The sequence below is a fragment of the Nitrincola salilacus genome, assembly GCF_046271865.1.
Lineage (GTDB): Bacteria > Pseudomonadota > Gammaproteobacteria > Pseudomonadales > Balneatricaceae > Nitrincola > Nitrincola salilacus.
This window is the reverse complement of record NZ_CP176580.1, coordinates 3397468-3455138: the sequence shown is the minus strand read 5'-3', so window position 1 is coordinate 3455138 and position 57671 is coordinate 3397468. Positions and strand designations below refer to the sequence as shown.

The 57671-nt window shown below is 51.6% G+C and carries 50 protein-coding genes and 1 tRNA gene (1 of these 51 running past the window's edge); 27 read left to right on the top strand and 24 right to left on the bottom strand.

Annotated elements, in window-relative coordinates:
- On the bottom strand, positions 1-2277 hold the 5' portion of the coding sequence (locus tag ACK3CJ_RS15985) for an EAL domain-containing protein (protein WP_409523210.1). Its footprint begins 345 nt before the window's first position; the window shows 2277 of its 2622 coding nt (coding positions 1-2277); it begins with the start codon at positions 2275-2277; its stop codon lies off the left edge, out of view.
- Positions 2278-2457: 180 nt separating this feature from the next.
- Between ACK3CJ_RS15985 and ACK3CJ_RS15980 the strand changes: the two genes are divergently transcribed.
- Complete coding sequence (locus ACK3CJ_RS15980; protein ID WP_409523209.1) at positions 2458-3057, top strand: DNA-J related domain-containing protein; 600 nt, start codon at positions 2458-2460, stop codon at positions 3055-3057.
- Here the strand turns inward: ACK3CJ_RS15980 and ACK3CJ_RS15975 are convergent.
- On the bottom strand, positions 3040-4857 hold the full coding sequence (locus ACK3CJ_RS15975) for a flagellar regulator YcgR PilZN domain-containing protein (protein WP_409523208.1): 1818 nt from the start codon (positions 4855-4857) through the stop codon (positions 3040-3042). The two genes, ACK3CJ_RS15980 and ACK3CJ_RS15975, sit on opposite strands and share 18 nt — an antisense overlap.
- 237 nt (positions 4858-5094) lie before the next feature.
- Between ACK3CJ_RS15975 and ACK3CJ_RS15970 the strand changes: the two genes are divergently transcribed.
- The 6 genes from ACK3CJ_RS15970 (at position 5095) to ACK3CJ_RS15945 (ending at position 10396) form a co-directional block, all read left to right on the top strand.
- Entirely contained in the window at positions 5095-5712 is a 618-nt protein-coding gene (locus ACK3CJ_RS15970) for a LysE family translocator (RefSeq protein ID WP_409523207.1), read from the top strand.
- A 55-nt stretch (positions 5713-5767) separates the two neighbouring features.
- The gene (locus ACK3CJ_RS15965) at positions 5768-6172 is read left to right on the top strand and encodes a hypothetical protein (RefSeq protein ID WP_409523206.1); all 405 of its coding nucleotides are present in this window, start codon (positions 5768-5770) and stop codon (positions 6170-6172) included.
- Positions 6173-6263: 91 nt separating this feature from the next.
- Positions 6264-7832 (top strand): methyl-accepting chemotaxis protein, encoded by a 1569-nt coding sequence (locus ACK3CJ_RS15960; protein WP_409523205.1) that lies wholly within the window; start codon positions 6264-6266, stop codon positions 7830-7832.
- 9 nt (positions 7833-7841) lie between these two features.
- Positions 7842-8321: a GNAT family N-acetyltransferase gene (locus ACK3CJ_RS15955; RefSeq protein ID WP_409523204.1), complete on the top strand. Its 480-nt coding sequence runs from the start codon at positions 7842-7844 to the stop codon at positions 8319-8321.
- A 219-nt stretch (positions 8322-8540) separates the two neighbouring features.
- A complete protein-coding gene (gene zigA, locus ACK3CJ_RS15950) occupies positions 8541-9746 on the top strand; it encodes a zinc metallochaperone GTPase ZigA (RefSeq protein WP_409523203.1) in 1206 nt (401 codons plus the stop codon).
- On the top strand, positions 9746-10396 hold the full coding sequence (locus ACK3CJ_RS15945; protein ID WP_409523202.1) for a DUF1826 domain-containing protein: 651 nt from the start codon (positions 9746-9748) through the stop codon (positions 10394-10396). The genes zigA and ACK3CJ_RS15945 overlap by 1 nt, the downstream gene beginning before the upstream one ends.
- A 3-nt stretch (positions 10397-10399) precedes the next feature.
- Here the strand turns inward: ACK3CJ_RS15945 and ACK3CJ_RS15940 are convergent, their stop codons facing one another.
- From ACK3CJ_RS15940 to ACK3CJ_RS15925, 4 genes are all read right to left on the bottom strand, one after another.
- On the bottom strand, positions 10400-10798 hold the full coding sequence (locus ACK3CJ_RS15940) for a nucleotidyl transferase AbiEii/AbiGii toxin family protein (protein WP_409523201.1): 399 nt from the start codon (positions 10796-10798) through the stop codon (positions 10400-10402).
- A gap of 7 nt (positions 10799-10805) precedes the next feature.
- Complete coding sequence (locus ACK3CJ_RS15935; RefSeq protein WP_409523200.1) at positions 10806-11036, bottom strand: hypothetical protein; 231 nt, start codon at positions 11034-11036, stop codon at positions 10806-10808.
- On the bottom strand, positions 11029-11634 hold the full coding sequence (locus ACK3CJ_RS15930; protein WP_409523199.1) for a DUF6088 family protein: 606 nt from the start codon (positions 11632-11634) through the stop codon (positions 11029-11031). The genes ACK3CJ_RS15935 and ACK3CJ_RS15930 overlap by 8 nt, the downstream gene beginning before the upstream one ends.
- A 190-nt stretch (positions 11635-11824) precedes the next feature.
- Complete coding sequence (locus tag ACK3CJ_RS15925; RefSeq protein ID WP_409523198.1) at positions 11825-13984, bottom strand: putative bifunctional diguanylate cyclase/phosphodiesterase; 2160 nt, start codon at positions 13982-13984, stop codon at positions 11825-11827.
- A 439-nt stretch (positions 13985-14423) separates the two neighbouring features.
- Between ACK3CJ_RS15925 and arsS the strand changes: the two genes are divergently transcribed.
- The 11 genes from arsS to ACK3CJ_RS15870 all read left to right on the top strand — a co-directional run bounded on the left by arsS (position 14424) and on the right by ACK3CJ_RS15870 (position 27717).
- Positions 14424-15401 carry an arsenosugar biosynthesis radical SAM (seleno)protein ArsS gene (gene arsS, locus ACK3CJ_RS15920; RefSeq protein WP_409523197.1) on the top strand — a complete coding sequence of 326 codons (978 nt, stop codon included), beginning with the start codon at positions 14424-14426 and terminating at the stop codon, positions 15399-15401.
- Positions 15398-17545 carry an FAD-dependent oxidoreductase gene (locus tag ACK3CJ_RS15915; protein ID WP_409523196.1) on the top strand — a complete coding sequence of 716 codons (2148 nt, stop codon included), beginning with the start codon at positions 15398-15400 and terminating at the stop codon, positions 17543-17545. Before arsS ends, ACK3CJ_RS15915 begins: the two co-directional genes overlap by 4 nt.
- Positions 17546-18388: a sterol desaturase family protein gene (locus tag ACK3CJ_RS15910; RefSeq protein WP_409523195.1), complete on the top strand. Its 843-nt coding sequence runs from the start codon at positions 17546-17548 to the stop codon at positions 18386-18388.
- A complete protein-coding gene (locus ACK3CJ_RS15905; protein ID WP_409523194.1) occupies positions 18381-19115 on the top strand; it encodes a TIGR04283 family arsenosugar biosynthesis glycosyltransferase in 735 nt (244 codons plus the stop codon). Before ACK3CJ_RS15910 ends, ACK3CJ_RS15905 begins: the two co-directional genes overlap by 8 nt.
- Positions 19112-19744, top strand: coding sequence for a TIGR04282 family arsenosugar biosynthesis glycosyltransferase (locus ACK3CJ_RS15900; RefSeq protein ID WP_409523193.1), 633 nt, complete (start codon positions 19112-19114; stop codon positions 19742-19744). The genes ACK3CJ_RS15905 and ACK3CJ_RS15900 overlap by 4 nt, the downstream gene beginning before the upstream one ends.
- An 83-nt stretch (positions 19745-19827) precedes the next feature.
- On the top strand, positions 19828-20412 hold the full coding sequence (locus ACK3CJ_RS15895; RefSeq protein ID WP_409523192.1) for a sigma-70 family RNA polymerase sigma factor: 585 nt from the start codon (positions 19828-19830) through the stop codon (positions 20410-20412).
- Entirely contained in the window at positions 20412-20588 is a 177-nt protein-coding gene (locus ACK3CJ_RS15890) for a zf-HC2 domain-containing protein (RefSeq protein WP_409523191.1), read from the top strand. The genes ACK3CJ_RS15895 and ACK3CJ_RS15890 overlap by 1 nt, the downstream gene beginning before the upstream one ends.
- 172 nt (positions 20589-20760) lie before the next feature.
- On the top strand, positions 20761-21711 hold the full coding sequence (locus tag ACK3CJ_RS15885; protein ID WP_409523190.1) for a tripartite tricarboxylate transporter substrate binding protein: 951 nt from the start codon (positions 20761-20763) through the stop codon (positions 21709-21711).
- Between the two features lie 187 nt (positions 21712-21898).
- Positions 21899-24550, top strand: coding sequence for an EAL domain-containing protein (locus ACK3CJ_RS15880; protein WP_409523189.1), 2652 nt, complete (start codon positions 21899-21901; stop codon positions 24548-24550).
- Positions 24551-24711: 161 nt separating this feature from the next.
- Complete coding sequence (locus ACK3CJ_RS15875; RefSeq protein WP_409523188.1) at positions 24712-26838, top strand: putative bifunctional diguanylate cyclase/phosphodiesterase; 2127 nt, start codon at positions 24712-24714, stop codon at positions 26836-26838.
- A 180-nt stretch (positions 26839-27018) separates the two neighbouring features.
- A complete protein-coding gene (locus tag ACK3CJ_RS15870; protein ID WP_409523187.1) occupies positions 27019-27717 on the top strand; it encodes an SDR family oxidoreductase in 699 nt (232 codons plus the stop codon).
- 70 nt (positions 27718-27787) lie between these two features.
- On the opposite strand, the gene ACK3CJ_RS15865 is transcribed toward ACK3CJ_RS15870, so the two are convergent.
- The 4 genes from ACK3CJ_RS15865 to ACK3CJ_RS15850 form a co-directional block, all read right to left on the bottom strand.
- Positions 27788-28771 (bottom strand): calcium/sodium antiporter, encoded by a 984-nt coding sequence (locus ACK3CJ_RS15865; RefSeq protein WP_409523186.1) that lies wholly within the window; start codon positions 28769-28771, stop codon positions 27788-27790.
- Between the two features lie 162 nt (positions 28772-28933).
- Complete coding sequence (gene arsJ / locus ACK3CJ_RS15860; protein ID WP_409523185.1) at positions 28934-30154, bottom strand: organoarsenical effux MFS transporter ArsJ; 1221 nt, start codon at positions 30152-30154, stop codon at positions 28934-28936.
- 3 nt (positions 30155-30157) lie between these two features.
- Positions 30158-31171, bottom strand: coding sequence for an ArsJ-associated glyceraldehyde-3-phosphate dehydrogenase (locus ACK3CJ_RS15855; RefSeq protein WP_409523184.1), 1014 nt, complete (start codon positions 31169-31171; stop codon positions 30158-30160).
- Positions 31172-31260: 89 nt separating this feature from the next.
- Positions 31261-31602, bottom strand: coding sequence for a metalloregulator ArsR/SmtB family transcription factor (locus ACK3CJ_RS15850; RefSeq protein ID WP_409523183.1), 342 nt, complete (start codon positions 31600-31602; stop codon positions 31261-31263).
- 153 nt (positions 31603-31755) lie between these two features.
- Between ACK3CJ_RS15850 and ACK3CJ_RS15845 the strand changes: the two genes are divergently transcribed.
- The 7 genes from ACK3CJ_RS15845 to ACK3CJ_RS15815 all read left to right on the top strand — a co-directional run bounded on the left by ACK3CJ_RS15845 (position 31756) and on the right by ACK3CJ_RS15815 (position 40651).
- A tRNA-Ser gene (locus tag ACK3CJ_RS15845) sits at positions 31756-31843 on the top strand.
- Positions 31844-31941: 98 nt separating this feature from the next.
- On the top strand, positions 31942-32307 hold the full coding sequence (locus tag ACK3CJ_RS15840) for a hypothetical protein (protein WP_409523182.1): 366 nt from the start codon (positions 31942-31944) through the stop codon (positions 32305-32307).
- Between the two features lie 455 nt (positions 32308-32762).
- Positions 32763-34859 carry a GmrSD restriction endonuclease domain-containing protein gene (locus tag ACK3CJ_RS15835; RefSeq protein ID WP_409523181.1) on the top strand — a complete coding sequence of 699 codons (2097 nt, stop codon included), beginning with the start codon at positions 32763-32765 and terminating at the stop codon, positions 34857-34859.
- Between the two features lie 91 nt (positions 34860-34950).
- A complete protein-coding gene (locus ACK3CJ_RS15830; RefSeq protein ID WP_409523180.1) occupies positions 34951-35754 on the top strand; it encodes a hypothetical protein in 804 nt (267 codons plus the stop codon).
- Between the two features lie 16 nt (positions 35755-35770).
- Entirely contained in the window at positions 35771-38725 is a 2955-nt protein-coding gene (locus tag ACK3CJ_RS15825) for a hypothetical protein (RefSeq protein ID WP_409523179.1), read from the top strand.
- Positions 38722-40110, top strand: a complete 1389-nt coding sequence (locus ACK3CJ_RS15820; RefSeq protein ID WP_409523178.1) for a hypothetical protein — start codon at positions 38722-38724, stop codon at positions 40108-40110. The genes ACK3CJ_RS15825 and ACK3CJ_RS15820 overlap by 4 nt, the downstream gene beginning before the upstream one ends.
- The gene (locus ACK3CJ_RS15815) at positions 40100-40651 is read left to right on the top strand and encodes a condensin complex protein MksE (RefSeq protein ID WP_409523177.1); all 552 of its coding nucleotides are present in this window, start codon (positions 40100-40102) and stop codon (positions 40649-40651) included. The genes ACK3CJ_RS15820 and ACK3CJ_RS15815 overlap by 11 nt, the downstream gene beginning before the upstream one ends.
- 478 nt (positions 40652-41129) lie before the next feature.
- Here ACK3CJ_RS15815 and ACK3CJ_RS15810 read toward each other — a convergent pair whose 3' ends face one another.
- From ACK3CJ_RS15810 to ACK3CJ_RS15770, 9 genes are all read right to left on the bottom strand, one after another.
- The gene (locus ACK3CJ_RS15810; RefSeq protein ID WP_409523176.1) at positions 41130-42395 is read right to left on the bottom strand and encodes a type II toxin-antitoxin system HipA family toxin; all 1266 of its coding nucleotides are present in this window, start codon (positions 42393-42395) and stop codon (positions 41130-41132) included.
- Positions 42392-42715: a helix-turn-helix transcriptional regulator gene (locus ACK3CJ_RS15805; protein WP_409523175.1), complete on the bottom strand. Its 324-nt coding sequence runs from the start codon at positions 42713-42715 to the stop codon at positions 42392-42394. The genes ACK3CJ_RS15810 and ACK3CJ_RS15805 overlap by 4 nt, the downstream gene beginning before the upstream one ends.
- A 232-nt stretch (positions 42716-42947) precedes the next feature.
- Positions 42948-43172 carry a hypothetical protein gene (locus ACK3CJ_RS15800; RefSeq protein ID WP_409523174.1) on the bottom strand — a complete coding sequence of 75 codons (225 nt, stop codon included), beginning with the start codon at positions 43170-43172 and terminating at the stop codon, positions 42948-42950.
- Positions 43173-43199: 27 nt separating this feature from the next.
- Positions 43200-43940: a M15 family metallopeptidase gene (locus ACK3CJ_RS15795; RefSeq protein ID WP_409523173.1), complete on the bottom strand. Its 741-nt coding sequence runs from the start codon at positions 43938-43940 to the stop codon at positions 43200-43202.
- A gap of 4 nt (positions 43941-43944) precedes the next feature.
- Entirely contained in the window at positions 43945-45222 is a 1278-nt protein-coding gene (locus tag ACK3CJ_RS15790) for a TRAP transporter large permease (protein WP_409523172.1), read from the bottom strand.
- Positions 45219-45710 carry a TRAP transporter small permease gene (locus ACK3CJ_RS15785; protein WP_409523171.1) on the bottom strand — a complete coding sequence of 164 codons (492 nt, stop codon included), beginning with the start codon at positions 45708-45710 and terminating at the stop codon, positions 45219-45221. The genes ACK3CJ_RS15790 and ACK3CJ_RS15785 overlap by 4 nt, the downstream gene beginning before the upstream one ends.
- Before the next feature lie 69 nt (positions 45711-45779).
- Positions 45780-46811, bottom strand: a complete 1032-nt coding sequence (gene dctP, locus ACK3CJ_RS15780; protein ID WP_409523169.1) for a TRAP transporter substrate-binding protein DctP — start codon at positions 46809-46811, stop codon at positions 45780-45782.
- 97 nt (positions 46812-46908) lie between these two features.
- On the bottom strand, positions 46909-47850 hold the full coding sequence (locus tag ACK3CJ_RS15775; RefSeq protein WP_409523168.1) for a LysR family transcriptional regulator: 942 nt from the start codon (positions 47848-47850) through the stop codon (positions 46909-46911).
- Positions 47851-48010: 160 nt separating this feature from the next.
- Positions 48011-48430 (bottom strand): YccF domain-containing protein, encoded by a 420-nt coding sequence (locus ACK3CJ_RS15770; protein WP_409523167.1) that lies wholly within the window; start codon positions 48428-48430, stop codon positions 48011-48013.
- A gap of 322 nt (positions 48431-48752) precedes the next feature.
- Here ACK3CJ_RS15770 and ACK3CJ_RS15765 point away from each other — a divergent pair, with 322 nt between their 5' ends.
- Positions 48753-50834 (top strand): PAS domain-containing protein, encoded by a 2082-nt coding sequence (locus ACK3CJ_RS15765; RefSeq protein ID WP_409523166.1) that lies wholly within the window; start codon positions 48753-48755, stop codon positions 50832-50834.
- On the opposite strand, the gene ACK3CJ_RS15760 is transcribed toward ACK3CJ_RS15765, so the two are convergent.
- From ACK3CJ_RS15760 to ACK3CJ_RS15740, 5 genes are all read right to left on the bottom strand, one after another.
- Positions 50831-51133 carry a hypothetical protein gene (locus ACK3CJ_RS15760; RefSeq protein ID WP_409523165.1) on the bottom strand — a complete coding sequence of 101 codons (303 nt, stop codon included), beginning with the start codon at positions 51131-51133 and terminating at the stop codon, positions 50831-50833. The genes ACK3CJ_RS15765 and ACK3CJ_RS15760 overlap by 4 nt on opposite strands.
- A gap of 126 nt (positions 51134-51259) precedes the next feature.
- Positions 51260-51973 (bottom strand): Fic family protein, encoded by a 714-nt coding sequence (locus ACK3CJ_RS15755; protein WP_409523164.1) that lies wholly within the window; start codon positions 51971-51973, stop codon positions 51260-51262.
- Positions 51974-52108: 135 nt separating this feature from the next.
- Positions 52109-54340, bottom strand: a complete 2232-nt coding sequence (locus ACK3CJ_RS15750) for an NADP-dependent isocitrate dehydrogenase (protein WP_409523163.1) — start codon at positions 54338-54340, stop codon at positions 52109-52111.
- 189 nt (positions 54341-54529) lie between these two features.
- Positions 54530-55570 (bottom strand): dihydroorotase, encoded by a 1041-nt coding sequence (gene pyrC, locus ACK3CJ_RS15745; RefSeq protein WP_409523162.1) that lies wholly within the window; start codon positions 55568-55570, stop codon positions 54530-54532.
- Positions 55571-55895: 325 nt separating this feature from the next.
- Positions 55896-56225 carry a hypothetical protein gene (locus ACK3CJ_RS15740; protein WP_409523161.1) on the bottom strand — a complete coding sequence of 110 codons (330 nt, stop codon included), beginning with the start codon at positions 56223-56225 and terminating at the stop codon, positions 55896-55898.
- Between the two features lie 261 nt (positions 56226-56486).
- Here ACK3CJ_RS15740 and ACK3CJ_RS15735 point away from each other — a divergent pair, with 261 nt between their 5' ends.
- Positions 56487-57560 (top strand): NAD(P)-dependent alcohol dehydrogenase, encoded by a 1074-nt coding sequence (locus ACK3CJ_RS15735; RefSeq protein ID WP_409523160.1) that lies wholly within the window; start codon positions 56487-56489, stop codon positions 57558-57560.
- The last annotated feature ends 111 nt before the right edge of the window (positions 57561-57671 follow it).

The window sequence follows — 57671 nt, the reverse complement described above, 5'->3', positions numbered from 1 at the left end:
AATCGCCAGATGTACGCCAATATCCTTGAAGGCTTGCAGCCAGACAATGGTGTCGTCACTGTAATCCAACAGCAGCCCTTCGGTTATTTCCAGCACCAGTTGATCGGGTTTGAATCCGGTTTTGTCCAGAATCGAGGCAAGCTGTGTTGCATCCAGCCCAAGATCGCGCTGGCGCCCGGAAATATTAACCGACAGATAGAGATGGTGACCTTCGCTGTTCCAGTGAGTCAGCTGAGAGCAGGCGGTTTCCAGTACCCATAACCCTATCGGGCCGATCAGCCCCGTATCCTCAGCCAGCGGGATGAAGGTTTCAGGCGATACCATGCCCAGTCTGGGGTGGTGCCAGCGCAGCAGCGCTTCTACACCGGTAATTCTTCCGCTACTTCCCATCACCAGTGGCTGATAATAGATCTCCAGCTGCGATTGCTCCATGGCGATACGCAGGTCCTGCTCCATCTCCATCAGCGTGTTGGCCGTTTCCTGCAGCGCAGAGGTGAAGAACTGGAATCGGTTCCGTCCTGTCTGCTTGGCGCGATACATGGCCAGATCGGCGTTGCGCAACAGGGCATCGGCGGTTTCTGAGTCGCCGGGGTGCAAGGCAATACCGATACTCGCACCGATGAATATTTCTCGTCCACTGAGTACGAAGGGGTCCGAAATAGCCTTGATAAGCTTCTCGGCGATCAGCGCAGCATCACGGTCAGAGCTGATGTTATGCAGCAGGATCACGAACTCATCGCCTCCAAAGCGAGCAACGGTGTCACTTTCACGCACACAACTGATCAGCCGTTCTGCGACCTGTAGCAGCAGGTCATCACCGAACTCATGCCCCAGGGTATCGTTGACGTTCTTGAAGCGATCGAGGTCGACAAACAGCAGGGCAATCTTCTGGTTGTCTCTGTCGGCGGTGACGATGGCAACCTCAAGACGGTCTGCCAGCAGTGCACGGTTGGGAAGTTGAGTCAGTGCATCGTAGTAGGCCTGATGCCGGATATGGGCCTCATCCTTCTTGCGCTGCGTGATATCGGAAAACACAGCGACAAACTCTTTTACCATGCCGGAAGCGTCGTTAATGGCAGAAATGGATAGCCACTCCGGGTAGATATTGCCATCCTTGCGTCGATTCCAGATCTCTCCAGACCAGTAACCATTGACCAGAATTGCGTTCCACATCTCTTCATAGAAGGACTCGCTGTGCCTGCCGGAGCTGAGCAGGCTGGGGCTCTCTCCTATCACCTCTTCGGGGGTGTATCCGGTGATGCGACAGAAGGCATTATTCACCATCTTGATACGGCCTTCGGCATCGGCAATCATGATCGCTTCGGTACTGGTTTCGAATACAGTAGCGATCATGCGCAGTTGATCCTCGGCCTCTTTCTTGATCGTGATATCTTCCTTGACGGCAATAAAGTGGGTTGTGTTGCCATCATGATCACGCAGTGCAGAGATGGACGAGGACTCCCAGAAAAGCGTGCCATCTTTCTTTCTGTTCAGTAGTTGTCCATGCCATTCCTCACCCTGTTGCAGTGAGTCCCAGAGATGCTGATAAACTGATTCGGGCATCTCGCCGGATTTGAGAATATTGGCATGTTGGCCGATCACCTCGTCAGTGCTGTAGCCGGTGACCTCTGAGAAGCGCGGGTTGATATACTCAATGATACCCAGAGTATCGGTGATCATCACCGAAACCGGGCTCTGCTCCATGGCGCGGCCAAGCTTTTTCAGTGCCAGTTCGGCCTCTTGTGTGCGGGTGATATCGGTTCGGACACAGGCAATACCGCCCTCCTGCGTAGGGTTATCACTGGCTTGCAGCCACCGCCCGTCAGCCAGTTGTTCAAGGTAGTTGCGTTGCTGCTTACCATCAGAGGAGGCACAGCATCCGGTATGCAGCAGATGAGAGGCGTTCAGCTTACAGATCTCATCCCAGTAAACGCAGTCATTATCTTTGAGCCAGGGGTAGTCATCGAGCCAGCGCTGGTTACACAGCAGGAGTCTGCCATTGCGATCAAACAGGGCGAAGGCTTCTGACAGGCTCTCCACCGCATCATGCAGATGCAACCTTGCCTGCTCGGATCGGGCTTTGGATTTCTGCAGACGACGCAGCAGGTTGCCCAGCAGCATCAACAGCAGCAAGGTGATGATAAGCAGGGTGACGCTGATCACTTCAGTATCCGTGACTGATGCGGTACGCTCTGCTGCGAAGGTTGCTGAGGAGAGCAGCAGTGCAATAGGCCCTGTTGATACTAACCATGCAACATGCTGAAACAGTCTTTTCAAATGCAGTATCCAGCTACCTGATAGGGACGAGAAACCGCCCTCTGAATTTATAGTTATTTTGCCAAGCTTTTCAAAGAGGGCCCATCATCCAACTTGTCCCCATGCTTTTCAAGCCTTGGGGCATTAATGTTACAGTCTAGTTGCCCTGGATCAAAATAGATCCCCAGATATGAGAGCGAGATGCAAGAAGACGAAGATAAGCGGTTTGATGAGCTGCTGGTGGACCTGTTGGTAGAGTATCCTGCCGGTCTGTCAGAGTATCAGATGCTGAAAGAGTTGGGCCGCAGAGAACTCATTCATCTTGATGAAGATAGCTTCAGTAACACGCTGAAGCTGTTCCATATGCACTTTCTGTTGTTTCATCGTCTGTATCATCTGCGCGACAGGCTGCACCGGGAAGCGCGCCATTGTCTGCAGATCAATGCGCTCAGTATTCGGCTATTACCCTACAGCAGCACTGATGCCGGTCTCGAAATGGCCGACAAACTGCGTGAGTACTACCTGGATATGAGTCAGTTAGAGTCTACCGGTGAGCTGGAGCTGGAGCAGATGCTGGATGGTTTCTGGCGCTATATCCGCACCGGGCAACCTCTGATCAATGATTCGAAACGCCAGCAGGCGTTGAAGGTGCTGGGATTGGAGGCAGAGGCCAGTTTACCCGAGATCAAATCCACCTGGCGGCGGCTGGCGATGATTCATCATCCTGATCGTGGGGGGGATGAGGAGCAGTTGAAACGGATAAATGAAGCGATGAGCATTCTTTCAGCTACGAAGCGGTAATCTCAATAGTGAACTGCTGATACCTGGTTTAACAGGATCAGATGATGCTTCGATGCTCAGATTACTGTCGCGCAAATCAATATCCCGGGATGGGAAAGCGCTGGTGTTTGCCAGGCTGTAGACCAGACGCAGATGTGTCGGTTGTTGATTTTCATCCTGGCGCATGACCAGTCCAAGCGTCTGATCATTCAGTCTGACAGTTGATCCCAGTGGAAAACGTCCTTGCTGTGCTATCAGGTGCCTGATGCTGGCTGTGTGCAACTGGTCTGGCATACCCAGCATCTGCTTGATTGCCAGCAGGGGGTGAAAATGTACATCCTCTTTCAACCAGCGATGGCTCAGCGTGTCGTAGGTATCAATCACGGCAGCCAGTTTGCCCAAGGGATGCATCTCTGCAGCCATCAATCCTTTTGGCAGACCGCTGCCATCAAGGCGTTCCAGGCTCTGCCGGGTGATCACCAGAGTCTCTTTAGGAACGCCCGGGATGCGTGCCAGCTGGCTGATCAGATCATCCATATGCTCTCGCAGCTCAATGACACGATCATCAGTTGGAATCAGATTTTTGTCTTCTATCCCCTCCGTGATCAATGATTTTGCCAGATCATGGCAGAGACCACTGAAAATCAGTCGCTCCAGACTCTCGGGCCTGATCTGATCTGCCTGTTTGAAGGCCACAAAATCTGCGAGCAGTACACCCACAGCGATGGAGTGTTCGAACAGAAAGTTATCTGCCGTGCGCATCCGGGTCAGCAGTATCAGGTGCTGTCGATCCTGCATCCAGGCGCGCAGCAGATTATGGGCGGCTTCCTGCGCCTGTTCGATCGGTAACAGTTTCTGCACTCTGAGCGCTGCGACCAGGTCTTTCATGGCAATGACGGCCGACTGATGTGCACGTCTGATATCCACCGGGGCATCCAGTGTCTGTAACTGAAGGGCGCTGAGTTGGCGGGGATTATCCGTCGCTTTGCTCTGAGCCTGAGCCTGAGAAGGGGAAGAGGGCGTTGGACCAGGGCTGCTCTTTACCTCAGTCTCCATGAATACTGATTTTTCGCCGGGAATAAACAATACAGGGGTACCGGTAGGGTCGCCGCCATGTCTTTCATGGTTGATCTGATCACGCTGCAGATCAGTCACCAGGTTGGCTACACGTGCTCGCTGACTACCATTCAGTGCCTCGAAGCGACAGCCGCAGTAGGTTTTCTGGCGTGTGTCGTTATAATCTACTCTGAGCAATACCAGATGGAGCTCAAGTTGGGAGGTGTTAGGGAAAATCAGTGTCAGCGGCAAGGGTATCTGACCGGGGACCAGCTCTGTGCTCAGATCACCATTAAACTCCAGGCGGCAACCATCAACAGACAGGTCTTTGAGCCGACCGTGGATCATGTCGTAGCTGGCATCCGGCAGGCGTGCCATGATATCCAGCATGGTCCGGACAGGTGCACGAAATGATTGGCGCCTTTGCAGATAGTGGAGCTTTTTCGGCAGCGGGATGGAGTAGTGGAGTTCGCCCTGAGCGGAGGTAACAACTTTTGCAACCACTTCTGTGCTGGTCAGACGGCAGCCATCATAGAGTGTTTCGAGTATCAGTGGTCGGCCATCCTGAAGGAGATGATTGCGGTTCCTCGGGAGTGCTTCATCCAGCACCAGTTGCCTGTTTTCGGCGTCAATCTCAAGCAGATAGGAGGTCAGACTCAGACCGGACTCTCGGGGTCTGATGGTGATGGGCGACAGGCGCGCCTGTATCCGGCGGAACATCAACATGATCTCCTTGGGAGAGGTGATCAGTTGTCCTTCTGACATGGATTGCTGCACTGCACGGCCTCAGCAGATGTGATTGAAGCGTTTGAGTATAACATTGCTTTTTTCATTTCTGCGAGACGAAAAATGCCAGTGATGCAGGCGACAACGGTTGAACTGAACTTCACCCGTTGCCGTCTGAGGTTTATACTTCGCGCTACCAGTAGTATTAAACTTACCCTGTTACCAACAGGCTGCTTACAGCATTACATAAAGCGGCATATAACCTCCGGAATCATCATGTCCATCGAAAGCGCGATAACCTATTTTGTTGCTATTTTCATCTTTGCCATAACCCCGGGGCCGGGTATCTTCGCACTGCTGGCGCGAGGCATGACATCGGGTATTCCCTCCTGTTTCCCCCTTGCGTTGGGTATGACTGTCAGCGATGTCATCTATCTGATTCTGGCATGTTATGGTCTGGCGACGCTGGCCGAGCACTGGGGAGAAGTGTTTACCCTGATCCGCTTTGCCGGTGCTGCCTATCTGATCTATCTGGGATGGAAAATGTGGACGGCACCGATCCGTATTCAGGGTGTCGAAGGCAGAGCAGGTCAGGCTGGAGTGGTGATGAGTTTTGTGCAGGGGTTTCTGATTTCGGCGTCCAACCCGAAGGTGATTCTCTTCTATATTGCATTCCTGCCGACTTTTATTGATCTGACATCACTGACACAGCGTGATATCGGTTTGGTAGTGACGCTGACTATTACCGGACTGATGTGTGGCCTCATGCTGATAGCGGCCGGTATTTCAACAGCGAGGCGTTTTTTCCAGTCGGAGAAAGCGATGAAAAAACTCAACTATACGGCTGGTTCACTGATGGTGGCCGCAGGTCTTTATCTGGCCGGAAAAGGTTGACGTAAGTCAGCCGCTGACAGCCATCATTTTTTTACAACCAGTACAGGACTACCTTGTGACTAAACCGATTAAATTTGTCATCGTTTTTCTTATCTTTGCAGCCAGTGGGCTGTTTCTCTGGAGTCAGTTGGCCATCAAGCCTCTTTCCACCGATCTGACGCTGATAGGTCAGGGTAAGCCAGCACTGGTACTTGCCTATGAGAACTTTGCACCTTCAGGTATCGAGGCGATGGAGCGGATCAATCGTGTACGTGCTGATTATGAAGAGGATATCAAATTTCTGGTTGCCGATATGGGGACGCCGCAGGGACAGGTTTTCACAGAGCAGCATGAACTGCTGGATGGTATGGTGATTTTTCTATCGGCTGAAGGTCAGCCGATCAGCATCGGCACGGTACCCGGCAGTGAGAATGAGCTACGCCGCCGATTGGATCGTGATCTCGGCCGTACCGGTATCTGATTCATATCCTTTAATTCAGTAATCCGTTATATGACGCTATACTGCCACTATCCTATGCTGTTAATAATTATAAGGTTCTGGAGAGCCCAACATGAAAAAAAATCTGCCGGTTACGGACAGAGAGGTCGTTATTCCCGAACGTGAGCCTCTGATCTCCTCCACGGATCTCAAAGGAATCATCACCTATTGCAATGATACGTTCGTTGCTGTCAGTGGTTTCAGCCGCGAAGAGCTGATGGGCAAGAATCACAATATCGTGCGCCATCCCGATATGCCACCCGCTGCGTATGCGGTGATGTGGGAGCATCTCAAGGCGGGAAAGCCCTGGATGGGCGTGGTGAAAAATCGCTGCAAGAATGGTGATTACTACTGGGTCAATGCCTATGTCACGCCTGTTTCCAAAAACGGTAAGGTGGTGGGTTACGAGTCGGTCAGGCAGCGTGCCAGGCCAGAAGATATCCAGAGAGCCACTGAACTTTATGCCCGGGTCAACAAGGGGGGCAAACCGCAGAACAGTACCCATGCCCTCATAAAAGAGGCCGCCATCTATCTACCGACGCTGGCAGCGGTTGTGCTGGCTTATCTGCTGGCCTTGTCGTTCGGGAATGCGCTGTTGCTCCCGGCTCTGCTGCTGCCGACCATTGTGGCGATCGCAACCGGCTCGCTCAGGCACAAGCGCCAGTATAATCGTCTGCTGGATCTGATGCCGCACTCTTTCCGGCATGATCTTGCTGTACTGACCTATACCGATCGAATCGGACCTGTCGCCCGACTCGAGATGAGTATTTTGAGCGACCATGCCCATCTGAATACCGTGCTGGTACGCCTGCGCGAAGCGGCTCATGATGTTTCGCGCCAAGCCGCAGAAGCACATGTCTTGAGTACTCAGGCCGCCTCCAGTGTGCGCGAACAGCAGATTGAAACCGAACAGGTAGCGACTGCAATGAATCAGATGACCGCGACCATCGGTGAAGTATCCGGCCATGTTCAGAGTACCGCAGCCCAGGCTGAAGACTCGGATAAACTGACTCGTCAAGGTATGACAGTTGCGCATCACACCCGCCAGTCGATCGAAGATCTGCAGAAAACCGTCAATAACATCTGTCAGTCCGTTGAAGAGCTTGCCAGCAATACCGACAGCATCACCGGTGCGGCTGAGTTGATCGAGCAGATTGCCGAACAGACCAATCTGCTGGCGCTCAATGCGGCGATTGAAGCCGCCAGAGCAGGTGATCAAGGGCGAGGCTTTGCCGTGGTGGCAGGTGAGGTCAGAGAATTGGCACGCAGAACTCAGGAATCCACGCAGAAGATTCGCGGCATCATCACCAACCTTCGTGAGCGAGCGAAAGCTGCAGTTGATGCAGCGGAGCATGGCCAGCATGCAGCTGAAGAGGGGGTGCGAAACGTGCTTGAAGCTGAGCAGATGCTGACTGGTATATCCGAATCAGTCACCAGTATTGCGGGCATGTCTGTGCAGATGGCCGCTGCGGTAGAAGAGCAGTCGCATGTGGCTGATGAGATTAATAGCCAGGTGGTGCGCATTGCTGAGCTGGCAAATAGCAGCCTGTCCAGTGGTGCTGATGCATCTGAGAAAAACCGCCATCTGGAGCAGAGTTCAGAGGCGCTTTACGAACTGGTAGACAGATTCAAGAGACAATAAGGAAACATCATGCTTGAGATATGTGAAGCGGATCTGAGCCAGCAGTTGCATGCTGATGCGATGCTGCAGTTGATGAATGAATATGCCTGCGATCCCATGGGTGGTGGGGAACCTCTATCTGAGTTTGCCCGAGAGCATCTGATCGCCGAGATGCGCAAACGTCCCACTATTCGGGTGATTCTGGCACTGGATGGCGATATCCCTGTGGGTCTGATGAACTGTATCGAAGGCTTTTCCACCTTTGCCTGCAAACCACTGATGAACGTGCATGATGTGGTGGTTTCTCAGGCGTACCGTGGCCGTGGCATCAGTAAGCAGATGTTCGCCAAGGCGGAGGCGATGGCGCGCCGACTTGGCTGTGTCAAAATGACGCTTGAAGTGCTGGAAGGCAATATGCCTGCACGTGAGGCCTATTCAGCGCTGGGTTATCGGTATTATCAGTTGGACCCTTCTATGGGTAGTGCGATGTTCTGGGAAAAGAAACTCTGATAGCAAGCTTTGTTGGGATCTGGCATTCGGTGCCGACACAGTCCAGAAGTGCAGAGGTATTCAGCAGCGCACCTCTGTAGCAGGCAGCCAGATTCTGCACAGATTACCCCCACACTTGGATTTTGGGTTATGCCAGCTATTGCATAGGATGGATCAGTAAGTGTTATGATATAACATATTAATCACTGCATGACTGAATGCCAAACTCGGAGATCTGCAATGAATCCCCTGCCAGTTACCGTCCTGTCCGGCTTTCTTGGTGCCGGTAAAACCACACTGCTGAACCATATCCTGAATAATCGGGAGAGTAAGAGAATCGCTGTCATCGTTAATGATATGAGTGAAATCAATATCGATGCGGCCCTGATTCAACAACAGGACGGTTTCAGCCGTACCGAAGAAAAATTGGTCGAGATGAGCAACGGCTGCATCTGCTGCACCCTGCGCGAAGACCTGTTGATCGAAGTCGCGCGTCTGGCTGAGGCTGGGCGCTTCGATTATCTGGTGATCGAATCCACCGGGATTTCGGAGCCACTGCCGGTAGCGGAAACCTTCACCTTTGAGGATGAGCAGGGACGCATTCTGAATAGGATTGCGCAACTGGATACGATGGTCACGGTGGTGGATGGTGTTAACTTTCTGCAGCACTTTCATGAGGCGAAGAGCCTGCAGGAGACAGGAGAGCATCTGGGAGAGGAGGATGAGCGCAGCGTTTCCGATCTGCTGATAGAACAGGTGGAGTTCTGCAACCTGCTGCTGATCAGCAAAACCGACCTGATCAGCCAGACACAACTGGATGAGTTGACAGCTATTCTGCGCAGCCTTAACCCGGATGCTCGGATTCTGCCGATCACACAGGGGCAGGTGGATCTTGACGAAGTACTGGGAACAGGACTCTTCGATTTCGAGAAGGCGCAGCTGGCACCTGGCTGGCTGAAGGAGATGCGTGGTGAGCATATACCAGAAACTGAAGAGTACGGAATAGGCAGTTTTACCTTTGAAGCTCGCCGACCTTTTCATCCTCAGCGTTTTCATGATTTTATCCATGATGACTGGGCCACAGGCAAGTTGCTGCGCTCGAAAGGTTTTTTCTGGCTGGCCAGCAAACCCCAACACGCCTGGCAGTGGAGTCAGGCAGGTGGTATTGCCCATCATGGAGTAGCCGGGCATTTCTGGAAAGCGATCCCAGAAGCACGCTGGCCGGAAGATGAAGAAACGCGTCACTACATCATGGAAAAGTGGGTAGAGCCTTTTGGTGATATGCGACAGGAACTGGTGTTCATCGGCCAGAATCTGGATCAGCAACAGGTTATCAAAGCGCTGAACAGTTGCTTACTGACCGACGAAGAGATGTTGCTCGGAAATGCGGGTTGGAAACAGTTCCAAGACCCCTTCGCTGACCAGTTTGACCAGACGGTGGCATAATGAATACAGCTGAAAAGATTCAATACAGCAACGACCACTGGCATATCGGTCAGGAGTTTGTCGAACTCAGCAGAATCTGCGAGCCGGATATCAATCTGGTTGCAGTACCCCTACCAGACATAGAGCAGGTCATAGCCTCTGCTCAGGCACTGTTGCACAGCAACTTGTGCTGTGATCGTCGCGCCGTTGGGCGCCCGGACAGCCTGGCTGAGGAGATGTTTGGCGAACTGGGCAAGGATGAAGCGGGCCGGCCGCTATATGACGCGATTGCGCTGTTGATTGATGCGTTCAGTTGCTTGTTTGATCTGGACGAGGTGGGTGCGCGCTTGGCAAGACTCGATCGGGCCATGTGTCCGCGCTTTCATGTTGATCGGGTGGGCGTCCGCATGATCACGACTTTCTGCGGCAGTGGTACTGAGTGGGTCATGAATGAGGATGCTGATCGGAGCTTGTTGGCAAGCGCAGCCAGTGATGACCCGGCATCGGGATTTCTGCGACCGGGTTCTGCCATTCAGCAGCTGCCGACCGGTTATGTGGCCCTGTTCAAGGGTGAGCTATATACAGGCAACGAGGGCAGAGGGATCATTCACCGTTCGCCCGTGCCAGCACCGGACGAAAAGCGCCTGGTGTTGACGCTGGATATGTTGTGATTGCTATGAGCCGTTGATGTCCTGTTCGAGATGACGAATTGAGTTTACGATCTCTTCAAAGGTGGGTGGAGTCTGGTACATCATGCCAGCGCTAATCATTTTCTCGTAATCGATACGGAGTCCGTTCAAGGTTTCTTTTTCCGGGAGCAGTCGTAGCTGGTTCTTGAGGCAGGCGTCGTAGTTTGCATAACTTGACTTGAAAAACACCTTCTTGTGGCGAACGACGTCCTCGAACAGTGCACGGTTTTGGATGGCAGTCTGGCCGGAGGTATGCTGACTCAGCATCACGAGGTCATACCAGTGTCGAGAGAGTCGCTTGGCGTTTTCCTTTAATAGTCCACGGTTGCATTCGACATGGATCAATGTTGCTTTTTCCCAGAAGGTGCGCTCCGGCGAGAGCACCACGACTTCACTGGTGGGGTAGTCGAGTTCGGTCGTAAGCGCCGTAGATCTTGGATAGGGAGGTGCCACCCTTGAAGGCCATGGGGTGGGCATCGGGCATGGAAAAGAGGGTCTGCAATGTCCAGCAGACCCATATGTCTTTCTCTAATACCGTTGCTTGGCGACCCAGCTCCGCAGCTGCCGCCTGAAGGATGTCTTTCTGATCGGATCCCGATAGTTCCAAGTAGGCTTCAGCCATGGGCGGCTCCTTGGATATGGTTTTCGATTGCGCTGGCCATCCAGGCTGGCATCTTGGAAGTGCGTAACGTTTCGAACTCTTCTGTACTCAAGCCTTCCCGGATGCGTCGGACTACCTCGGTATCGATGTTGTCCTTGCCCAGGTACCAGAGAGCCGATAGGGCCAGCCCCGGTTTCTTGCCCGCGTGCTGCAGCTTTCGATGGCTGGTCGTGTGCATCAGCTTGACCTTGATATTACCGATGCGGATCTCCCGGCTAGGGCCATTGGTGTAATATACCGGGGTGGTGGGCATCTGGGTGCTGAGTTTGAAGCGGCGAGCGGCTTCCGCACCATGCACTTGTACGGTTTCGCCATGATCTTTAGCGATAACCTCGATGATACGGGACACGTCCGGCATCACGTTGCCGATGAAGCGGCTTTTCTTTGGACGAGCAAATACCCCGCGGGCGATTCGCTGGATAGTGCCACTCTCAACTAAGCGGGAGAGCGCCTTGTCGACAGCGGCGCGAGATCCCAGTTTAAGAAAACTGCTGGTAGTGAACGGCTCACCCCGCTTAATTTTCAGTGCACGTTGTTTGATGCTTTCTGTCACAGACATGGTTTAAGCCTCCACTTATGTCAGAAAAACTAGCATTTTTTATGACGTTATGCAAGTTGAAGTAAACGGTTGTGGAGTGGTTTTTTTATCGTAATTATCTGTATATTAAGTAAATAATAAGACTTTAGAGCTTTGTGAATTTCTCAGGGGGCGACTCCTGATTGTGACAGTCGTGAAGTGATGGAAGGGTTCAAGCTGTTTGCTGCAGAAAGCTTTTACTGAATTTATCTGCAGACTGAGGTTTTCCAAAGTAGTAGCCCTGGAAAAACTGACACCCAAGCGATCTGAGCAGGTCAGCCTGCTCCCGGGTTTCCACCCCTTCTGCCAGAACATCCAGACCCAACGCCGCACCAATATTGATGACGGCCGTACAGACGGCCAGATCCTGCTGGTCTTCAGGAAGGTCCTTGACGAAGGCGCGGTCAATCTTGATTTTGTGCACTGGCAACTGTTTCAGATAGGAGAGTGATGAGTATCCGGTTCCAAAATCATCCACTGCCAGAGAGATACCCATGTCAGCCAGTGCATGCATCGTTTTGACCGCTTCTTCACTGTCTTCCATGGCAGTACTTTCAGTTATTTCCAGCTCCAGCGCTTCGGGTGGCAGGTCGAATTCATCCAGAATCGCGGCGACCTTTTGTTCAAGCCCTTCAACACTCAGTTGCCTGGGTGAGAGGTTCACTGCCATGATGAAACCTGGATAACCCTGATTGCGCCATATGGATGTCTGCCGGCAGGCTTCTCTGAGTACCTGTTCGCCAATCGGTATGATCAGCCCGCTGCTTTCGGCAAATGGGATGAACTCAAGAGGCGAGATGATACCCTCCTCTGGATGATGCCAGCGTACCAGCGCCTCGGCGCCTTTGATCTGACCTGTATCGGCATGGATCTGGAGCTGATACCAGTTTTCAAACTGATGTTCGGTGAGTGCCTGCTTGAGCTGGCTGAGACGGCGGTTGCGCTGCTCGACCTGTTTGTTCATGCCTTCGACAAAGAAGTGTACGGTCTGTGTTTTTTCCAGCTTGGCATTACTCAGTGCGAGATCGGCGTGGCGGATCAGGATTGAGAAATCGTCCCCATCATCAGGAAAGACCGCAATCCCGACATTCGCCCCACAGGTGAAGGTGTGGGCATCGATGCGATACGGCTGGCTCACAGCTGCAACCAGCTCTTCGCCCAGAGCGGCGGTCACGGTTGCATCTGTGAACTCAGGCAAGATGATCCCGAAGATATCACCACCGACTCTGGCCAGGGTGTGCGCCGTTCCCAGTATGCTGCATAAGCGCTCACTGGCCGTCTTCAGTACTTCATCACCGGCCTCGTGCCCGCCGATGGCGTTAATGGACGCAAAGTCGCTCAGCCCCAACATCAGGACGGCGAGTTTAGAGGCGCCCGGATTAGTCTGTTGCAGACTCTGTTGCAGTCGATCCTGAAAGCTCGCGAGATTGGGTAGCTCGGTCAGTGGATCATGACTGCGTTGATAGCGCAGGGTCTCCTCATAGGCCATGCGCTCCTTGATCTCCTGTTGCAACTGGATATTCACGCGGGTCAATTCCTGAGTGCGCTTCTGCACGCGAGCATCCAGACTGGCATTGATATTTTCCAGCTCCTGCTCACGCATCGCCAGTGATTCAAGGTTGGCTGAGGCACGGGTAAGCAGTCCATCATAGGCACGTGAAAGATCGCCCAGTTCATCGTGGCGCTTGAGTGAGCTGAGATAGCGCAATGGGTGGCCCGGGTCTTCACTGGCCAGTTGCATGCGACTACGCAGAAACAGTGTGGGGCCGAGCATCAGCAGATGGACGACCAGCATGGTTGTGACCGTCACGAAAAAAGCGATCAGCAGGACAAGGCCGAGTATGCGCCAGACAAACGCGACCAGCTCTGCGGATACCTGGCTGGTATCCAGGCGGATCTCGGCGGTGTAATGACTACCCAGATCGCTTGGTGTCAGTCGGACCTCAAGACGTGTGCCGTCCTCAATGCGCCGGTGTCTCTGTTCTGCTGAGGGTTGGGTTGTCAGTGCTTCGCCACTTTTGAACTGCAGCGATCCATCTGCGGCATAAATACGCACACCAGTAATCAGAAGGGTATCGGGCATACTGTCGAGTTGGCTGAACTTCTGTTCAACCGGGAGGTTCGGAACACCCAGAGTAGCTTTGATCACCTGACGACCGGATTCGGCAATGGCCAATAGTCGATCCCGCTCATAGTTCACATAAGAGGGAATCAGAATGGCGGCCTCAATAAACAGAATACTCATAAACACCGCTGCAGTGACTCTCCAGCATAGGCGGCATCCCAGCAGTTGCCGGAGCTTTTCAGCCGCTTTGGCGCCCTGTTGAGTCATGCTTACTGCTCCTTGTTCTAGAGAGATTAGCTGTCCAGAGCCCTCTGAATATCAGATAGACTTTGCCTTGCAGGGATTTGCCTGCACATGGGGTAGTCGTACACTCATAACCTATCCTTACAGATAATTACCCTATTCGTTTGAACGATGCCACCTTCATTGCTGTTTTGATCAAAAAGGAGATGAGGATGGTATATCCTGTAGAAGGAGTTGTTTAGCACTCTGGACGCCCTGAGAATGAAGGCTCCGAATCTGAGTATCACTAAATTGTGTGCGATCGTTGTTCGAGGAGTTGTTGCTCAGGGCACAAAAAAACAACCCAGACTGTAAGGAAGTGCGTATCTCTTACGACTCAGTCATAGTTGAAGCCAATTCCTTCATACTGGAAGGGTTGTATTCTCAATGAACACTATTCAATCAGCCACCCAGGGAGCTGTCCATGCATGCCATGTTACCCAAACTGATCGCCACCGATTTTCCGCCCTTGCGGCGCAAGAAGCTGGATACACTTCAGGCCAATATCACCTATCGCTGTAATCAGTCCTGTGTGCACTGCCATGTTGCGGCCAGCCCGAAGCGCAAGGAGGAGATGGACTGGGATACGATGGCGCTGATGTTGGAGCTGGTGGATCGGCATGGTATCGGTCTGGCAGACCTGACTGGCGGTGCTCCCGAGATGAACCCTCATTTCAGGCGCTTGGTGAGCGAGTTACGTCAGCGTGATGTGAAGGTGATCGATCGCTGTAATCTGACCATTCTGTCTGAGCCCGGGCAGGAGGATACGGCTGAGTTTCTGGCGCAGAATCGAGTGGATATTGTCGCTTCCTTGCCCTGCTACCTGGAAGATAACGTCAATGCTCAGCGTGGTAACGGTGTGTTTAAGGCGAGTATTGCCGGTCTTAAGCAGCTAAATGCACTGGGTTATGGTGAAGAGGGATCGGGTCTGGTCCTGAATCTGGTATATAACCCTCAGGGCCCCAGCTTGCCACCGTCACAAGTGGAGCTGGAGGCCGCCTATAAACGCGAGCTGCAAACACGCTACGGTATTCATTTCAATCAGTTGTTTACGCTGGCCAATATGCCGATTCAGCGCTTTGGCAGCACACTGGTATCCAAAGGTCAGTTTGACCCTTACATGCAACTGCTACGCAACTCATTTAATCCCACCACGCTGGATACCCTGATGTGTCGCAGTCTGATATCGGTTGACTGGCATGGCTATGTTCATGATTGTGATTTCAATCAGCAGTTGCAGATGCCGCTGGGCGATTCGCATCGGCAGGTACATATCGCAGAGCTGCTGGAACGTGATTTCGAGGGAGACCCCATTGCGATTGCCGATCACTGCTATGGCTGTACTGCCGGTCAGGGCTCCAGTTGTGGTGGTGCTCTGGCAGACCAGGATTTACGAGGATGAAAAGCAGATTCTGGGTCGTCTTACTGCTTGTTCTGTTCCTGGTCATCGCCTGGCAACAGAGCTGGCTCAGTCTACTGAGTCTGGATAATCTGAAGGCGCAACAACTGGCGCTGGAAAGCTGGCGTGATCAGCACCCGCTGATGTCCAGCCTGGTGTTTTTCGGTATCTATGTGCTGGTCACGGCGCTGTCTCTGCCGGGTGCAGCGGTAATGACGCTGGCTGGGGGAGCGATCTTTGGTCTGCTCTGGGGGCTGTTGCTGGTGTCGTTTGCCTCGACCCTGGGCGCCACTCTGGCGATGCTGGTCTCGCGCTATCTTCTCGGTGACTGGGTGCGCCGACGCTTTGCCGGGCGCATGCAGGCGATTGATGCCGGTGTCGCGCGTGAGGGTGGCTTCTACCTGTTTACCTTGAGGCTGGTACCGTTGTTTCCCTTCTTCGTCATCAATCTGGTGATGGGGCTGACCAGAATGCGGGTCTGGACCTACTGGTGGGTCAGTCAGGTTGGCATGCTGGCCGGCACGATTGTCTATGTGAATGCTGGTACTCAGTTGGCACGCATTGATTCTTTGTCGGGGATTCTATCCATTGAGCTGCTGGGAGCGTTTGTGCTGCTGGGTGTGTTTCCTCTGCTGGCGCGGCGTATCGTCGATCGGATCAAGGCGCATCAGGTGTATAAGGGCTGGAGCAAGCCCAGTCGTTTCGATCGCAATCTGATCGTGATCGGGGCAGGCAGTGGTGGTTTGGTCAGCGCTTATATCGCCGCGGCGGTCAAAGCGAAGGTGACACTTGTCGAGCAGCACAAGATGGGCGGCGACTGCCTGAACACCGGTTGTGTGCCATCCAAGGCGCTTATCCGCTCCGCCAGACTGGCGCAGGAGATGCGTAATGCAGATCACTATGGACTTGGCAAGGCGCAGCCTGAGATCGATTTTTCCAGGGTGATGCAACGGGTGCATCAGGTGATCGATACCATCGAGCCGCACGATTCGGTGGAGCGCTACACAAAACTGGGTGTTGAAGTGTTGCAGGGCAGGGCGGAGGTGATCTCACCCTGGGAGGTCAAGATCACCGCGACAGATGGTACAGAGCAGGTGCTGTCGGCACGATCGATCATCGTTGCGACTGGTGCCCGTCCTGCGGTGCCGGATCTGCCGGGGCTGGATCAGGTGGATTATCTGACCTCCGATAACCTCTGGCAATTGGATAGTTTGCCGAAGCGCCTGCTGGTGTTGGGGGGCGGACCGATCGGTTGTGAGCTGGCGCAGGCCTTTGCACGCTTGGGCAGCCAGGTGACGCAAGTGCAGCGTAATGCACACCTGATGCCGCGTGAAGACGAAGAAGCCAGCGCTCTGGTAATGCAGCGATTTCGGGATGAAGGGATCGATCTGCGCCTGAATACCCAGGCATTGCGTTTTGAGTGGCAAGGAGATCAGCCGGTGTTGATCGCCTCTTCATCCGAGGGTGAAGAGGCGCTGCCGTTTGATCGTGTCCTGCTGGCGCTGGGGCGCACGGCCAACATCAGCGGCTTCGGGTTGGAGGCGCTGGGTATTGAGGCTAGAAACAATGGCACACTCGACAGCAATGGGCTGCTGCAGACACGCTATCCTAATATCTATGTTGTGGGTGATGTCACCGGCCCTTATCAGTTTACCCATGTGGCCGCTCATCAGGCCTGGTATGCGTCGGTAAATGCGCTGTTCAGTGGCTTCAAATCCTTCAAGGTGGATTACCGTGTCATCCCCTGGGCGACCTTCACTGATCCAGAGGTGGCGCGTGTCGGTCTGAATGAGCAGGAAGCGAAGGCGAAAGGGATCGCTTACGAAGTGACTCGTTTCGGAATAGACGATCTGGACCGGGCGATCGCCGATGGTGAGGCCTATGGCTTCGTCAAGGTGCTGACCGAACCGGGCAAGGATCGTATTCTGGGCGTGACACTGGTCGGGAACCACAGTGGTGATCTGATTGCTGAATATGTGTTGGCGATGAAGCACGGCATCGGATTGAACAAATTGCTGGGAACGATCCATATCTACCCAACAATGGCCGAGGTAAATAAATATGCGGCCGGGGAGTGGAAAAGAGCACATGTGCCGCATCGGGTGCTGGCTTGGGTGGAACGTTTTCATCACTGGCGATTGGGTTAAATGCAAATGATAGCTGAGTGGGTTATCAGGTTGGGTGCGTTTCTGGGTATCTTTGCCATTTGTGCCGTTGTGGAGTGGTGGCGCCCGAAACGGACCTGGCGCTATGCCAGAGTACGTCGCTGGGGAATCAATCTGGGTATTACACTGCTGAATGGCCTGCTGGCTCGCCTGACCATTGGTGCCGTGGCAGTCACTGCGGCGATCTGGGCACAGCAGCATCAATGGGGTGTGTTGCATCAGCTCCCGGTGCCTGAGCCACTGCTCTGGCTGATTGGCTTGCTGTTGCTGGATTTGGCGATCTGGCTGCAGCACTTGGCAACACACCATATCCCCTTACTGTGGCGTCTGCATCGCATGCACCACACCGATCTTGAGCTGGATGTCACGACTGGCCTGCGTTTTCATCCGATTGAGATAGGCCTGTCGCTGTTATACAAAGCATTGATCGTGCTGCTGTTCGGTATCGATCCTTGGGTGGTGATAGCGTTTGAGGTGATCCTGAATGCCTTTGCGATCTTTACCCATGCCAATATCCGACTGCCATCAGCACTGGACAGACGGCTGCGCATACTGCTGGTAACGCCGGATATGCACCGAGCGCATCATTCGATCCATCCTGATGAAACCAACAGCAACTTCGGGTTCTTTCTATCGATCTGGGACAAACTGTTTCGTACCTATACGGTGCAGCCGCGTGATGGACATCTGCAGATGACGATAGGTTTGAAGGAGTTTCGGGATGAGGCGCGTCTGAACTTTATGGATCTGATCAAGATACCTCTGGCACCCTTATCACCCCTGCAACCCGACATTAGCGATGAAAGCGAGGCCAGAGATGGCTGAGCCGCGTTTATCGATCATTATTCCGGTTCTGAATGAGGCTGCGATGATCCAGACGCAGTTGAATCGGCTGCAACCACTGCGGGAACATGCCGAGCTGATTCTGGTGGATGGTGGCAGTCAGGACGGTACTCTGGAGCATGCCGGCCCCCTCGTGGATATTGTGCTGCAATGCGCGCCGGGGCGAGCAACACAGATGAATCTGGGTGCAGCGCATGCCCGTACTGATCGGTTGCTGTTCCTGCATCTGGATACGCAGCTCGAGCTGGTAGCGCTGCAGGCGTTGTTGATCCGCTGGCCAGACTCATCTCGTGTCTGGGGGCGTTATGATGTGAACATTTCCGGATCACATCCGATGCTCAGGGTGGTGGCTTGGATGATTAATCTGCGTTCGCGTCTGAGCGGTATTGCGACTGGCGATCAGGCGCTCTTTGTCAGCCGCGGGCTGTTTGAATCGGTTGGGGGCTTTCCCGAGCAACCGCTGATGGAGGATATCGAGATCAGTTGCCGTCTGGGCTCGCTGCAACGCCCTCTGTGCCTGCGCGCGCGCGTCACCACTTCCGGGCGGCGCTGGCAGGAGAAGGGGCTCTGGCGCACCATCTTGCTGATGTGGTCTTTGCGCTTTGCCTATTGGCGTGGTGTGTCGGCCGAAGCCTTGGCTGTGCGCTATGGCTATCGTATGCCAGAAGGGAATCAGTCTGGAAGTCAGTACGAGGAGACGTGCAAATGACCGCTTTGGCGATCTTTGCCAAGGCACCTGTACCAGGGCAGTGCAAAACACGGCTGATGCCGCTGATGAGTGCCGAGGCAGCGGCGGGCGTACATCAGCAACTGGTGCTGCGAACATTGAATACAGCACTCGAGAGCCAACTGTCGCCGGTTCAACTCTGGTGCGCCGGCGACAGGGATCACCCGTTTCTGATTGAGATCAGCCGTCGCTTTGGTGTCGAGCGGTTTCAGCAGCAGGGGAGTGATCTTGGCGAAAGGATCATTCATCTGTTCAACACGCATCAGACGCCTCTGCTGCTGATCGGCAGCGACTGCCCGGTGCTGACACCTGAACTGTTGCAGCGCTGTGCTGCTGAACTGAAGACGCATGACGCAGTGTTTCTGCCTGCAGAAGATGGAGGTTATGCACTGGTTGGCCTGAATCAACCTCAACCTGAGCTGTTTCGCGGCGTCGAATGGGGTAGTGGTCGGGTGATGACCCAGACGCGTGAGCATCTGCAGAGGCTTCAGTTGAGCTGGTCCGAACTCGAACAGGTTTGGGACGTGGACAGGCCGGAAGATTATCAGCGAGCGCGACAGATGCTGGAGTCCTTTCCCGTTCTGGCACTGGTACCACGAATCAAAGCATAAAAACCGTATCTCAACTACGCAAAAATGAATATATGACGTAAAGTTGGTTGAGATCCCTTTATAACATGCAATGTGGTGGGGCAGTGACAGACAGTCAGGACAATGAGTCGTATGAAAAGCGCCTTGAGGCAGTAAGACCAAGGCTGTTGGCGTTTGCGAGATTGCAGTTGAGTGATCAGTATGCGGCCGAGGATCTGGTTCAGGATGCTCTGCTGGCAGCTTATCAGTCTCTGGACAGATTCAGAGGGCAGGCAAAATTCGAAACCTGGGTGTTCGGTATTCTGCGGCACAAATTGCTGGATGAGATACGCAGCCGTGCGAAAGCAAGAACCATCAGTCTGGAGCAGGAGGATTACCCCGATATCGAACATTTTTTTGCTGCCAATGATATGTGGGAGCCTACCGAGATCCCCCAGCCCTGGCATGATCCTGAGCAGGCGCTGGAGAAAGATCATTTCTGGCAGGTGTTTGATATCTGCGTATTTCATTTGCCGACGAACACGGCTCGGGTTTTTACCCTGCGTGAATTGCTGGGCATGGATACGGATGAGATCTGCGACAGCCTGGGAATATCGGAGCAGAACTGCTGGGTGATACTGCACAGGGCGCGCTTGAAACTGCGTGCCTGCCTTGAAAAAAGCTGGTTCCTGAATGAGGAGGCTTCCTGATGATGTCCTGTCGACACTCCACCGAGCTGATGTCACAGAAGATTGATCGCCCACTGTCGATCAAAGAGTGGCTCTGGCTCAAAGGACACCTGTTGATGTGCTTTCGGTGTCGACGTTGTGATCAGCAACTCGATTTTATTCATCGGGCATGTCAGCATCGAAGAGAGGAGGAGTGATTCCTCTATGCACCTCCATCAGGTTGGTCATGGCATCTAAATTAGCTTACTCTGTTTTTAACTATGCTGAACTTGTAGATGTGTAGTGCCTGATACCCTTGTGGACAGAACCTCAAAGGCACCCTAAACTGCAAGCAAGGGCATTTCATCCAGCAAAAACAGAAGTATGCTTATGAAATTAAAAACGCTGTCTAGGTTTGCTGTACTTTTATCACTGCTGTTAACGGGGTTGCCTGCGGTTGCGGATGATAGTTTTCCGTCGCAGCCATTGACGATGCTGATCGGGTTCAACCCCGGTGGCAGCACAGATGTGCAAGGGCGTGTTCTGGCCGAAGTGCTGGCTGAGCAACTGGGCCAGCCGGTCAATATCATTCATCATCCGGGTGCCGGTGGCGGCGCGGCAGCTGCGATGCTGGCCAGCAGTACCGATCAGGGTTATATCTTTCAGTATGGCCTCTCTCTGCCGTTCACCTTCGCCCCGCTGGCCTCACCTGCCTCCTATGAGTTGAACAGTTTCCGCTATGTGGCGGGTATCACGCTGGACCAGGCAGCGATAGTCACCGGACCGGATAAACCCTTTAAAACCTGGCAGGAGTTGATCGACCATGCCAAGGCAAATCCAGGCCTGATTTACGCCACGCAGAATATTCAGGATCGTTTCATTATTAACCGCATTGCCAAACTTGAAGGGCTGACGTTACGTATTGTCCCGACAACCGGCGGTGCAGGAATGGCTCCACTGATCGTATCAGGTGATGCTGATTTTGCTTTCAGTGGTGGTACGCACAGCGCCTATACCGACTCGGGACAGATGCATGTTCTGGCGAGCCTGGCAGATGAGCGTCTGGTCTATTATCCGGAAGCACCGACCTTGCGCGAGCTGGGTTATGATGTCAGTATGCACGCCGTTCGCGTGGTCGCCGTTCCTGCAGATACTCCTGATGATCATGTCAAAGTGCTGGCTGAAGCGCTTGAAGCCGTTACCCGTGATCCTCGGTTTATTCAGGTGACCGAAGAGAGGATCAAAATGCCGGTTGTATTCATGAACAGTGATGAGCTGGATGCACTGTTTACCAGTCAGGTCGAAGAGTACAAACAGTTGGTAGAAGACTCGAATGAGTAGGGTTTTCCTGTCATGCATCGGGTGTTATTGTCGCTGAAGACAACATGTACAAGGCCAGAAGTGGCAAAGAGGTCAAGGCTGGATGCAGTCAAACTCGCTATCAGCGGACAAAAAACCAAATGGACGAGGAAAATGGGAACTTAAGTTTGCAACACGGATAGCCTTGATCTTTGGATTTCTTGGGTTCATGGCGCTGGTTGTATCCATGGCCTATTCTGTTCGTACTGCCGAAATAAGCCTGCAATCTGAAATCGAAAACAGCCTGTTTCAGCGCCATCGTACGGCGCAGACGATTCTTGAAAACAGACTCAATCTCCTCGAAGTGTATCTCCACACAGCTGCATCCAACCGCATTTTTACCTCTCTGGCAGGCCAGGATACCGAATTTGACACGGTTGCTGAGGACATGATTTTCATGTTCCAGGACTCAGCCATGGGTGCGATTCTGGATGTTTTTTTCCTGCTGGATCATTCAGGCAATCTTGTCATGGATGCAGGGCTTCCTCTTTATAATATCAAACCGATTCTGGCGTCGTTGCGCTCTCCGGTCCACTACACCAACACCTGGCATATCGTGACCAGTGATGATCTCACGCTGATGCTGAAAGCGATTCCAATTTTCGATCCGGCTACCATCCAGTTACGTGGTTATATGTTCACTGGCCTTGCTATCGGACAGAACCGCTCCTTTCTGCGTACCTTGACTGATCGGGCCGATCTGGACTATCTGGCAATCGGCTCTGAAAACAGGGTCAAGATAAGCTACAGCAAAATTGAAACCGGTATCACTTCCTCGCATGAACCGGAGGAACTGTCGCAGCTGCGATTTCAGGATGGGGTCTACCTGATGCGCAAACAGATGACGCTGAATAATACTCCCTACCCTTTATGGATAGAATTTGGCGTTTCCGAGTCCCGTTTTGTTTCGGCCACCGATAACTACTGGCAATCATTTTTTCTGCTATCCGGCGGTTTTCTGTTTCTGCTTTTTGTTGCCGCCTGGTTGCTCCATCTGAGCCATGATCAGGCTATTGGTAAACTGATCAAGTATATTCAGGCGATTCAGCAGGGTTCCCGCGGCGCTCACTTCACAACTACAGGTGTATATGAATACAACCAGGTAGGAGAGGCGATGCAGCGTATGGTTGAGGATCTCAATATCGCTGCCACTGTATTTGAATCTGCCGAAGGGATGATGGTCACCGATAAGGATAAAATCATTCTGCGCGTCAATCAGGCTTTTACTGATATCACAGGCTTCAATCCAGATGATGTTGTGGGGCATCATCTGGAAATCATTCGTTCGAAAAAACATGATCAACTGTTTTACGAGAGCCTGAACGAAGCACTGGATGAGGATGGCGCCTGGCAGGGTGAAATGTGGAATGTGCGCAAAAATGGCGAAGAGTATCTGCAGTGGACCAGTATTTCGGCGGTGATGAACGATACCGAAGACAGTATCATCAACTATGTCGTGACACTGGTTGATGTGACCCAGCGAAAGGCAGCCGAAACCAAGATCAAACAGTTGGCCTTCTATGATCAACTGACCAACCTGCCCAATCGCCAGTTGTTGATGGAACGACTGATCAAAGCCCTGTTGAGCAGTTCACGCAATGAACATTACGGTGCGATTTTGTATATCGATCTGGATGACTTCAAAACGCTGAATGACACCCGGGGTCATGATATGGGTGATCGTCTGCTGAAGATGGTAGCTGAAAGGCTGTCTGAGTGTGTAAGGCGCAATGATACCGTGTCACGAATCGGGGGCGATGAGTTTATCATCCTGCTTGAAGACCTCGGCAAAAATCAGGAATCAGCGTCGAAGCAGGCGGATGCTCTGAGTAGAAAACTGTTGGAAACACTGGCGCGACCTTACAGCTTCGAAGATCTGGAGCATTTCAGTACGCTCAGTATCGGAATCACCCTGTTTCATGGTGAGAATGAGAGTGTGGATGAGCTGCTCAAACAGGCAGACCTGGCGATGTATCAGGCGAAGGCGTGCGGTCGCAACACCCATCGTTTCTTCAATCCGGATATGCAAGCCAAGGTGCTGGAGCATGCCGCACTGGCTAATGATATCAGGCAGGGAATGGTGAAAGATGAGTTTGTCCTCTATTTTCAGCCTCAGGTTAACCACAGGGATCAATTGATAGGAGCCGAAGTGCTGCTGCGATGGACTCATCCGGAGAAAGGGATGATTTCGCCGGTCGACTTTATTCCCGTCGCTGAGGATACAGGCTTGATACTGCCGTTGGGTGAGTGGGTTATCGACAATGCCTGCAAGGAGCTGGCACGTTGGTCGGCGCACCCGGAATCGCAGCATTTGATTCTGGCCGTGAATATCAGCGCCAAGCAGTTTCATCAGGCAAATTTTGTTGAATTGGTACTCAGTTCAATCCGGCGATACGGCACCAACCCGGCGCGCTTGAAGCTGGAAATCACCGAAAGCATGCTGCTGGAAGACCTGGACGATACCATCAAGAAAATGACACAGTTGCAGGTGCATGGTGTGAGCTTTGCGCTGGATGATTTCGGCACGGGGTATTCATCCTTGTCATATCTCAAGCGTCTGCCGCTGGATCAGCTCAAGATCGATAAGTCCTTCGTGCGCGATCTGCTGACCGATACGCATGATGCTGATATAGCGCGCACCATCGTTTCACTGGCCAAGAGCATGAACCTTTCGGTCATCGCCGAAGGGGTGGAGACCGAAGAGCAGCGAAGCCGCCTGGCCAGCTATGGTTGTCTTGCCTATCAGGGGTACTTGTTCGGGCGTCCCGTGCCGATTGAAAAACTCGTGCTGGTACGTCACAGCTTCTCCGGTCTGGAGTAAACATTCTCCTCATTATTGAGGTAAGTCAATGTTTTATCTGAAAATATCTCTTCACAAATCATTCCGCAGGAAAAGTTCTATACTTAAACAATGAGTTCTTGAATTTTTTGCCAGCACATGTGATGTTGTAGGCATAACAATTAAATGGAATATCGTCATTGATGACTGTATCCAATGTCAAAACCTCCTCGAAACGGGAGGGGTCTCCCTCTGAACTGCTGGATGATCAGGTTCTGCTTCGACAGCAGACAATCATCGAAGCAGCCAACCAGATGATTGCCACTATTGCGGCCGATCAGCAATTGATTTATCTGAATACTTTTGGTCGGCAGTTGCTGGGGGTCGCCCAGGATCATGATCTGCTGGCGCAGCCCTTGTATGTTCACGACTTTCACCTACCTGCCACCTACTCGTATCTGAATGAAGAGGTTTTTCCGAAGCTCAAGATCAGCGCGGGGCGCTGGGACGGCGAGCTTGAACTCAAGAATCTACAAGGTGAACTGATTCCTTCGCATATGACCATCGTTGCGCATCTTGATGCTCAGGGAGAGGTCGCCTGGATTACCGGGATAGCCAAAGACCTGAGGTTGCGCAGGCAGTATGAAGCGCAGCAGAGGCTGGCACTGCGTGTGTTCGATAACACCATTGAGGGCATCATGGTGACGGATGCACAGGCGCGTATTCTTCAGGTCAATCAGGCCTTTGTGGAGATTACCGGTTTCACTGAGGAGGAGGTGCTGGGTCGAACACCAAAAATGCTGCGTTCAGAACACCATGATGAGTATTTTTATGATGCGATGTGGGATCAGGTGGAGGTGGAAGGGCGCTGGCAGGGCGAGATCTGGAATCGGCGCAAGGATGGCGGTGTCTTTCTGCAGTGGCTGTCGATCAACTGCCTGAAAGATCCACAGGGTAAAACTCAGTATTATGTATCGGTGTTTCATGATCTGACTGAGATGAGAGCCAAGGAAGCCGAGATCAGCCACCTTTCCAGTCATGATCCGCTGACGGGGCTGGGCAATCGGCATCTGCTGAACGAGCGAATGCAGCACGCCATTCGTCAGGCGCGCCGTCAGCACAGTCGTCTGGCCTTGATGGCGATAGACCTGGGTGAGATACAGCTGATCAATGAAAGCCTGGGACATGTCGCCTGTGATCGTCTGATTCAGAGTCAGGGAAAAAAACTGGCCATGATGATGGAGGACTCCGTAACTGTTGTACGCTTCGGTGCGGATGAGTTTACCGTGTTGATAGAAGATGTCATGGATCCATACAGCATCAGTCAGCTGGCGCAGAAGGTGAGGAAATCATTACAGGAAGCGGTTGAAGTAGATGGCCATCGTGTTCGCCTGAGTCCATCGTTGGGCATTGCCTTTTACCCGGAAGATGCTGCAGATGAAGGCGCACTGCTGCGTAATGCCCAGGTCGCATTGAATCAGGCCAAACAATCGGGCCGTGATACTTTTCGGTTCTATGATCAGAATATGGGTCAGGAAGCACGCGAACGCTTGATGCTGGAGCAGGCGCTGCGTGATGCGATCACTCAGAATGCGCTGGAGCTGCACTATCAGCCCAAGGTATCCCTCAATACGGGCGCCATTTATGGTGCAGAAGCTTTGCTGCGCTGGAACCATCCCATGCTTGGCAGTATTTCACCAGCGGTGTTCATCCCCATTGCGGAAGTGTCCGGTTTGATTGTGGAGATCGGCTACTGGGTGTTTCGTGATGTCTGCCGACAACTGTCACTCTGGCGAGAACAGGGGCTCAAGCTGCCGCGTATTGCCGTTAATATGTCGGTACAGCAACTGGAACGCGAAGATCTGCTGCAGCAGTTGCTCAGCTCGCTACAGGCACATCATTTGCCTGTAGATGCGTTGGAGCTTGAAATCACCGAAACCGGTTTGATGAAAAGCGAGGGTCGTGCCCTCAGTTGTGTCCAGGCCCTTTCGGCAGAGGGCTTCAGGCTGGCACTGGATGATTTCGGTACCGGTTATTCCAGCCTTTCCTACTTGAGGCGTTTGCCGCTGTCTACGCTCAAGATCGATCGATCATTCATTTCCGATATGCAGTCGGACCGTGTGGCACTGAGTATTGTCAAAACCATTATCCAGCTTTCACGGGATCTCGGGCTGGATGTGGTTGCTGAAGGAGTGGAATTGAGTGAGCAGGCTGACCAGTTGCGTGACATGGGTTGTGATCTTGTGCAGGGTTTCTTTTTTTACCGTCCAATGAGTGCCGGTCAGTTTCAGGAGTTGCTGCTGCCTCTGGATGAGACGATCGAACATTAAGGTTCAGATCTGCATCTGACGCCGCTACTTTCATCCCCCTCTGGTCTCTCTTCCTCATTTAAACACTCTCTGGCATGACGGGAAATTTGCATGCGCTGCTACACTTAAGGTAATCCGATAAACATAACAAGTGGTCGTGTACTGGATTGGTAACACTGCCAGGATAGTTGGAGACTGGACATGACAGCGACCGTGCTTATTACAGGGTGTGGAAGAGGTATCGGGCTGGAGCTGGCGTATCAATATGCACGTGATGGTTGGCAGGTACATGCCTGTGCACGGGATCTGGAAAGGGCGGAAGCTTTACGAGCCCTGGCGGCGGGCTACCCTGAGCAGGTCAGCCTTCACGCACTGGATATTACACGTGATGGCCAGATCACGGCCTTGAACCGTGTGCTGGGTGATACTGTACTGGATCTGCTGATCAACAATGCCGGATGCTACGGGCCTCATGGGGTGCAGTTCACGCATCTGGACAGAGAAATCTGGCGCCAGGTGCTGGAGGTGAATACGCTATCACCCCTGATGCTGACTCAGGCTCTGCTGCCGCGTGTAGCAGCCGGCAAAGTCAGAACCATCGCGTTTCTCAGCAGTAAGGTTGGCAGTATTACCGACAATCAATCAGGGGGGAGTTACTACTATCGCAGCTCCAAAACTGCGTTGAATCAGGCGGTTAAAAGCCTTTCTATGGATTATCATGGTTCGGGATTGAAGTTTGTGATGCTGCATCCAGGCTGGGTGCAAACCGATATGGGAGGGCCCAATGCACTGATATCCCCTGAGGAGAGTGTGACAGGGCTCAGGCAGGTGATTGCCAACCTGACACCGGAGCAGTCAGGCAGTTTTCTGAATTATGATGGCAGTGAAATTCCCTGGTGACGCAAGGATTTAAGAGCCCCTTGCAACCAGCGAGTTAACAGGTTGCAAGAGGCAAGGAAGGGGAGGGCGCTCAGACCAGTCCGTGGCTGATACTGTAAACCAGATAGCTGGTATAACCGGCATAGGTCAGCAACAGGGCACCACCTTCAAAACGATTGATCCTGCCTTTGCCCGGCCCTTTAAAACCGTAACCTGTAATGAACAATGACAGTGTCAGTGCCGCCATGACTGGCCAGTCTCGATAAAGGACTTCAGGAGGCACACTCAGCGGATGAATCACACCAGCAATACCCACTACAGCGAGTGTATTGAAAAGGTTTGAGCCGAGCACATTACCCAGTGCCAGATCATGCTCACCCTTCCTGACTGCGACCAATGCGGCTGCCAGCTCTGGCAAAGAGGTGCCGACAGCAACAATAGTCAGGCCAATGATCAGGTCGCTGACACCAAGTGCGGTTGCGATATCAACCGCCCCCCAGACCAGCATACGCGAACTGATCACCAATACGACCAGACCGATCAGCAGCCACATGATGGCGGTCTTGAGCGGCATGGGGTCATCTTTCAGCTCGGCGGCAATTTCGGTACTCAGAATATCCTTATGCTGCCTCATACTGGTACGAATCGTCCAGACTATCACACCGGCGAATACCAGAAGCATCAGGCCTGCATCCACCCGAGATATCTGACCATTCAACAGCAGAAGGCCGGAGATCAGCGTGACACCGCACAACAGTGGCAGCTCCTGACGCAACACACCGGATTTAACTGCGATGGGGCTGATCAATGCTGTCAGACCCAGAATAATACCAATATTGGCGATGTTAGAACCGTAGCCATTGCCCAGTGCCAACCCCGGATTTCCCTGATAAGCGGCTATGGCCGAGATAAACATCTCGGGTGCCGAGGTGCCAAAACCGATGATCACCATACCAATCAACAAAGGCGGCATGCCCGCATACTGCGCTGTAGCGGCCGCACCATCCACAAAACGGTCGGCACTCCATACCAGTAAACCCAGCCCGACAATAATCGCCAGTACCGCGAGTAACATGTTCAAACTCCCTGCAAAATCAAAATTGACCCGTTGGCGGGTGAACTGTGCCACTCGAAGAGAGATCGCGTGAGTGGCGGATGAAAAACATCGGCCATGCTATCAGGAAATGATCTGTTTGCCTGCACAATTGCAGGCTGGAAGTGAAATATTTCCATCGTCTTAATTAGCAGCTTCAGCACCCGGAGCTGGCAGTGCCAGCGCAATCAATGCCGCGATCAGAATAAAAGCGGCAGACACCCAAAGGCAGGCAATCAGCCCGGATGTCTGAAACAGCCAGCCAGACAACAAAGTACCAACAAGGCGCCCCATCGCATTGGCCATATAGTAAAAGCCGACATCCAGAGAAACACCCTCACCACGCGCAAAACTGACAATCAGATAACTGTGCAACGATGAGTTGATGGCAAACAGCGCACCAAATATAAACAAGCCGACAATCAGCGTCATCCCGGCCGACAGCTCCAGCATCAAAGCTATGGCTATCAGCGCTGGAATGACGCACAGGGCAAGCCCCCAGCCAACGACGGACGCACGCCCAGGAACCTGATTGCGTTGCTTACCGGTCAGTTTTGGCGCTTGTGACTGGATAATGCCATACACAATGATCCAACTGGCCATGAACGCACCGACTTCGCGAAAATCCCAGCCCAGTGCAGAGCTCAGAAACACCGGCAACGCCACGACAAACCAGACATCACGTGCACCGAAAAGGAAAAAACGCGCCGCAGAGAGATAATTGACGGCACGGCTCTTGGACAGTATCTCGCTGAACTTCGGCTTGGATTTCATCCGCCCCATATCATTTTTCAGCAACAGAAGAGAAGCGATCCATACCAGCGCCAGTACGCTGGCCATCGCGACCACAGCACCTGAAAAGCCCAACCAGACCAGCAGCAGGGCGCCCAAAAAGAAGCCGATGCCCTTCAGTGCATTTTTGGAGCCGGTCAGCAGGGCAACCCAGTGATAGAGAGTGCTCTGCTCATTGGCGGGTACCAGAAGCTTGATCGCGCTCTTGGCGCTCATCTTGTTCAGATCCTTGGCGATACCCGACAGCGCCTGCGCCGCCATCACCCAGACCAGCGTTAACCAACTCTCGGGCACCGCGAGCATCAGCAACGCGATCACCTGCAGGGCCAGCCCGATATTCATGGTGCGATTCAGTCCGAGCCGCGCTCCGAGCCAGCCGCCAACCAGATTGGTCACCACCCCGAAAAACTCATAAAACAGAAACAGCATGGCGATCTGCAGCGGTGCATAACCCAATTGGTGGAAATAGAGCACCACCAGCATGCGCAAGGCACCGTCGGTCAGCGTGAAGGCCCAGTAATTACCGGTAACAACCAGATACTGGCGAACGCCTGGGCTCAATCCTGCAAGCATGGTTTAGCCCTGCTGATCCGACAGACCGACCTTCAGGGCCAGCTCTGCCGTGCGGTTGGCATAACCCCACTCATTGTCATACCAGGCGTAGATCTTCACCTGCGTGCCGTTGATCACCATGGTGGACAGGGCATCGATGATGCTGGAGCGTGGATCCGTGCGGTAATCGATCGAGACCAGCGGGCGCTCCTCGTAGCCGAGAATGCCTGCCAGCTCACCTTCGGCGGCGGCTTTCAGCAGAGCATTCACCGCCTCGGGTGTGGTGGCTTTTTCAACTTCAAATACGCAGTCGGTCAGCGATGCATTCGCCAGTGGCACACGCACGGCATGACCATTAATGCGGCCCTTCAGCTCAGGAAATATCTCGATGATCGCCGTGGCAGATCCGGTTGAAGTCGGGATCAGACTCATGCCACAGGCACGGGCGCGGCGCAGATCCTTGTGTGGTGCATCCAGAATTGTCTGAGTGTTGGTCAGATCATGGATGGTGGTCATACTGGCGTGGCGAATACCCAGATGCTCATGGATCACCTTCACGACTGGCGCAAGGCAGTTAGTGGTGCAGGAGGCGGCCGTCACAATCGGATGCAGAGCCGGATCATACAGATGATCATTCACACCCATCACCACATTCAGAACGCTCGGCTCCTTCACCGGTGCCGACACAACAACGCGCTTGACGCGCTGATCCAGATAATCCTGCAGCGCCTCGGTTGTTTTCATCTTGCCGGAACACTCAATCACCAGATCACAGTTGGACCAGTCCGTATCGGCAATCGCTTTATTGCGCGACACATTGATCGACTTGCCATCGAGGACCATCTCATCACCCTGCGCGGTAGCCTCATGCGTCCAGCGGCCATGCACGGAATCAAAGTTAAGTAGATGTGCCAACGTATGAGCATCAGCACCTGGATCGTTGATCTGAACAAATTCAAACTCCGGCCAGTTCCAGGCAGCGCGCAGTGCCAGCCGTCCGATACGTCCGAAACCATTGATTCCGACTTTGATGGTCATGGGTTTTATCTCCCGTTACTGCACGTAAAGTGCACAAGTTATGACATGAGTATGACAAACAGATGATGCTGCTGCATCGCTGACTAATATCAGGAACAGAGCGGCAGGCCGCTGGATTCCCTGAACTGCTTCAGTGTGTTTAGCCCAGCGACGAGATCGCTCTGGTTAGCCTGCTTGAGTTGCGCCAGTACCGCGGCTGTCCACTCAGGCAGTTGAGGATTGATACGATAGTAAACCCACTGACCACGACGCTCATCCCGCAGCAGACCACAGTTGCGCAACAGCGCCAGATGGCGTGAAATCTTCGGCTGCGACTCTTTCAGCACAGCCATCAACTCACAGACGCAAAGCTCTTTCTCGACCGTCAGCAAGGCTGTGATACGCAAGCGAGTGTTATCTGACAGGCATTTGAAAAATACAACGGGATTCATCTTCTGATCAGTTCCATATCGGTGTTGGATTGATATGTGGATATGCATATTTAATCCTTTATGCACACCAAATTGCAACTTACTCTTGTGCTTTGTAGCGAGTTTGATAGAATGCGCAGCCTCAATTGCGGCGTTCGCGGCAAGTGATGGAACGGTCAGGTGTCCGAGTGGCTGAAGGAGCACGCCTGGAAAGTGTGTGTACGGCAACGTACCGAGGGTTCGAATCCCTCCCTGACCGCCAATTCTATTAAAATCAATGGCTTAGATAGGGTTTTCGCTTCAAATCCAGTAATTCTGAGGGTCTGACACTTAGGTCTGACACTTCAGTAGGAGTTTGAGATGGCAGCCACCATTCCATACACTTATCGAAGCACAGGTGGAACCTACTACCTTCGCTACGTATTCCCTACCTCAATTCGTCAGATTTTCCCCCGTCTCGGGCGTGAGCTACGCTACTCCCTGAGGTCCAAACATGGGCCTGAAGCCAGGCAGAATGCATTTTGTCAGATTTATCTGATCAATCAGGCCATGCTGCGTTTGACTGAATATGCTGAAAAGCTCAAGTCAGGCTTTGATATGAGCTTTATGGTTTATATTTCCGGCGGGGAAGAGCCTGAAAAACCAATTCAGAGCGACACATGCCCAACATCTCGTCTTCAGCAAATTTCAAAGGCTGAGTGCTATGCGTATTCTGGCCCAAAGTGAACACCTATTCAGGTTTAAAATGACCACCTATTCTGGTGCGTGAGCTTTGACATGATCCGAAAGTGTTTATCGTGCCTTGATGGTTAGGGGGAGTAGCCTCTTCGGAGGCGATCTTGAAAAAGCTGTTGGTTTCGCCAGGAAAGAGGTGTCATAACAATGTACGCGAATAGCGCCAATCAAAATGATTGCTCAAACTGCGCAGATACCATAAGGCAATTTTTCGTATCAGGCAGCATATGTAATCAATATACGAAGAAATGCAGTGAGTCCCTGCTACACCAGCCCTACACTCAGAGAGAACAGCAGTTTATGTTTGTCCTACCACTGTTCTGCTGGTAAAAAGGAGTACTAGGCTACCTAGAGTTGGTGTTATCGGAGTGGCGATTGGTTACGCAAGCAAGAGCGACTCTGGAATCTGGAAGTGAAAAAATAGCTAAACAAGGTGGCATGCAACAATGAAAGCGACAGAAGCCAAACTGCTCGACTTCCTGAAGAAATCTCCTCAGTTCGTGATTCCTATTTACCAACGTACATACTCCTGGACTGAACAGCAATGTCGTCAGCTTTGGGATGACATTATTCGTGTCGGTACCAGCGATGACATTTCAGCACACTTCATTGGCTCAGTGGTGTATATCGAGAAAGGGTTGTATCAGGTGTCAAGCCAATCACCGCTGCTGGTTATTGACGGCCAGCAGCGTCTGACCACAGCGATGCTAATACTGGAGGCATTGTCACGGCATTTAGGTGACAGAGAGCCTCTTGAGGGTTTTTCGGCAAAAAAACTGCGAAATTACTACTTACTTAATCCCTTGGAAGATGGGGAGAGGGCCTACAAGCTACTTTTGACGCAAACGGACAAGGACAGCTTGTTAGCATTGGTTACTCAGAAGCCGCTACCTGCTGATGGCTCATTACGCATCAAAGAGAATTTTGAGTTTTTTAATGATCAGATTGGCCAGTTAGGTGGTGCGCTTGAACCTCTATGCAGAGGGCTTTCAATGTTAATCATTGTTGATATTGCGCTGAGTAGGGATCAGGACAACCCGCAATTGATTTTCGAGAGCATGAACTCAACGGGGAAAGCACTAAGCCAAGCTGACCTGATCCGCAATTTTATCCTGATGGGACTGGAGCCTGAGCACCAGAGTCGACTATATCAGGATAATTGGCGCCCGATGGAAGTGGCATTCGGGCAGGAAGGTTACGGTGTTTACTTTGACAGCTTTATGCGCCATTACCTGACGGTTAAAACCGGTGATATTCCTCGTACTGATGAAGTTTATGAAGCCTTCAAGCAACATGCTCATCGCTCAGAGGTAGCAAGTGCCGGGGTAGATGCTCTGGTAGAGGAAATTCACTCTTTTGCTCGATACTTCTGTGCTATGGCACTGGGTAATGAGCCTGATAAACAACTGGCCATGGCCTTCAAGGACTTGCGCGAGCTGAAGGTTGATGTGGCTTATCCTTTTTTGTTGGAGCTTTATCGTGATTACCAACAGGATATTTTGTCACGAGATGATTTTAATAGCGCCATACGGCTGATTGAAGCTTATGTGTTCCGCCGTGCCATTTGTGCAATCCCTACGAATTCATTGAACAAAACCTTTGCCACCTTCCACAGAGCTCTACACAAAGATCGTTACCTTGAGAGTATTAAGGCTCATCTGCTCGGACTTCGATCTTACCGCCGCTTTCCAAACGATGAGGAATTCAAGCGTAACCTTGCAGAACGCGATCTGTACAACTTCCGCAGCCGCAGCTATTGGCTGCGCCGACTGGAAAACTTTGAGCGGAAAGAACGGGTGCCTGTGGATGAATACTCTATCGAGCACATCATGCCCCAGAACGAAAATCTTTCTGCACGGTGGCGTAACGAGCTGGGGGATGATTGGCAGAGAGTACATGAAACATGGCTGCATACACTTGGTAATCTAACATTGACAGGTTACAACTCGGAATACAGTGATCGCCCTTTTGCTGAAAAGCGAGATATGCCAGGCGGCTTCAAACAGAGCCCTTTACGATTGAATGAGGGTCTTGGCTACGTTGAGACCTGGAGTGAAGCAGCCATCAAAGCTCGTGCTGAAAGGCTGGCCAGCCTGGCTGTCAGTGTATGGTATTCGCCTTGGTTGCCTGGTGATGTGCTGGAAACCTACCGGGCTACTACAATCAAGCCGCAAGCCTATAATCTTGAAGATCATCATCAGTTAGCTGATGGTGCGCCTATGCGACCATTATTTGAGGAGCTTCGCAAAGAAGTCATTGCATTGGACCCCAGTGTGGTAGAGGAGGTGCTTAAGCTCTATGTCGCCTTTAAGGCGGAAACAAATTTTGTTGATGTGGTACCTCAAAAGTCGCGTCTGCGGTTGTCACTGAACCTACCTTTTCACGAACTGAACGATCCCAAGGGCATGGCCAAAGACGTGACTAATCTGGGGCGTTGGGGGAATGGTGATGTAGAAGTTGCTATCAGTGATGCTTCGGAGTTGCCCTATGTGATGGGTCTGATCCGGCAAGCTCTTGAGAAGCAGATGGGTGGGGATGGCTAGCAGTATCAATTGAGAATATCTTCGAGAGGTCCGGTTGCCACTCTGGAGAGGCTGGATGCTACATTAATCGTACTCAGAGAGATTTGCTAGGATGGCCATCGTACAAAAAACTCGACTATCTGGTTACATAGAGAAGATCAATGCTGGTAAAACTGTCAATTATGATGCGTTTGCAAAGCTACTGGAGGATGCAGGCTACTCAGACCGTGCGAGACGATCGCTATTTCGTGTTGAGCTGATCGGCGCCAATCGCTATCAGGTTGAGATTCTCGACCAAGCGGCATTCAGTGATCTCCAAAGCCGATTCGGACAACAACAGCTGACCGATCGTGCCAGCGCTGCGGTGGCGGGTAATAGTCACCGGATGGGTGTGAGCGGTGCATGTCTGTTGTTGCGTCGGAAGTCGATACCCCATCCACAGGTTGTGCTGTTCGAGGGGCAGCAATGGACCAGTCCGGTCAAGCCGGCAGAGCGGGCGCTGCTTGTGGAGAACCTCGAGAACTTCCTGGCACTTGAACAGACATTGGCCGTTCTGCCTGAGTGTGGTTGGAGCGTCACTGAACCGATCGACTTGTTGTATGCCGCTGGCAATCAAATAACCCATTCGATCCTCCAGCCGTTTTTAAGCCGGTACTCGGAACTGAGCTGCTTGTTCGATCCCGACCCAGGTGGCATTCACATGTTTAGGACGCTGTGTCGATCAATGCAGCAGCTTCCGGTGCGGTTTCTTTACCCGAACGATATTGAAGCGAGATTGACAGCCTCCAACCGGTTACTCAAGGCGAAAGAGCGAGAGGCCCTCGTGGATTACAGCGGTTTAAGCCCGGATGTGGATCGGCTGATTGCACTGATCCGTCTTACAAACCGAACCCTCGAGCAGGAAACTTACCTGTAACTGAAAGAGATTGAGCATGGATACGCTATATCAACAAATTGATACTTGTCCCGACCTGTACGCCATCCGGCAACTGGTCTTCGTCAACAGTGCTGCCTATGCCTACACCGAGATTCGTGTTGACCAGCATACAGCACTGTTTGGGCGCAATAATCTGGGTAAAACCTCAATGCTGAATGCCTTGAAGTTGTTTCTGCTAGCGGAAGAAAACTTCAAACGATGTGATCGCAAGTTTGGCTTCAGAAGCCGCACAGGTGATTTTTACAGCACCCAGGACAGTTTCAGCTACTACTTTCCGGAGCAAAACTCGTTCATCCTTCTGGAAGCTGAGAACCTCTATGGCCATTTCTGCATTCTGCTGCATCAGGGGCGCAAGGAGTTCAGCTATGCGCGAATCGTCGTGCCCTGTTCCTATGATGAGATTCGGCATCTGTTCTGGGATTTTGCGGCTGAATGCAATGAAGGCCTGGGGGCGCCGTTGGAAACGCTCTCGCTATCCTCAATCCAAAAGGCGTTACAGGCATTGGATGGTGAGGCTTTACATGACAGTCGCACCATTCGTGAGCGACTTTTTTCCCATCGTCCACTTAGCCGAGAAGAGGGACAGTTTTGTCTGTTGCCTCTCAAACAGGGCGGTACAGAGCGGGAGCTGGCGGCCTGGAAGCAACTGATCCATCTTGCCTTCGATATAGGGGCCAACGATAGTCGGACCTTACCCGATGCCCTGGCGACAATTATCGAAGGAGAGAAACAGCGCAAAGTGGATGAACTCAATGTCGATCTGAATCAAATTTTGCTCGATTATAATCAGTTACGGCAAGAGCGTGATGAGTTACAGCGGATTCGTAATGCGCAGGAAGATTGGGAGCGTTTCGATAGTTGTTATCGTCAGTATGAAGTTCAATCCCGTGAAGTAGGGCAGTTTTACGTTGACTTGAAAGCGGCGATTTCAAAGGAGCAGTCTGCCATTGAGCCACTGATTGAGACTGCAGCAAAGGAGCATACGTCTGCTCTGGAAGCCCTGGGAACTGCAAAAAAAGGATTCACCGACACAAGTGATCGCGCCAAGTACTTGGAAGGAAAACAGGAAGAGCGTGAGCGGCAGCTTAAAAAAACCGAGCATGCCGTTCAGCAGATCAGTGATATCCAGCGAGCACATCCCGACCTGGAGCTGGATGAGTTGCTGGTGAGGTTACAACAACAAGCAGCGCGTAAAGCCCAGTTCATCGCAGATCTTGAGGATGATGCTAAGCGCCAAAATCGCATGGAGCAGCTCAATCACAATCTGATCAGAGACCGTAAAGCCCGCGACCGGGTGAGAGATCAACTGGAACACCACAAACCCTCGGTGTTGGAACAACTGGATGCCCAGAGTGCCACTGTGTTGTATAGCCTCGCTCAAGACTTGGCAGAAACTACACCATCGTTGGATCAACATATTCGTGAGGTCATGCAGCAGTTCGCTCAGCTCTTTGAGGTGGACGTTGACACACTGGTTTTGTGTGGGGAGCCTATACCCAATATCACCGCAAGACCCTATAACCCGGAGCAGATCTGGCAAAATCATAAACAAAACTTGGCAAAACTGGAGCGTGAAATTCAAGAGCAGCAAGCTGAGTTTGACAACTTACGTGTCAGTATCAGTTTTACCCAGTCGGAGCAACGTGAACGCCTGAAATTAGAAAAAGCCGAGCTCAGTGCCCTCAGCACCAATATCGAACTCCTGAAGGCCAAGGATACACATCTTCAGCAGTACAATGAGGCGAAAGAGGCTCTGTCACAGCTCCAACAGCAGATCGTCGAAACCAGTAAAGACCAAGCGCTTTACAAAAAGCAATACGATGAAACGCTTGGTCGTGAGCAGCAAACGCGTCAATCACTGGAAGGGTTGAAAACACAAAAGCAGAAGTTAACCGCAGAGCTGGACCGCCTAGCACTCCTTCGTATCAATCACGGGGTGATTCGCGGCTGGGAGTCTCGCCTTCAGGCCTCGGCCCGCTCGATGCCCGAGAATGCGCTCAGCGTTTTGGATAAACAGTGTGGTGAGATTGGAAACCTTCAGGGCACTTTGAGGGATGCGCTGCAAAAGTTGTTAAGACAGCAACTTTTGGGCAGCGACGGTAGTGAAGCTTACCAGATGAGCTTCGATATGGCGCATGTGAAGGGTTTACGCCAGCAGTTCGAGCGGTTGTTCAGTTCGCTTGAAGGTCAGCGTATGGATTACGACAACCGTGTACGTGCGCACAATAAGCACACATCGATACAGATGGATACACTGCGGGATGCGGGTCAACAGATCAGGGGGTTTATAACTGAAATTAATCGTGAATTCAGTGCTTATAGTGTATCGAATCTTGAAGAAGTGCAGCTTGCCTGTGATCTGCATCCCCGTTTTCAACTCTTGCTGGATGATCTGGGCAAGATCAACCTGCACGGCGAAGAGCTGCATGATGAGCGCCTATATCAACGCTTGAATGATTTTTGCAGCGAGTTCTTCAGTGATGCTGGTCGTAATGGGATGGTGCTGCAGATGCATCAGTTGATTGAGAAGGTTCGGTATCGGTTCCGTCTTTCCGGGCAGGACCAGTTTACCGAGAATTCTCAGTCCAATGGCACCACCAGCATGGTAAACAGCTTATTGCTTTCGATACTGCTGAAGCGTTTGTTAGCCAGAGACGCGCGGATCTGCCTGCCACTGGTCATGGACGAAATGGCGTCTATCGATCACCAAAACTTGCAGACGGCGGTGGCCATTGCTGAGCAGCATGGATTTGTTCTGTTTGGCGCCAGCCCGGATATGTCCGCAGAAATTGTTCAGGCGGTAAACCATTACATCTACCTGGGTATGTTCAAAGCGACGGAACGCGCCTACAGCAAACAGCGTCGAGTGGTGTATCACGGAGCCTGTGAAGAGCTGCGCCCGCTATCAAAGAGAGGCGCTACGGTTGAGTTGGCTGAGACAGGCGTATGATAGTCTCCACTGAAAAAACATTGATTGCCATGATCGAACACAAGGAGGTGTTTCTCAGTCTGATAGACCATATTGATCACCATGGAGGTCCGGAAGAAATGCCGGTCCGGCAATATCATCAGTTAGTAAGAGCGATGCTTGATTGTCAGTCAGAGGTGGAACAGAAGCGCTTGCGTGCTATGTTCGACCTGGAGAATCTGCGCCGTGCTGACTTGGTGATCGAGGTGGATCGGAACCGCGCTGTCTTCGTTTTTGCGCCTTTTGTTATCGATATGTTTCGTCACTTCGATCGTCGTCGATTGCGTGAGCTCTCGAGTGCGCAACTGGAAGATCTGCGCCGACGGTTTTACGACAGCCTTGAGGCACTCAGGCTATGTACGCTGCAGCCTGGTGATCGGCAGTTCGATGAGCAGCTTGAACTGCTCCGGGTCCATATCCGTTATACACAGGCGAAGATGCGAGATAATGTAAACAGCTTGCAGGGGCAGGCTGAACGCCTTTCGGAGATGGTGGAGCAGATGGAACTGGGCAACCTGGAGCAAAATCGGCAGGCGAGCACAGCGCTGGAGCAGATCGATCAGATATACCGGCATCATGTACTGCCGACTCTGCAGTTTTTGAATGAGCGTGAATCACTCAAAGAAGGACAGCCAGCGCTTACCTCTCTACGCGATATAGCGGTATTGCTGCACCATGCGGGGTTGCCACAGCTCAGCCAGCAGGTTCGGTACGCGAGTGCCTCGATTCGTGCTCATGCGTCAGATGTTGAGAAAATCAGGCGGTCGCTGGAACGGTATGTGCGGCAAAATGCCCAGCAACGCTTGCAGTACAACGCGCTCGAGACGGCATTCAATGAACTGTTGCAAGCGGCAAGATCACTTCAAGACGGGAGTCTCAAGAATAACTTTCTTAGAAAGGATGACCCTGTTTTCCGGTTCGGGCACCTGTTTTCAGGGTTGCACGGTGTACGTTACGGCGCCCGTCTTGAGTGGCATGGATATGACCAACGACGTCATTTTGAAGAGTTCTTGCGCGTTAGGGTTGACCAGCTTCGTCAACAGGCCAGTACATCTCAAGTTGTTGAGCTGGATGCCGAGGCTGAGGACTTTGAGCGGCAACAGCAATATCGAAAAGAAACCATTCGGCAATTAATGAGGGAGTGGGTATCGCCCGAATCCTGTGCTGATCTACAGTTGGCCCTACACGACTATTTACAACAGGTGTTGCCAGATTATCAGTTAGTGGATGTATTAGAAGCGATGAAATGGTTTGTGAGTGAGAAGGATTTTCAAGTGATACCAGAGTTTCGTCAACGCGCGATTCAGCATGAAGGATTCGAACTGGTCTATTACGTCAGGGCACTGGAGCCGGTATATGCAAGTTGATCAACGCAGAAGTCGAGCGCTTTACGAGATGCTCATCAATGGGCAGGTTGTGAATGAATACATTTTCAAGGACAACGGGTTGACGCCAAACCCCCTGTACGAGGAGCTGATTTCAAACTTCGACCGTTATTATCGCGACCTTTATTCAAACATTGGGTTCGAACTGGTATTGCGGGATGGCTTTGCATACATACGTTCGATCGATCCCGATGACGCGCAAAATGATGCTGTGCGCAAGGTTCAGGGGCTGCTGTTGGTGCTGGGCCGCGGTGTAACTGAGTTAGGCTACCAGTTTGAGCTACTGACAGACCCTGATGTTGGAGCCAGCAGTGAAATCCTGGTGCAGATTGCGCAAGGGGAAGATAAGCAGGAAGTACTGGCTGCTTGTGATCTGAAGGGGAGCCTTGTCTCGAATATGGAAAAAGTTTTGAGCAGGCGCGGCATTGCTTTTCAAAACGCCAAGGGTAACTGGGTATTGAGCGATGCGGGTAAAGCATTCTTCAGTGAGCTGTTCTCTGATTTAAACAGTAAGCGCCCCTAAATCGACACTCTTGTCCTCAGGCGAACAGTGCCATTTTTTTGAAGCGCGCAACAGCTAAGTATTCCATGGCTTCTCCCGGCAACCGAGCAGTGTTATTTGGTATGGGTATCTTTTGATCGCACACCACTGTCTGTGGTCGCAACACTTCAGACGGTAAAACATCTGAGTTTGGAACGCTCAAAGCGGATTGGGGGTATAGCTCTGCGCATGACGGTGCCAGCTATGAGGTGCATCTGTGTGAGGTGTGCTTCTTCTCAGCCTTGGCTGCAATTAAAGAGCAGCGTCGCGCTCACACCTTATTTTCAGAGAATAATTTGGACAACACTATTGAGTTCGGTCGGGTAGTAGACGAATAGCTCTGACTCAGAATCCATCAGATTCATGTAGTCATTGCTGACAGATAGTTCTTCTTCAGAGCTGAGTGAATAGTGGCAGTCTACTACATTGGTGTCCGGAATCATTGAACCACTACACCATGTCAAATTCTAAAGTCTTCGTGAAGATTACACCAATGGGCTCTCAGTCCATCCTTATGCAGATCATTCATCGGAAGGCTATCAAGCGCTTCAGGCCATAACTCTCTTACTTTTGTCATAGTGTCATCCAGATGTGGCTTGATGACCCGCCATGGAATGCCTGATCGTTCTGCCCACGCCTGAAAATGTGCCATTGACGCCACATACCACTCCTTCGTTTTGCCCAGACTGAGCGCATACTGTGTTTCGTTTTCGATATAGACGCTGGTTGTTACGATATCGTAGGCCGGAGATAGTCGTGGCGTGATTTTATCGGGGTACAGAAAACTCCAGTTCTTGAGGTGTGCATCTCCATTCGCCAACAGAATATTCACCAATAGTCGCCTTGCGAACTGTTGTGCATCAGCCAGCCCATCGCCCGAAAAGTCATAGATGACTTTGCCGATACTCTCATAACTGGCGGAGCTGTACTTCTCGTGTGGGTACTTCACCAATATCTGAGCAAAGTCTTCCATGTGAATGCGCTGATCATGCTCACGATCAAACCGTTTTATGGCGAAGGCCTGCTTCTCGTCTGGTAAGTTGATTTGAGGCAGGTTATCGAGCTGATCCAGTTCAACGAGCTTGATTTCAGGTATACCAACACCTGCGAGCCTTGCCAGTGACATAGCGGTATATTCATTCAATGGCACAAATTTGTGCTTGGTTGATGGCGTTTTGATGATCCAATCACCCAACTCATCGCCTTTGGATAAATGATAGCGTCCATCCTTTTCTTTCATGGAAAACTTCATTTGAACGCCAGCCAGAGAAAATTTGTTCTCTTGAGTGACTGTATCGAATTTAACCGCCTTAGCCTTTCCGTGTGTGTTCAGCACGTAGCCAGGCACATCATCTGGCTCCAAGGGTGTTGCCACAATGGCGCCCGGCAAATCACTGCCGAGATACGTGAGAAGATGAAATTCGTGGTCAACATGGACTTTCAAGCCTTGCGCTATCAGCTCACGCAGAGAACCTTCTGGCAGCAGGTTTGATAGAACAGGGTGCAATCTTTGATTTCGTGACCATGGCTCAGCCATTATCTTGATCGCATTCGGAAATTCAGGGTGTGTAATCAAGCTGAATGTCGGACGACCAGGATTGTTTTTAAACGCATCCGCAATACTCAATACATTGCGACCATTTTTGAAGCCAGCGAGGTAGCCAACGAGTACATCGTGGATTGTAAGTTGCAATACATTCACTTCATCGTTTGCGTCTGTGCTCATTCATCATCTCCCAACAGCCCTTGCCATGGATCATCGGCTAATGACTTATTGCTGCCTTTGATGGACGGCCTCGAATCAACAGGTTTCGCGGACTCATCTGCCAGTACCGCCAACACAGCATTCAGCTTCTCTTGTGGAATCAGGAGCAGTTCACTTTTAAGCCCCTTGGCAATGAGCTCCAGAGTATCTAACCTGGGGTTGCCTTTGGTCTCCAGTCGCTGATATTGCTGGCGAGATATGCCTACTCGCAGCAACATATCGTGCTGCTTCAGTACCAGTTCCAAGCGGCGTTTTTTGATTTGTTCGAGTAGCGATTGCATAATGAAACATATATGTTGCTATTGTTAGATAAGCAGTATATTAGTTTCTTTTTGAAGAATTAGCAATACATATGATTCTTTGTGGCTTTAAGGGGTGCTTTTCTGTATGTCACCTGGTGTCAGGAAGGCTCTTCTGATAATTAGCTGTATAGCCGCAAAGTCAGTACAGGGTGGTGGAGCGATGATAGTCGATAAATTTGACGGTGTGCGGGAAGGGTTAGGGCAGCGCTGTTCAGATGCATAGTGATTGATCCTGTTTTTCCTGACGTCTCAATGCTTCCTGAGCCAGCAACTGGTGTGTGGCACGTGTGTTATCAGCGATATTTTGCCCCTGTCTTAGTAAAACCACTTGTGCAGTCTCGACGCCATCAATTTGCGCCAGCTTAATTGCGTGTTTCAGCTCAGCTTCAGATTTAACCGGGTGGCTATGGTAGCCTGTCAGCAGGTCGCCAGGCATGAGAATCATGCCTGGCGAGGTGTGGGATTAGATCGAAAACTCGGTGGGCCCATACAGTGCATGAGGCTCACCCCTGTAGCTGGCCCAGAGCTGATCACCAAAGTCATAATGCCACCATTCACTGGGTAGGTTGGTGAATCCCTGTTGTGACATGGCATTGAACAGCAGTCGCCGTCGATCACGTGCGACTTGCTCAGCACTGCCATCCCCAAACTGTTCAAAATAGTCTGTATGTGAGGCGGGTGAGGCCTCATCAAAGCGGGTGCCCATATCAAGCATTAGCCCATCAGCATCACACAGCGTTACATCGACAGCGCCACCAGTCAGATGTGGACTGGGAGATTCCGGATCACGACTGGCGATGGAGACAAATTCCCGCGTCATGGCAATGAGTTGCGTTTCACCTGCATCAGGGTGCTGTTGGTGCAAGGTTTCGTAAAGGCTATCGAATAGATACTGTTGTACACGCCAGGGTCTCCAGCCATCCAGAATCACCAGGCTGTATCCAGCAGGTAACGAGCGAGCGACAGCCAGCAGGCGACGGTAGACACCTTCACGGATAAAACAGTCAGCCACGGCGCCAGGTGTTCCCAGCCGGTTATATGCGGGGAACACCTTGATTGGCGTCGGGGCCAGTGACAGCGGAACCAGAGGTTCATTCGTTTCCTTGATTGGAATACGACTGACCTGATTCCAGTCTGGTTCAGCCTGGTGTGGGATGGGGCTGTGAAACGATTCAGTTATCAACAGATTCATATCATTCAACATCAGTTTATCCTATGGTTGCCGGCAGCCAGAGTGTCAGCGCCGGAAAAAATATCAGTAGGATAAGCACCAGAATAGCAGTCAGTACAAAAGGCCAGATGGTCTTGAATAGTTCAACAATCTCTATTCGACTGACGGCTGCAGCAACAAACACACAGGCGCCCATTGGCGGCGTGATCAATGCAATGGTGATGTTCAGGGTTATTATGATGCCCAGGTGTACAGGGTCTATACCCGCCATCATCGCGATTGGAGCAAAGATTGGCGTCAGTAGCATCAGGGCTGAGACCTCCTCCATGAACATGCCTGTGATAAAGGTGATCAGACTGAGAATCAGCAGAACCATGACTGGTTTGTCGACATAGGGCGCCAACACTTCGACAAACTGTGCCGGTACCTGTGCATAAGACAACAGCCAACTAACGGTTGCAGAGGCTGCCATGATCAGGAAAATTGCTGAAGTCAGCCGGGCAGTATCGACAATGGCTTTCCACAGAGCAGGAAGTGTCAGTTGTCCGAGCAGCATGCCGCACAGTGCGACATAAGCCGCCGTCAACGCGCCGGATTCGGTCGGTGTGACAAATCCCATCACGATACCAGCAACAATGATAAAGGGAGCTACCAGTGCTGGCATGGCACCCAGTGCAGCCATTGCTATCATGCTGAAAGGAGGGAAGCTACCCTGTTTCTTCAACTGGTGTTTCCAGGCATACCAGGCATTCAGTCCCATAAAGGCAATGCCCAGAATGAGTCCTGGTATCACACCTGCCAGAAATAGGCTGCCGACTGACGTGTTGGTCAGCGAAGCATACAGAATCATGAAGATACTGGGTGGGATAATCGGTCCGATCAATGAACTGCCTGCCGTCAGACCGGCGGCAAAAGCAGTAGAGTACCCCTCTTTTTTCATTGCCGGTACCAGCAGAGAACCCAGCGCTGAGGTATCCGCTACAGCTGATCCATTGACGCCAGCAAAGAACACGCTGGAAACCACGTTGACATGACCGACACCACCACGCAAATGACCGACCAGCATTTTCGCCAGATGCATCAGGCGTTCAGTCAGGCCACTGGCGTTCATCAGGTTACCCGCCAGAATAAACAGCGGAATCGCCATCAGTGAAAAGACATTGATACCGCCGAAAAACTGTTGCGGCATAATACGGCTGATCATGGATGGGTCAATAAACATGAAGCCCACGACGGCTGTGGTCAGCAAAGCCAGAAACAATGGCAGTCCCAGCAATACATGGACCAGAAAAACAAGCAACATTACCAGGGTCATTCTGGGCTCTCCGACATGACAGGCAGACGTTTGGGGCCGTACAACAGCACCTGAAATGCCAGCAACCCAAAACCAATAGGCATAGACAGCATAGGCCAGGTTCGGCTGATGCCTAACCCCGGTGTTTTGAACATCCCCACTGAAAGGGCATAGCGGTAGCTGAATACTGCAGCGACAACAGCCAGTGTCAGTGTCAGTAGCCATTGGTAGATGATGAGTGTCTGTGACAGTCGCGATGGCAGCAGTGTTTCCAGCAGGGCAATGCGCATGTGCCCGCCTTCGATCCAGACGGCGCCGGCGGCGATCAATGTGCAGCCGATAATTAAGAAGCGTGCGGCTTCATCGGTCCAGATTGGTGCGCCGCCCACGAGATAGCGCAGTATAACGGCATACAGGATGATCAATATATTGGTCAATAACAGGGCGCTGGCCAGCATCAATGTCGATGTCTTGAGAAAAGACAGGATACTTAATCGAAATGTATTCATAGGTTATCCATCGCTAACAGACAGGAACAGTGCAAGGCACTGCTCCCTGAGTTGCACAGCTTACGAAGATCAGTTGGCGAGTGTTCTGGCGTCTTCCAGCGCCATATCGATCAACTGCTGATCGATACCACGTTCTTTCAACCAGTTCAGGAAAGAAGGCTGAGCCATGTCACGAAAGGCGTCCTGGTCTTCACGGCTAGGACGAATTACCTCCATGCCTTTTTCTGTCAGATAGGCAATACGGGATTCCACCTGCACTTCATTGTGGGTACGCGCCTCTGCGGTTGCTTCGGCAACTGCTTCCAGGAAGGCGGAACGAGTGGTTTTATCCAGGCTTTCCATCAGGGCGCTGTTACCCACAAGGAACTGCATGGAGTAGTTGATGTTTGCCAGTGTCAGGTATTGCTGTACTTCATACAGACTGCCCAGAATGATGTACATCGGTGGGTTCATCTGACCATCGGCTACACCCGTGCGCAGTGACATGTAAACTTCGGTCCAGGGGATAGGAGTGCCTGATGCGCCAAAGGCTTCGTACAGTGCAACCTGGCTGGGGTCCATGGCACGAAAACGCAGACCTTCAAAATCGGCCGGTGAGTGGATTGGGCGTTTGTTGTTGGTGAAGGCCAGAAAACCACCTTCCTCAACAACTGCCAACATATCTATGCCAGCACGCTCTTGCAGTTTGGCAGAGATTTCCTGCCAGTACTGACCCTCATCAAAGAAAGCCCGTGCAGAGTCAAAGTTCTCAAATAAGAACGGTGTGGTGCTTACGAAAATCTCGTCTACCAGCGGGGATACCCCTGCAAAAGAGGCAATGTTCAGACTTGGTGAGTTCATGGTCTGTTCCATGCGCTCCTCTTCTGAACCCAGCATGCTGTTTGGGTACAGCACCAGCTCAATTTGTCCTTGGGTTTTTTCTTCCACAAGTGTTTTCAAGTGGGTGGCAAAAACATGGACGGCATTCTTGTCTGGATCCGGTGCGCCGTTGTAACTCAGGTTAACACTGGTAGCAGCTTGCGTGTTGGTGGCAAGCGTAGCAATACAAAAAATGCTGGCAGCGGCCAAGGCTTTCAGGGAAAAACCTTTGTGTCTCAACATGATCTTCTCCATTGTTGTTATTCAGTATAGCCGGTAGACCGGTTAAGTAGATCTTAGGTGTTGATCTGTTGACTATGCAATATAGTTGGTGTTGTTTTTATATCAACACTTGATGACCACTTAAACGAGGGGCGTCTGCACGGAAAAAGTGCATACCTTGGCGTAAATGTGCCACACAGGCTTTAGCGGAAGGGGTCAACTCATGTCCCGCAAGGCTGACAATTTGCGCCCGAGCACCATTCAGAATGCTATGTTCCATGGGAAGGGCATGAATCTCGCCGCGTTGAATCTCTGCGGCAACTGTCAGTTCTGGCATGAAGGTTACGCCGATACCGGATCGGACAAAGTTCTTCAGTACGGTGACTGAATTAGTGTGCAGGCGAGCATGCAGGTGTACACGTTCCTGTTGGGCGACCATATTGACCATCTGACGCATACCGAAAGGGTTGTCCATTAATCCCAGTGGCAGACCCTGAAGATCACTCAGTTTTACAGGGCGTTTCAGTGACAGCAATTGGTGCTCTGGAGGAACGATCAGATCCAGCGGTTGGCAGGTTTCCACATGACAAGTCAGTTGGGGGTCGACCGGCGGGGCATACAGCAGTGCCAGATTGACTTCCATCTCCTTGACCAGCGCAATGGCTTCATTGACTCCAGCCATGCGCACTTCGATCTCTATCCCTTCGAACTCCGACATGAAGGATTGTAGGGGGGCCGCAATCAGGTCGCTAAGAAAGCCTTCACCAACTGCGATACGCACTTCACCGCGTGCCAGTCCCTGAATCGCCATGATTTGCGACAAGACGACCTCTTCAGTACTACGCTGTGTATGATAGTGACGCACCAGCAGGCGCCCTGCTTCAGTGGGGCGCATGCCATTGCCCTGGCGTTCACATAGTGCTATCCCGAGGATCTCTTCCAGGTTCTTGATATGGCGACTGAGTGCTGACGCATCAATATGCAGGTGAGCGGCCGCACGACGAATAGAACCTCGTTTAACCACTTCATTGAGGCATGCCAGTGCGCGTTGATTCAACATCAATTAGTCCAAAAATTGTAGGATCATACCTCACCAGAGAGACAGGGTGCCCCCTTGGAATGATCGGCTATTGAGCTATTAAACTATGGAACCTTATTTCTTCAAGTCGCATACCACTGCGGATGATGAAAGGTGTTCTGTTTACCTTATGTTCCTGGAATCACAGCATCCAGCGGCGCTGATCCGTGCTTACGATGGTCTGGCCGATAGGTGCTAATGCGATCAAAGCCAGCTTCAGATGCTGCAAGCCAAACGGAATGCCGATAATGGTGATGAAGCAGACCAGTGCCGAGGCAAGATGACCGATCGCTAACCAGATGCCGGCAAAAATGAACCAGATGATATTTCCTATCAGACCGAATGCACCGGTTCCGATATCACTCTGTCCATATAGCTCACGACGGTTGATTGCTACCTTACCGAAAGGAAAAAAGGCAAAACTGCCGATGACAAAGCACGCCTTGGCCCAGGGAATGCCAATGATGGTGATCAGTGCCAGTATGCCGATGATCCACCATGCCAGGCCCATCACCAAGCCACCCAACACAAACCAGAGAATATTACCTAACAGTCGTAACATGGTACCTACCTTGTAGCACGTGGAGGAGAACATCCGCCCGCTGCATCCGGCTAATTGCCCGTTCAGTTGATTCACATTTTAACAGACAGTGGGCGATAGGTGTCTGGGACGGCTGGATTTTGTACAGGCTTGAGGCGGTCGAGCAAACGGCAACGTGGACAACACAAAAGATTGCTGCCATAAGTGCGCTCATGAGCCTTGTCAGCGACCATATTCGCGAGAAGCTACCCAAAATTTCCTGTCTAAATAGTGAACTTAGTGAACTGGTGTGGTTCGAACGCCATTGCGCCTAATGGAGAAGCTTATCCCGGAGAGTCATAAATTGAGTGAGCTGTCAGCAGATTCTATCTACAAACGCCTGTTCAAGGCCTCACTCGGAAAAATCCTGGTGTTGCGACCTCACAGTTTTGAGATTGTTACCGTTACTGATACGTATTTGCAGGCAACGATGACGCACGAGAATGATATCATTGGTAAAACATTGTTCGAAGTATTTCCTGATGACCCGGAAGACCCTCTTGCCGAAGGGACACGACGCCTGCTCGCATCTCTTCAGCGCGTCCAGTTGCTGAAAAAGGCGGACAACGTGGGGATACTGCGTTATCCCATACGTCTACCTGATGGCAATTTTGAGGAGCGGCACTGGAGCTCAGTGAACAGTCCCATCCTGAATGACGTTGGGGAAATCGAATTCATCATACATCGCGTAGAAGATGTTACAACGCTCGTAAAGAGAGGTGGTAAAGAGTTCGATGCAATCTGCCGACTGCATCCACCCAAAGGAGGACAGCTGTCGGTTCGGGCGATCGGCGAGTCTGACCTGGATGAGCGAGGCAGCGTTATAGCCGTGCAGGGGGCGTTCCAGGATATTTCAACCCTGCAGGAGGCCCAGGTACGCTTCGAGCTGATCTCCAGAGCGTCCAATGTTGTAATATGGGACTGGGATTTCGCCACAGATAAAGTCTGGTGGAACAACTCCATAACAGGTGTGTTTGGTTTTGAATTATCGGAGTTGGAGCCGGGAACTGATTCTTGGACTAACCGTATCCATCCAGATGATGTTGAAGACGTAGTTGATAACATTCACGAAGTCATTCAGGGTGACGGTGAGTATTGGTATAGCGAATATCGTTTTATCAAAAGTGATGGCCAATATGCCAATGTTGTTGATCGAGGATTTATTATTCGGGATGAAAACAGCAAAGCGACCCGTATGGTCGGCAGTATGCTGGACATCACCGAGCGTATGGAAATGGAGCAGCAACTACGGGAATCCCAGAAGCAGGAGGCTGTCGGGCACCTGACTGGAGGAGTTGCCCACGACTTCAATAATTTGTTGACGATAATTATTGGCAACGCGGAAATGTTGGCCGAGGTACTGGACGATCCAGACCAGCTATCCATAGTCGAAATGACGCTCTCAGCTGCGCAGCGTGGTGCCGTGCTTACCAGTCGTTTGCTGGCATTTGCCCGTCGCCAGCCGCTTGATTCTAAAGCGACCGATGTTAATCAACTGGTGGAGGCGATGCGGGCACTTATTCGTCCCATTTTGCTCGAAAACATTGAGCTCGAATTAGTACGTGACCTCAATCTGGGCATTACCGAAATTGATGCCGGTGAGCTGGACACGGCGCTGCTGAACCTGGTGGTCAATGCTCGTGATGCAATGCCCAATGGTGGCAAATTGACCATCAAGACCTCCAATATCGTGTTGGACAGTCATTACGCTGCTGCTAATCCTGATGTTATGCCAGGGGAGTACGTGATGATTTGCGTCTCTGATACCGGCATTGGCATGGCCGCTGAAACAGTGCTTAGAGCTTTTGAGCCGTTTTTTACCACCAAGTCTGTCGGTAAAGGCAGTGGTCTTGGCTTGAGCATGGTGTTCGGTTTCACCAAACAGTCGGGAGGGCATCTCAATATAGACTCCGAACCGGGCGAGGGTACCTCTGTCACACTGTATTTTCCCCGTGTGAGAGGTGCTCAGCTGACGAATTATGAAACGAAGGCGAAACTTCAGCCGGAAGGTGGTACCGAACATATCCTGATTGCCGAGGATGACGACCTGGTTCTGCAGCATATTGAAGGCCAGTTACGATCGCTTGGCTATCGTGTTACCGCCGCCACTTCTGGCCCCGAGGCGCTGAAAGCCTTGAATGCACACCATGATATAGATCTGTTGCTGACTGATATCATCATGCCGGGCGGCATGAACGGGCGCGAACTTGCCGATCAGGCACGACTATGCAACCCTTCGTTGAAAGTGCTGTATACCTCTGGCTACACCGAAAACGTGATTATGCATCACGGTTGCCTGGATTCGGGTGTGGAGTTGTTGCGCAAACCCTATACCCGTCTGGCGCTGGCGACCAAAGTGCACAGTGTGTTGGGTACAGATCATTAAACCCAGTCTTCTTTATATAACGCACATGTATCATGCATGACAACTGGCCACTGGCAAAGTAACCCCAATCTCACCAGATGGTTCAGGGCTGTATAATGATGAATGGTCAAGCCATCCTCCAGACGAGACTCCAATAAAGCTCGACTGAGCTGAGCACTAATGCCGACTTCATTGAGCAGATCGAACATCAATGGTCCATCGGCGGACGCAGGCTCATCAGAGTAGCTGTCTGGGAACAGGGTGGCTTCAACCCGATAGAAATGCCGTCGTGAGAGCTTGAATATCGATGTGTTGTTCATGATGAGATCCTCGATTTACTCATGTGTCTGGCGGCGCTTATCGCCAGTATCTGGTCTGAAATAGTGCTCTGGTTGTCGCACTTTATGACCAGTTGAGCGAGAGTATCAAGACGTGTAGGCCCCTGACTATCCGATTTTCAAATCAAGCTTGAAATTCCTGATGATTTTTTCATCAAGGCAGCTGCGCAAAAAAGTATTCATGGCAGTCATATCATTTGATGAATAAAAATCCAGCATCAGAGTATTAAATTCTTGTTGGCGTTTGGCGGTAACATTGATAATAGGAAATCCGTTAGCCAACAAGATTCCATTCATCATAAAACGACCAGTACGTTTGTTTACGTCCCAGAAAAACTGAGTTCGTGCCATCTGTAAAAATACTGTTATAGCCTGATCATACACATCAGGCACATGCTCAATTTTTATTTGAAGGTCATGCCATTTGGCATCCAACTCTTCAGGCGCAGGGGGCTCGTATTCAGAGCCTGCTATAGATACATAACCTGAGCGAAACTTACCCCACTCCAGTGCTTCATCTCGGCCAGCAATTTTGTGAACTTCCAGCGCTGTTTCTTTATCGAACTTAAAATCACCTTTCTCGGCCAGATCAAATATGAATTCCCAGGCTTTAGATTGGTTTATCGCCATATTCTGGTCACTGATTTTATGGCCACCAACGGTTATTCCATCCAGTATGGTCTGAACCTCAGGCAGTGTCATTGCGACACCTTCCAGATTCACTGCATCATATACCAAGGCTGGCAAATCTCTTTTTGCTAACTGAATAGCCAAGCGTATATTCGGCTTCATTTCCCACAGACTATCTTGAGGAATATTCATAGCTTTCTTCTTTATAAAAGGCCGATGCAAATCAACGTGTACTGGGTATTATACACCCGGGATAACACATAGGTGGCTATAACCGCACTTTTGAAGGACAGGAGCCCAGAGCAGGGCTCCTGCCTGAGTCAGATCTTAACGAAAGCTCGCCAGGATCTCATTCAGCGTTTTACTTGGACGCATCACAGTATCAGTTTTGGTGTGATCTGGATGGTAGTAGCCACCCAGGTCGGCAGGCTGACCCTGAACTTCGCTCAGTTCAGACAGAATGACATCCTGCTTCTCTTTAAGCGCTTTTGCCAGAGGCGCAAAGCGTGCTTTCAGATCTGCATCTTCGTTTTGAGCCGCCAGCTCTTCAGCCCAATACATGGATAAAAAGAAGTGACTTCCACGGTTATCCAGCTCACCGGTTCTACGTGAAGGGGATTTGTTGTTTTCCAGCAGGGTTTCGGTTGCACGATCCAGTGCTTGTCCCAGTACGCGTGCTTTTGGCAGGTTCTCTTTTAAGCCAAGCTCGTCAAGCGAAACCGCAATCGCCAGGAATTCACCCAGAGAGTCCCAACGCAAGTGATTTTCCTGCAGCACTTGCTGTACGTGTTTAGGTGCTGAACCACCGGCACCTGTTTCGTACATGCCACCACCTGCCAGCATCGGCACGACAGAGAGCATCTTCGCAGAGGTACCCAGTTCCATGATCGGGAACAGGTCGGTCAGATAGTCACGCAGTACGTTACCGGTAACAGAGATGGTGTCCTTGCCACGGATCAAACGCTCCATCGTACGACGAATCGCAGGAATGTATGAGCTCACGCGGATATCCAGACCTTCGGTGTCGTGATCTTTCAGGTAAAGCTCAACTTTCTTGCGCAGTTCCTGATCATGAGCGCGCTCCTGGTCGAGCCAGAAGATCGCTGGCGTATTGGATTGACGTGAACGAGTAACCGCCAGTTTAACCCAGTCGCGGATCGCGGCATCTTTGGTCTGGCAAGCGCGCCAGATATCACCTTTCTCAACTTCATGCTCCATGATCACGCTGCCATCAGCAGCGTTCACGATGCGCATGATACCGTCAGCTTCCAGTTCAAAGGTTTTATCGTGCGAGCCGTATTCTTCAGCTTTCATCGCCATCAAACCAACATTAGGTACGGTACCCATGGTGGTTGGATCGAATGCGCCGTTGGTTTTACAGAAGTTGATCATCTCCTGGTAGATGCGTGCATAGGTACTTTCAGGCATGACTGCCTTGGCATCTTTAGATTTACCGTCCTGGCCCCACATCTGGCCGGAGTTACGGATCATCGCAGGCATGGACGCGTCGACGATAACGTCACTTGGGATGTGAAGGTTGGTGATACCCTTAACAGAGTCCACCATGGCCATTTCAGGACGATCTGCGTAGCAGGCGTGGATATCGACTTCGATCTCTTCCTGCTTGGAGTGTGGCAGAGTTTTGATTTTCTCATAAACACTGTTCAGACCGTTATTAGGGTTCACGCCGAGCTCTTTGAAGAGGTCGGCATGTTTTTCAAAGACATCTTTATAATAAACGGTCACTGCATGACCGAATACAATTGGGTGAGACACCTTCATCATGGTGGCTTTAACGTGCAACGACCACATCACGCCCGAGTCTTTACAGTCATTCAGGGTATATTCGAAGAAATCACGCAGCGCTTTGGCGCTCATGAACATTCCGTCAAGCACTTCACCTTTTTCGAGGTGCAGTTCTTTTTTCACCTCAACCTTTCCATCCTTACCGACGAACTCGATGCGCACATCGGTCTCTTCAGCCATGGTGGTGGACTTTTCACTTGAGTAGAAGTCGCCGCCATTCATGTAATCCGCGTGTGAACGAGAAGCCTTGCTCCAGGCGCCCATGGAATGAGGGAATTTGCGAGCAAAAGCTTTAACGGCTGGCGGGGCACGGCGGTCAGAGTTACCCTGGCGCAATACAGGGTTTACTGCGCTGCCAAGAATTTTGCTGTAGCGCTCACGTGCTTGTTTTTCTTCTTCAGTTTTTGGCTCATCCGGGAAGTCGGGGATGTTATAACCCTGAGACTGAAGCTCTTTGATACAGGCTTTTAACTGAGGAATAGAAGCACTGATATTCGGTAACTTAATGATGTTGGCCGATGGATCTTTGGTCAGCTCTCCCAGTTCTGCAAGAGTGTCTGCTACGCGTTGCTCTTCCGTCAGTTTTTCAGGGAACGCAGCAAGGACACGGGCAGCAACTGAGATATCACTTGTCTCAACACTGATTTCGGCAGCAGCGGTAAAGGTTCTAACGATAGGGAGGAGGGAAAAGGTCGCTAGAGCAGGTGCTTCGTCAGTGAGCGTATAGATAATTTTTGGACTGTTTTCTGTCATTTTATTCCCCAAATGGTATAGATGCAGCGCTTCAAATCTTTGTCTCAAGCGCTGGATTCGCTTTTCTCGATGGTAATTCTACCTGAGTCAGTGACGATATGACGTTATTCTTAAGTCTTCCCTGGGAGTGGCCTTTTCGCGCTGACTACTTAGCTGGTGTGAACTGCACGGTGCCGATGATGGCTTTGGCTAGAAGTCCACCAGCTTCCAACGCAGGGTTTCCCCGGCGCGCAGCGGCACGATTATATCACTGCCGAAGGGCATTTCATCCGCCACCTGCCATTCCTCTTTGATCAGGGTAATCTGATCGGTATTGCGAGGCAGGCCATAGAAGTCTGCACCATAAAAACTGGAGAAGGCTTCCAGCTTGTCCAGAGCGCCCAGGTCTTCAAAGATCTCGGCGTAGAGTTCGATGGCTGCATAGGCACTGTAGCAACCGGCGCAACCGCAAGCGCTTTCTTTAGCGCCTTTGGCATGTGGTGCGGAGTCGGTACCGATGAAAAACTTGTGGCTACCGCTCACAACTGCATCCTGTAACGCCTGTTGGTGCACACTGCGCTTGAGAACCGGCAGACAGAACAGGTGAGGCCGAATACCGCCCACCAGCATATGATTTCGGTTATAGGCCAGGTGTTGAGGGGTGATGGTTGCTCCCACCTTGTCGCCGTGCGCCATTACAAACTCGGCGGCATCACGCGTGGTGATGTGCTCCACCACCAGCTTCATCTGAGGGTGACGTGACGCCAGCGGGGCCAGAATATCGTCCAGAAACTGCTTCTCGCGGTCGAAAATATCCACGTGGTTATGGGTTACCTCGCCATGGACCAGCAGCGGCATGCCGGCTTCAGTCAGCGCCGCGCAGATCTCATCCAGTTTGCCTAAATCAGTCAGCCCGGAATCCGAGTTGGTGGTTGCGCCGGCAGGGTACAGCTTGACTGCTTTAACATGCTGACTCGCGCCAGCTGCAGCGATCATTTCGGCACTGGTGTTGTCGGTCAGATACAGAGTCATCAATGGATCGAACTGGATGCCAGGCGGGACATGAGCCAGGATACGTTCACGATAGGCCTGCGCCTGCTCTACATCTGTGACAGGTGGTTTCAGATTCGGCATCACGACAGCGCGCCCCATCTGGCGTGCTGTGGCAGGGACAACATGCTGCAACACCTCACCATCACGTAGATGCAGGTGCCAGTCATCGGGGCGGGTTATCGTCAAGCGTTCAGTCATGGTGTTATATGTTCCGTAGATTGAGTCGCGCAAGTTTATCACAGAGAAGCGGTGTTGCTGAGTGCGGGGCTGGCATAGGTCAATTTAACTATGCTCTCGAATCATATTATTCAGGAAAACTATTGTGATCAGAAAACTGATATTGATGCATCGACCCGGCAAAGGCGGTCGTCATGATTGGCTATTGTACGCTGAGGTCTAACTCCACCCAGTAGCTGGCCGGCAACTGCTGCCAGTTTCTGGGTGGGTTAGCATCGCGCAATTTGTACCTGACTACTGGTACCGGACTACTGATTAACGCCAGACTCGTTAATCTCGTTCAATCTCAGTCCAGATCTTCTGGTTTTACTATCAGATCATATTCAGAAACATCGATGTCCCAAAAGGTGTAGCTGTCTCCATCGCTGTCGATCAGTCGAATATCAAAGATCGAAGAGTTGTAGCCTGTCAACGTGACACGCTGAGTTGTGCCATTGGGCATCACATTATTTCCAAGTACATCCTCTTCCCAGTTCTGCGCGTCTGCTGGGCTGACATGCATGTAGTCAATCTGGTAACCGGTGTTGTTGGTTACATCGACATAATAATCTGCCGCAAAAGCCGGCAGGGCGAACGTACTGAGCAACACGAGTAACGCAAGCAGTTTTGTCCGCATCAAAAAGTCCTCTTTTTCATTTAAGTGAATGCTGAATTTTCATTAGTGACAGTAACTTACATGCAAGCCATCTTGTTTGATGGTGTGGCTGAGTATGTGGTGCACTATGGTGTTCGTCAAGCCTGTTCTCGCTGAAAAATAATGCGTCGTGCCATCTTTATGAAAGTGCTGACATGGATCTGAGTTGACCCAGATCAGCATCATGCTTGCAGTATTGTGTTTCTGTACTTGAATGAAGACAGCGAAACAAGGAGGCGAGAGATGACCATGATGAAAGCAGCGGTGTTCGTAGAACCCGGTCGCATTGAAATGGCGGATAAGCCGATTCCCGATATCGGTCCGAATGATGCACTGATCCGCATCACCACAACCACCATATGTGGTACCGATGTCCACATTCTGAAAGGGGAGTACCCGGTCGCACCCGGTTTGACTGTGGGGCATGAGCCGGTCGGTATCATTGAGAAACTGGGCAAAAATGTTGAAGGTTACCACGAAGGTCAGCGCGTCATAGCGGGAGCTATCTGTCCGAGCTTTACTTCGTATGCCTGTCAGGACGGTTGTTCATCGCAGGATGGTGGGAGTCATTCGCATGGTTATAAACCAATGGGTGGCTGGCGCTTCGGCAATACGATAGATGGCTCTCAGGCTGAATATCTGTGTGTACCCGATGCTCAGGCCAACCTGACGCCTGTGCCAGATGGGCTGACTGATGAGCAGGTGCTGATGTGTCCAGATATCATGTCGACCGGTTTTGCGGGTGCAGAGGCTGCCAGTATCCGTATCGGCGATATTGTGGCTGTTTTTGCGCAGGGGCCAATCGGTCTGTGTGCCACTGCCGGCGCAAAGCTGCGTGGAGCCGGCCTGATTATTGCGGTGGATGGTGTCGACAAACGGCTGCAGATGTCTCGTCAGTTAGGTGCAGATATCACGCTGAACTTCAATGAAGTGGATGTGGTTGATGAGATCATGAAAATCACTGGTGGGCGCGGTGTTGATGCATCGATTGAGGCGCTTGGTTTGCAATCCACGTTTGAGTCGGCTTTGCGAGTATTGAAACCCGGTGGCACCTTGTCCAGTCTGGGCGTTTACTCCGGCGATCTGACAATCCCGTTGGGTGCCTTCTGTGCTGGATTGGGGGATCATAAGATCGTCACTTCCCTCTGCCCGGGTGGTAAAGAGAGGATGCGGCGCCTGATGCAGATCATCTCCACTGGTCGTATTGATCTTGGTCCGATGGTGACGCATCAGTTTGCGTTGGACAACATCGTTGATGCCTATGATCTGTTTTCACACCAGCGTGACGGCGTGCTCAAAGTGGCGATCAAACCCTGATAAGGGGAGGAATAACGAACTGCTGCAGATGATTTATTCCGGTGTGGCCCCTGATACGGGCAATCGGGCCGTACGGATGAATTGAAAATATCTATCATAACAGTAGGGAAA

Coding starts and splice junctions, on each gene's coding strand:
- ACK3CJ_RS15900 (WP_409523193.1), top strand. CDS start 19,112: ATGACCGCTTTGGCGATCTTTGCCAAGGCACCTGTACCAGGGCAGTGC.
- ACK3CJ_RS15975 (WP_409523208.1), bottom strand. CDS start 4,857: ATGTCAGAAGGACAACTGATCACCTCTCCCAAGGAGATCATGTTGATG.
- ACK3CJ_RS15835 (WP_409523181.1), top strand. CDS start 32,763: ATGAAAGCGACAGAAGCCAAACTGCTCGACTTCCTGAAGAAATCTCCT.
- ACK3CJ_RS15770 (WP_409523167.1), bottom strand. CDS start 48,430: ATGTTACGACTGTTAGGTAATATTCTCTGGTTTGTGTTGGGTGGCTTG.
- ACK3CJ_RS15980 (WP_409523209.1), top strand. CDS start 2,458: ATGCAAGAAGACGAAGATAAGCGGTTTGATGAGCTGCTGGTGGACCTG.
- ACK3CJ_RS15785 (WP_409523171.1), bottom strand. CDS start 45,710: ATGAATACATTTCGATTAAGTATCCTGTCTTTTCTCAAGACATCGACA.
- ACK3CJ_RS15945 (WP_409523202.1), top strand. CDS start 9,746: ATGAATACAGCTGAAAAGATTCAATACAGCAACGACCACTGGCATATC.
- zigA (WP_409523203.1), top strand. CDS start 8,541: ATGAATCCCCTGCCAGTTACCGTCCTGTCCGGCTTTCTTGGTGCCGGT.
- ACK3CJ_RS15960 (WP_409523205.1), top strand. CDS start 6,264: ATGAAAAAAAATCTGCCGGTTACGGACAGAGAGGTCGTTATTCCCGAA.
- arsJ (WP_409523185.1), bottom strand. CDS start 30,154: ATGCTTGCAGGATTGAGCCCAGGCGTTCGCCAGTATCTGGTTGTTACC.
- ACK3CJ_RS15870 (WP_409523187.1), top strand. CDS start 27,019: ATGACAGCGACCGTGCTTATTACAGGGTGTGGAAGAGGTATCGGGCTG.
- ACK3CJ_RS15815 (WP_409523177.1), top strand. CDS start 40,100: ATGCAAGTTGATCAACGCAGAAGTCGAGCGCTTTACGAGATGCTCATC.
- arsS (WP_409523197.1), top strand. CDS start 14,424: ATGCATGCCATGTTACCCAAACTGATCGCCACCGATTTTCCGCCCTTG.
- ACK3CJ_RS15885 (WP_409523190.1), top strand. CDS start 20,761: ATGAAATTAAAAACGCTGTCTAGGTTTGCTGTACTTTTATCACTGCTG.
- ACK3CJ_RS15890 (WP_409523191.1), top strand. CDS start 20,412: ATGATGTCCTGTCGACACTCCACCGAGCTGATGTCACAGAAGATTGAT.
- ACK3CJ_RS15820 (WP_409523178.1), top strand. CDS start 38,722: ATGATAGTCTCCACTGAAAAAACATTGATTGCCATGATCGAACACAAG.
- ACK3CJ_RS15930 (WP_409523199.1), bottom strand. CDS start 11,634: ATGTCTGTGACAGAAAGCATCAAACAACGTGCACTGAAAATTAAGCGG.
- ACK3CJ_RS15830 (WP_409523180.1), top strand. CDS start 34,951: ATGGCCATCGTACAAAAAACTCGACTATCTGGTTACATAGAGAAGATC.
- ACK3CJ_RS15805 (WP_409523175.1), bottom strand. CDS start 42,715: ATGCAATCGCTACTCGAACAAATCAAAAAACGCCGCTTGGAACTGGTA.
- ACK3CJ_RS15915 (WP_409523196.1), top strand. CDS start 15,398: ATGAAAAGCAGATTCTGGGTCGTCTTACTGCTTGTTCTGTTCCTGGTC.
- pyrC (WP_409523162.1), bottom strand. CDS start 55,570: ATGACTGAACGCTTGACGATAACCCGCCCCGATGACTGGCACCTGCAT.
- ACK3CJ_RS15850 (WP_409523183.1), bottom strand. CDS start 31,602: ATGAATCCCGTTGTATTTTTCAAATGCCTGTCAGATAACACTCGCTTG.
- ACK3CJ_RS15775 (WP_409523168.1), bottom strand. CDS start 47,850: ATGTTGAATCAACGCGCACTGGCATGCCTCAATGAAGTGGTTAAACGA.
- ACK3CJ_RS15825 (WP_409523179.1), top strand. CDS start 35,771: ATGGATACGCTATATCAACAAATTGATACTTGTCCCGACCTGTACGCC.
- ACK3CJ_RS15840 (WP_409523182.1), top strand. CDS start 31,942: ATGGCAGCCACCATTCCATACACTTATCGAAGCACAGGTGGAACCTAC.
- ACK3CJ_RS15970 (WP_409523207.1), top strand. CDS start 5,095: ATGTCCATCGAAAGCGCGATAACCTATTTTGTTGCTATTTTCATCTTT.
- ACK3CJ_RS15935 (WP_409523200.1), bottom strand. CDS start 11,036: ATGGCTGAAGCCTACTTGGAACTATCGGGATCCGATCAGAAAGACATC.
- ACK3CJ_RS15735 (WP_409523160.1), top strand. CDS start 56,487: ATGACCATGATGAAAGCAGCGGTGTTCGTAGAACCCGGTCGCATTGAA.
- dctP (WP_409523169.1), bottom strand. CDS start 46,811: ATGTTGAGACACAAAGGTTTTTCCCTGAAAGCCTTGGCCGCTGCCAGC.
- ACK3CJ_RS15755 (WP_409523164.1), bottom strand. CDS start 51,973: ATGAATATTCCTCAAGATAGTCTGTGGGAAATGAAGCCGAATATACGC.
- ACK3CJ_RS15865 (WP_409523186.1), bottom strand. CDS start 28,771: ATGTTACTCGCGGTACTGGCGATTATTGTCGGGCTGGGTTTACTGGTA.
- ACK3CJ_RS15795 (WP_409523173.1), bottom strand. CDS start 43,940: ATGTTGAATGATATGAATCTGTTGATAACTGAATCGTTTCACAGCCCC.
- ACK3CJ_RS15760 (WP_409523165.1), bottom strand. CDS start 51,133: ATGAACAACACATCGATATTCAAGCTCTCACGACGGCATTTCTATCGG.
- ACK3CJ_RS15855 (WP_409523184.1), bottom strand. CDS start 31,171: ATGACCATCAAAGTCGGAATCAATGGTTTCGGACGTATCGGACGGCTG.
- ACK3CJ_RS15790 (WP_409523172.1), bottom strand. CDS start 45,222: ATGACCCTGGTAATGTTGCTTGTTTTTCTGGTCCATGTATTGCTGGGA.
- ACK3CJ_RS15740 (WP_409523161.1), bottom strand. CDS start 56,225: ATGCGGACAAAACTGCTTGCGTTACTCGTGTTGCTCAGTACGTTCGCC.
- ACK3CJ_RS15810 (WP_409523176.1), bottom strand. CDS start 42,395: ATGAGCACAGACGCAAACGATGAAGTGAATGTATTGCAACTTACAATC.
- ACK3CJ_RS15750 (WP_409523163.1), bottom strand. CDS start 54,340: ATGACAGAAAACAGTCCAAAAATTATCTATACGCTCACTGACGAAGCA.
- ACK3CJ_RS15905 (WP_409523194.1), top strand. CDS start 18,381: ATGGCTGAGCCGCGTTTATCGATCATTATTCCGGTTCTGAATGAGGCT.
- ACK3CJ_RS15910 (WP_409523195.1), top strand. CDS start 17,546: ATGCAAATGATAGCTGAGTGGGTTATCAGGTTGGGTGCGTTTCTGGGT.
- ACK3CJ_RS15875 (WP_409523188.1), top strand. CDS start 24,712: ATGACTGTATCCAATGTCAAAACCTCCTCGAAACGGGAGGGGTCTCCC.
- ACK3CJ_RS15880 (WP_409523189.1), top strand. CDS start 21,899: ATGGCGCTGGTTGTATCCATGGCCTATTCTGTTCGTACTGCCGAAATA.
- ACK3CJ_RS15800 (WP_409523174.1), bottom strand. CDS start 43,172: ATGCCTGGCGACCTGCTGACAGGCTACCATAGCCACCCGGTTAAATCT.
- ACK3CJ_RS15925 (WP_409523198.1), bottom strand. CDS start 13,984: ATGACTCAACAGGGCGCCAAAGCGGCTGAAAAGCTCCGGCAACTGCTG.
- ACK3CJ_RS15955 (WP_409523204.1), top strand. CDS start 7,842: ATGCTTGAGATATGTGAAGCGGATCTGAGCCAGCAGTTGCATGCTGAT.